Origin of the sequence: Luteimonas rhizosphaerae, from assembly GCF_002849595.1 — a bacterium.
GTDB classification, from domain to species: domain Bacteria; phylum Pseudomonadota; class Gammaproteobacteria; order Xanthomonadales; family Xanthomonadaceae; genus Luteimonas; species Luteimonas cellulosilyticus.
The window spans coordinates 1-57671 of the sequence record NZ_NRQR01000004.1; the positions used below are offsets into that span (position 1 = coordinate 1).

General features: G+C 69.5%; 33 protein-coding genes and 5 pseudogenes (1 of these 38 running past the window's edge). 11 read left to right on the forward strand and 27 right to left on the reverse strand.

The window, feature by feature from the left end; translation table 11 throughout:
- The 9 genes and pseudogenes from CJ022_RS01635 to CJ022_RS01675 all read right to left on the reverse strand — a co-directional run.
- The coding region (locus tag CJ022_RS01635) for a hypothetical protein (protein WP_101924972.1) at positions 1-1758 on the reverse strand (1758 nt) is incomplete at its 3' end.
- A complete protein-coding gene (locus CJ022_RS01640; RefSeq protein WP_101925077.1) occupies positions 1755-3983 on the reverse strand; it encodes a hypothetical protein in 2229 nt (742 codons plus the stop codon). The genes CJ022_RS01635 and CJ022_RS01640, both read right to left, overlap by 4 nt.
- A 50-nt stretch (positions 3984-4033) precedes the next feature.
- Entirely contained in the window at positions 4034-5212 is a 1179-nt protein-coding gene (locus tag CJ022_RS01645; protein WP_101924973.1) for a BatA domain-containing protein, read from the reverse strand.
- A complete protein-coding gene (locus CJ022_RS01650; RefSeq protein WP_101924974.1) occupies positions 5209-6105 on the reverse strand; it encodes a DUF58 domain-containing protein in 897 nt (298 codons plus the stop codon). Before CJ022_RS01650 ends, CJ022_RS01645 begins: the two co-directional genes overlap by 4 nt.
- 9 nt (positions 6106-6114) lie before the next feature.
- Positions 6115-7113: an AAA family ATPase gene (locus CJ022_RS01655; RefSeq protein ID WP_101924975.1), complete on the reverse strand. Its 999-nt coding sequence runs from the start codon at positions 7111-7113 to the stop codon at positions 6115-6117.
- Positions 7114-7215: 102 nt separating this feature from the next.
- Positions 7216-7914 carry a DUF4159 domain-containing protein gene (locus CJ022_RS01660; protein WP_101924976.1) on the reverse strand — a complete coding sequence of 233 codons (699 nt, stop codon included), beginning with the start codon at positions 7912-7914 and terminating at the stop codon, positions 7216-7218.
- A gap of 91 nt (positions 7915-8005) precedes the next feature.
- Positions 8006-9340, reverse strand: a complete 1335-nt coding sequence (locus tag CJ022_RS01665) for a TldD/PmbA family protein (RefSeq protein ID WP_101924977.1) — start codon at positions 9338-9340, stop codon at positions 8006-8008.
- A 13-nt stretch (positions 9341-9353) separates the two neighbouring features.
- A pseudogene (locus CJ022_RS01670) lies at positions 9354-10968 on the reverse strand (TldD/PmbA family protein).
- 178 nt (positions 10969-11146) lie between these two features.
- Positions 11147-12748, reverse strand: coding sequence for a TldD/PmbA family protein (locus CJ022_RS01675; RefSeq protein WP_199171405.1), 1602 nt, complete (start codon positions 12746-12748; stop codon positions 11147-11149).
- Between the two features lie 198 nt (positions 12749-12946).
- On the opposite strand from CJ022_RS01675, the gene CJ022_RS01680 reads away from it, so the two are divergent.
- Positions 12947-14761, forward strand: a complete 1815-nt coding sequence (locus tag CJ022_RS01680) for a DUF885 domain-containing protein (RefSeq protein WP_101924979.1) — start codon at positions 12947-12949, stop codon at positions 14759-14761.
- 295 nt (positions 14762-15056) lie between these two features.
- Here CJ022_RS01680 and CJ022_RS01685 read toward each other — a convergent pair whose 3' ends face one another.
- A complete protein-coding gene (locus tag CJ022_RS01685; RefSeq protein ID WP_101924980.1) occupies positions 15057-16163 on the reverse strand; it encodes a substrate-binding domain-containing protein in 1107 nt (368 codons plus the stop codon).
- 207 nt (positions 16164-16370) lie between these two features.
- Between CJ022_RS01685 and CJ022_RS01690 the strand changes: the two are divergent.
- The 4 genes and pseudogenes from CJ022_RS01690 to CJ022_RS01705 all read left to right on the forward strand — a co-directional run bounded on the left by CJ022_RS01690 (position 16371) and on the right by CJ022_RS01705 (position 21611).
- Positions 16371-18057: pseudogene (locus tag CJ022_RS01690) on the forward strand (OFA family MFS transporter).
- 49 nt (positions 18058-18106) lie between these two features.
- Positions 18107-19000 carry a formate dehydrogenase accessory sulfurtransferase FdhD gene (gene fdhD / locus CJ022_RS01695; RefSeq protein WP_101924981.1) on the forward strand — a complete coding sequence of 298 codons (894 nt, stop codon included), beginning with the start codon at positions 18107-18109 and terminating at the stop codon, positions 18998-19000.
- Positions 18997-21340 (forward strand): annotated as a pseudogene (locus CJ022_RS01700) (FdhF/YdeP family oxidoreductase). Before fdhD ends, CJ022_RS01700 begins: the two are co-directional and overlap by 4 nt.
- Entirely contained in the window at positions 21330-21611 is a 282-nt protein-coding gene (locus tag CJ022_RS01705; RefSeq protein WP_101924982.1) for a hypothetical protein, read from the forward strand. Before CJ022_RS01700 ends, CJ022_RS01705 begins: the two are co-directional and overlap by 11 nt.
- 184 nt (positions 21612-21795) lie before the next feature.
- Here CJ022_RS01705 and CJ022_RS01710 read toward each other — a convergent pair whose 3' ends face one another.
- The 7 genes from CJ022_RS01710 to CJ022_RS01740 all read right to left on the reverse strand — a co-directional run bounded on the left by CJ022_RS01710 (position 21796) and on the right by CJ022_RS01740 (position 29943).
- Complete coding sequence (locus tag CJ022_RS01710) at positions 21796-22170, reverse strand: VOC family protein (RefSeq protein WP_101924983.1); 375 nt, start codon at positions 22168-22170, stop codon at positions 21796-21798.
- 64 nt (positions 22171-22234) lie between these two features.
- Complete coding sequence (locus tag CJ022_RS01715; RefSeq protein ID WP_101924984.1) at positions 22235-22654, reverse strand: nucleotide triphosphate diphosphatase NUDT15; 420 nt, start codon at positions 22652-22654, stop codon at positions 22235-22237.
- On the reverse strand, positions 22641-23207 hold the full coding sequence (locus CJ022_RS01720; protein WP_101924985.1) for an NUDIX domain-containing protein: 567 nt from the start codon (positions 23205-23207) through the stop codon (positions 22641-22643). The genes CJ022_RS01715 and CJ022_RS01720 overlap by 14 nt, the downstream gene beginning before the upstream one ends.
- Positions 23208-23386: 179 nt before the next feature.
- A complete protein-coding gene (locus CJ022_RS01725; RefSeq protein WP_101924986.1) occupies positions 23387-24223 on the reverse strand; it encodes an aldose epimerase family protein in 837 nt (278 codons plus the stop codon).
- Entirely contained in the window at positions 24213-25265 is a 1053-nt protein-coding gene (locus tag CJ022_RS01730) for a glycoside hydrolase family 43 protein (RefSeq protein WP_101924987.1), read from the reverse strand. The genes CJ022_RS01725 and CJ022_RS01730 overlap by 11 nt, the downstream gene beginning before the upstream one ends.
- A complete protein-coding gene (locus CJ022_RS01735; RefSeq protein WP_101924988.1) occupies positions 25262-26761 on the reverse strand; it encodes an MFS transporter in 1500 nt (499 codons plus the stop codon). Before CJ022_RS01735 ends, CJ022_RS01730 begins: the two co-directional genes overlap by 4 nt.
- A 203-nt stretch (positions 26762-26964) precedes the next feature.
- Positions 26965-29943, reverse strand: a complete 2979-nt coding sequence (locus CJ022_RS01740) for a TonB-dependent receptor (protein ID WP_425490837.1) — start codon at positions 29941-29943, stop codon at positions 26965-26967.
- A gap of 370 nt (positions 29944-30313) precedes the next feature.
- On the opposite strand from CJ022_RS01740, the gene CJ022_RS01745 reads away from it, so the two are divergent.
- The 5 genes from CJ022_RS01745 (at position 30314) to CJ022_RS01775 (ending at position 39398) form a co-directional block, all read left to right on the forward strand.
- Complete coding sequence (locus CJ022_RS01745) at positions 30314-31618, forward strand: MFS transporter (RefSeq protein ID WP_101924989.1); 1305 nt, start codon at positions 30314-30316, stop codon at positions 31616-31618.
- 68 nt (positions 31619-31686) lie between these two features.
- A complete protein-coding gene (locus CJ022_RS01750) occupies positions 31687-32706 on the forward strand; it encodes an endo-1,4-beta-xylanase (protein WP_101925080.1) in 1020 nt (339 codons plus the stop codon).
- Positions 32706-35630 (forward strand): glycosyl hydrolase 115 family protein, encoded by a 2925-nt coding sequence (locus CJ022_RS01755; RefSeq protein ID WP_233198554.1) that lies wholly within the window; start codon positions 32706-32708, stop codon positions 35628-35630. Before CJ022_RS01750 ends, CJ022_RS01755 begins: the two co-directional genes overlap by 1 nt.
- Before the next feature lie 895 nt (positions 35631-36525).
- Positions 36526-37950, forward strand: coding sequence for a glucuronate isomerase (uxaC, locus tag CJ022_RS01770; RefSeq protein WP_101924992.1), 1425 nt, complete (start codon positions 36526-36528; stop codon positions 37948-37950).
- A 236-nt stretch (positions 37951-38186) separates the two neighbouring features.
- Complete coding sequence (locus tag CJ022_RS01775) at positions 38187-39398, forward strand: endo-1,4-beta-xylanase (RefSeq protein ID WP_101924993.1); 1212 nt, start codon at positions 38187-38189, stop codon at positions 39396-39398.
- Between the two features lie 297 nt (positions 39399-39695).
- Here CJ022_RS01775 and CJ022_RS01780 read toward each other — a convergent pair whose 3' ends face one another.
- From CJ022_RS01780 to CJ022_RS01800, 5 genes are all read right to left on the reverse strand, one after another.
- A complete protein-coding gene (locus tag CJ022_RS01780) occupies positions 39696-41159 on the reverse strand; it encodes a mannitol dehydrogenase family protein (protein ID WP_101924994.1) in 1464 nt (487 codons plus the stop codon).
- Positions 41156-42829, reverse strand: coding sequence for a glycoside hydrolase family 43 protein (locus CJ022_RS01785; protein WP_101925081.1), 1674 nt, complete (start codon positions 42827-42829; stop codon positions 41156-41158). The genes CJ022_RS01780 and CJ022_RS01785 overlap by 4 nt, the downstream gene beginning before the upstream one ends.
- A gap of 205 nt (positions 42830-43034) precedes the next feature.
- Positions 43035-44294: a D-mannonate dehydratase ManD gene (gene manD, locus CJ022_RS01790; RefSeq protein WP_101924995.1), complete on the reverse strand. Its 1260-nt coding sequence runs from the start codon at positions 44292-44294 to the stop codon at positions 43035-43037.
- A gap of 85 nt (positions 44295-44379) precedes the next feature.
- On the reverse strand, positions 44380-46281 hold the full coding sequence (locus tag CJ022_RS01795) for a sialate O-acetylesterase (RefSeq protein ID WP_101925082.1): 1902 nt from the start codon (positions 46279-46281) through the stop codon (positions 44380-44382).
- Positions 46282-46379: 98 nt separating this feature from the next.
- Positions 46380-48539, reverse strand: coding sequence for an alpha-glucuronidase family glycosyl hydrolase (locus CJ022_RS01800; RefSeq protein ID WP_101924996.1), 2160 nt, complete (start codon positions 48537-48539; stop codon positions 46380-46382).
- Positions 48540-48673: 134 nt separating this feature from the next.
- On the opposite strand from CJ022_RS01800, the gene CJ022_RS01805 reads away from it, so the two are divergent.
- On the forward strand, positions 48674-49735 hold the full coding sequence (locus tag CJ022_RS01805; RefSeq protein WP_101925083.1) for a LacI family DNA-binding transcriptional regulator: 1062 nt from the start codon (positions 48674-48676) through the stop codon (positions 49733-49735).
- Between the two features lie 90 nt (positions 49736-49825).
- Here the strand turns inward: CJ022_RS01805 and xylA are convergent.
- The 5 genes and pseudogenes from xylA to CJ022_RS01825 all read right to left on the reverse strand — a co-directional run.
- Positions 49826-51134, reverse strand: a pseudogene (gene xylA / locus CJ022_RS01810) (xylose isomerase).
- An 85-nt stretch (positions 51135-51219) separates the two neighbouring features.
- Positions 51220-52731 carry a xylulokinase gene (xylB, locus tag CJ022_RS01815; RefSeq protein WP_101924997.1) on the reverse strand — a complete coding sequence of 504 codons (1512 nt, stop codon included), beginning with the start codon at positions 52729-52731 and terminating at the stop codon, positions 51220-51222.
- Between the two features lie 296 nt (positions 52732-53027).
- A complete protein-coding gene (locus tag CJ022_RS01820; protein ID WP_101924998.1) occupies positions 53028-53786 on the reverse strand; it encodes a 2,3-dihydro-2,3-dihydroxybenzoate dehydrogenase in 759 nt (252 codons plus the stop codon).
- A gap of 123 nt (positions 53787-53909) precedes the next feature.
- Positions 53910-54713, reverse strand: coding sequence for an alpha/beta fold hydrolase (locus CJ022_RS17355; RefSeq protein WP_233198562.1), 804 nt, complete (start codon positions 54711-54713; stop codon positions 53910-53912).
- A 25-nt stretch (positions 54714-54738) separates the two neighbouring features.
- A pseudogene (locus CJ022_RS01825) lies at positions 54739-57671 on the reverse strand (phosphopantetheine-binding protein) (its annotated part continues 145 nt past the right edge of the window); the annotation flags it as partial.

Consider the following 57671-nt stretch of genomic DNA (forward strand, 5'->3'; position numbering starts at 1 on the left):
GAACCAGGGCCAGGGCGATCCCCGCCGCGTCGGCGCCGCACCCGCGTCCGCGGACGGCGCGGCGCCCGTGCTGCGGACCAGCGCCAGGGTCGCGGCGCGCATCGCGTCGTCGCGCAGCGCGAGGCCCTCGTCCGACGACCGCACGTGGAACGGACGCGCGGTCGCACCGGCGCCGTCGACGACGCGATGCCAGCCCGCCGCGCGGGGCCAGTACGCGGCGCAGGCACCGGCACCCGCCTGTGGATCGAGCTGCAGGTGCGCGTCGCTGCCATCGGGCCCGAGCACCTGGTCGCCGAGCGCGACGAGGCACAGCACCACGCGCTCGCCGGGTCGGGCCTCGCCCATCACCTGCACCGACACGCCATCGCCGGCGCGCGCCAGCGTGCCGACCCAGCCGCTCCACAGCTCGGCGTGCACGTCGCCGCGGCCGGCGGTCACGAGCTGCCAGCTGTCCTCGAGACCGGTCACGCCGATGCGCCCCCGCCCCCGCGCCCGCCAGCGCGCGAGATCGGCGGGCCCGCGCTGCTCTGCGAACGCGGCGGCATCGCCGCGCAACGGGCGATAGGCGAGCGCCGGCAGCGCCTCGTTCGCGAGCGCCGGATCGAAGGGCGCGTCGTCGCTGCCGGCGCCGAGCCGCGCACGCAGGGTCGCCACGTCGCGGCTGTCGGGATCCAGCTGCAGGAGCTGCGGCGTGGCCGCGGCGGTGACGTCGAGCCCGAGCGCACGCAGCCGGCTGCGCACGGTGGCCGGCAGTGCACCGGGCGCATGCACCAGCACGCCGAGTCCGGCCTCCACGGCCTCGCGCAAGGCGGCCTGCTGCGACGCGCCGAGCGCACCGAACGCGCCGGCATCGAACACGACCAGATCCAGGTCCGCGAGCGTCGCGCGGTCGATCGCGGTGCCGGCGTCGGCAATGCGTGCGCCGCCGCCGAACTCGATGCGCTGGCGGACCGACAGGCCCGCGTCGTCGGCCCAGCGCCGCAGGTACTTGAGATCCGGATTCGGCGTCGAGGCGACCAGCAGCACGCGCGGCGCGGCCTGCGCCACGGCCCGGACCGGCACCGGCAGGCGCTCGACGACCGCGTCGTCGCCGTCGCGGAGCTGTAGCGAATACAGCGCCTCGCCGGCGATGCGAGCGGTCGCGTCGAGCATGAAGGCACCGGTGGCGTCCGGCGCACCGACCGCGACCCGCCGGTCCGCAGGGTCACGCAGTTCCAGGCGCGCACCGTCGACGCCGGTCACACGTCCGCGCACCCGCCACCGTTGGCCCGGCGCGACCGCGTCGGGCACGTCGAGCGCGACGATGCCGCGCGGCGCCACCGTCGGCGCGAACGCCAGCGCGCGTCCGGCCACCGCGTCGCGATCGCGCGCCTCCAGGCCTGCGCCGACCACCTGCACGCGCCTCGCCTGCGGGGTGCGGCGCAGTGCGGTCGCCAGATCGGGCGCCGTGGCGATGCCAGGCAGTGCACCGGCTTCGGGCAACGCAACGACGTGCGCGCCCGCTGCCGCGTCGAGGTCGGCGCGGGTCGCGCCCGCGGTCGCGACGACGAGGGTGCCGGCCGCGCCCGGCAACGGCGGCGGCAACAGGGTCAGATACAGCAGCCCGGCGGCGATCGCCTGCAGAACGAGGATCGCGAGCACGCGCCAGAGGCGCGGCCGCGTGTCGGCGGCGCTGCGCCACACGCCGCCCAGCAGGCGCAGCGCGGCCAGGCAGACCGCGGCGACGAGCACGAGGGCGACGATGCGCTCGGGGGTCACGGACCGGCCTCCGCGCGCAACGCGTCGAGATAGCGGGCGCCGGCCGCATCGATCGGCGCCCGCCGCAGCACCGTCGGCGCCGGGCGCCGCAGCACGCTCCACAACGCGGCGCGCAGTGCATGCCGGCAGTCGGCGCAGGCCGGGTCGCGGCGCAGCGCGTCGACCGCGGCGACCAGCGCTAGCGGGTCCTCGACGCGCACCGGATGCGCGCGCAGCCAGGCGTCGAGCGCGTCGAGATCGGGCGCGGACTGCCCGGCCGATGCGTCGACCGGGGCCAGCTCACCCAGCGCCGTCCACGCGACATCCAGCGCCGCATCGTCCTCGCTGCCGGACCGGTCCGGCGGACGTCGCGGCGCGATGTCCTCGCGATCGCCGCCGAGGCGGCGGGTCAGATCGATCGGTGGCAGGTTCTGGCCGACGCGCGCCAGGTAGATGCGATCGGCCTGCTGCACCTGTTTGATCAGTTCCAGCGCGCGATTGGCATAGGGCAGCGCCTGGTCGGGCGCGGCCTGGCGCAGGTGCAGCTCGGACTGCCACATCTCGCGCAGCGCGGCGCGCAGGGTCTCGCGGGTTTGCGGGTCGAGCAGCGTCGCCGCCTCCGGCAGGTCGTGGGTGTGACCGAACTCGGCCAGCACGTCCTCGGCGCGGCCGAACGTGGTCGCGGGGCCGTCGGACGCGTCGTCGTGGTCGTGGTCGTCGTGCGAGGGCGGCGCCGGCCCCTCGTCGACGTGGTCGTGATCGTCGTCTTCAACGGTCGGCGCAGGCGTGTCCGTCTGGCCGTAATCGTCGATCGGCAACGGCGGCGGCGCCGGCATCGGCGGCGATGCCTCCGCATCGGCGGTCGGCAGCGTGCGCGGCCCGCCGCCCTCGCTTTCCTCGCCGAGGAACTGGCCATAGCGCAGGCGCAGCAGGCGCTGGTCGACGCCGATGGTGTCGGAACGTGTCGCGAACGTGTCGGCGGCCAACGCCGGCTTCTCGCGCTGCAGCGCCTCGGCGTCGATGATCACCTGGCGCTGGCTGCGGAAGTACGCCGGCAGCACGTCGCGCGCGAGGCCTTCGAGGCCGTCGGCATCGGGCGGCACCGGGGCGGCCCAGCGCAGGATCACGCTGGGGCTGCGCGCGGCCTGCGGTTGCGGCGCGCGGTTGTCGCGGACCTCGAGCCGGGCGACGAGATCGCCGCCTTCGGCCAGCCCCTGCGCGACGGGATCGACGACGATCTCGAAGCGCCTGGCGCGCGCATCGCCGCTGCCGCGCACCGGCAGGCTGCGCTCTTCGAACGTGACGTTCTCGCCGGTGCCGAGTGCCAGCGTCAGTTGCACGGTCGCGGCGGTCGCGATGCCGTGGTCGTCCTCCGCCTCGAAACGCAGCAGCCAGCGCCGTTGGCCCGGCGTCGCCATCGTCAACGAGGCCTCCGGCTGCAGCACCCGCACCTGCGGCGGCGCATCGGGGATCGCGTCGAGTCGCCACAGTCGCGACGTGGTGTCGTCGGTCGCCGGCAGGTCCGCGCCGTCGACGACGACCGCGATGCGGTACAGCGTCGAACGCGTCAGCGGGCGCGACGTCGTCCAGGTGTCGCCGTCACGGGTCAGCGCGACGGTGTCGCCATCGTGGAAGCGCAGCTCCACGCGTTCGGGCGGCGTCGACAGCCGCAGCGTCCAGCGCAGCGCACTGCCGGCCGGCGCCTGCGCGGACAGCGCATCGGCATCGCGCGCGGGCAGGCCGGTGTACGCGGGTGGCGTCACCTGCAGCGTGGCCGCGAGGATCTGCGGCGCCGCCGCGGTCCCTGCGGACGCCGGTGCGCCGCGTCGCGCGGCAGCGTCCTGCGGCCGGGACGTCGGCCACAGCAGCGCGGCCGCGCAGACGATCACGCCCAGTCCCCAGGCGATGCCGACGGCGCGCCACGGCCACGGCGTCGGTGCCAGGGCCTGGCGACGCGCCGCGAGGCGTTCGAGCAGGCGCGTGCGTTGCAGCCGCTGCAGCGGCGCGAGGGTCTGCGCGTCGGCGAACAGCAGGTCGGCGCTGTCGTCCATGTCGTCGCGGCCGTCGTTGAGCCGGCGCAGCAACCAGCCCCGGTCGAAACGACGAGCGCGCAGGAGCGCGACCAGCGCGAGACCCACCGCGACCACGCACGCGAGCACGCCGGCGATCGGCGGCGTCGCGAACCGGAGGGCCAGCGCGGCGACGATCAGCAACAGCGGCGCGCCGAGCGCGACGACATGCGCCATCGCCTGCCAGCGCGCACGACGCAGCGCATCGCGCAATTGCAGCGCGACGCTCACGAGGCCACGACCCGGCGACGCGCCGTCGCCATCCAGCGTTCGAGCAGGCACAGCAACGCGATCGCGATCGCGAGCCACGGCTGCAGGTCGCGCGGCGGCGTCGGGTAGGCGCGCGCACCGGTGTCCGGCGCGTGGTCGACGGCGCGCACGCGGGCCGGCGACGGCAGGGGTTGCAGCTGCGCGCGCAGCTCGCGCGGAAACGCCGGCGACAGCAGCGACGGCATCGCCTCGGCGGTCAGCGGCTGGGCGAACCGGAAGACGCGGCCGGCGTCGTGAACGCTTGCACGCAGCACTGGACGGCCGGCCGCGTCGTTCCAGACATCGCGCATGTCCGACGCGGCCTCGACCGGCGTATCGGATGCCAGCAGCGCGGTGCCGCCCGCCGCGATCCAGTCGACGACCGGCGGCGGCAAGGCATCCGCGCGCAGCCAGACCAGCACCTCGTCCTGTGATGCCGGCGGCGCCTGCGTGGGCGCACTCGCGATGGCCGGCGCCGCGTCGGGCGCTGCATGCCACGCGATGGCCGCGGCGCGCAGCCACGGCAATGCGGCGGCATGGGCGTCGTCGATCCGCACCTGCAGCGCGGGCGGCGCGGGATCGCGCAGGTCGGGGCCCGCGTCCCCGGCCTCGTCGGGGCCGGGCTGCACCTGCCAGTCGACCAGACGCGACAACGCGATGCGGCGCGCATCGACGCCGTCCAGCACCGCCGGCGTCACGACCGTCAGCCGCGCGCTCGCCGGCAGTTCCGCGTCGAGCTGGCGCAGCAGGCTCGACACCGACGCGGCCGCCAGCTCCGGCGACGACGGTGCGACGTCGAGCATCGGGAATCCCGGCGCCAGCCAGCGCAGTTCCACGTCGTCATCCGCCACGAACGGCACCGCGGCCGGATCGACGCCCGGCACCACGGCAACCCAGTGCGCCGGTGCCACGTCGCCCGTACGTACCGGCTGCGCCAGCCACAGCGCCAGCAATGCCAGCAGCAGCAAGCGGACCAGCAGCAGCGGCCAGTCGTCGAAACGCAGGCGACGGCGCGGTCGCGGTTTCTGGCGCAGCCAGCGCAGCGCCGCGAACGACGTCGGCCGCTGCTCGGTCCGGCGCGCGAGATGCAGCAGCAACGGAATCGCCCACGCCAGCAGCGCGGCCAGGCCGAGCGGCAGCAGCAGCGCGAGGTTCACCGGCCGCCGCCTATGGCATCAGCGCCGAACAGCGGTTGCAGCACCGCGTCGACATCCACATCGAGCGCGGCCGATGCGAAGCGGATGCCGGCGGCGTCGAAGCGCGCGCGCAGGGCACGTTGCGCGTCGCCGAAGCGCTGCAGGTACGCCTTGCGCAGGGCCGGCCCATCACCCAGCAGCGACTCTCCGGTTTCGGGATCGACGAAGCGGCGTCCATCGGCGAACGGGAAATCGCGTTCCTCCACGGTCAGCAGCTGCAGCGCGACGACCTCGCGCCGCGCCGCCGCGAGGCGTTCCAGCAGCGCGACCGCGGCCTCGTCGAACCAATCGCCGATGGCGAGCACCAGATCGTCGCTGCCGATGCGTTCCCACACCGGTGACAGCTGTGCGGTCGTCGGAAACGCGCGGCCCGGCGTCAGGCCCTGCAACTGCAGGCGGAGGCGGTCGCGCTGGCGCAGGCCACCATCGGCAGGCACCAGCTGCAGGCCCGCGTCGTGCAGCGCGACCAGTCCGAAGGCATCGCCCTGGCGCAGCGCGATCTCCGCGATGCAGGCCGCCAGCTGGCGCGCGGCATCGAACCGCGACCAGTCCGGGCGCGCCTCGTCGGCCTGCGCCATCGAGGCGCTGGCGTCGAGCACGATCCACACCCGCAACGGACTCTCGCGCTCGGCCTCGCGGACGAAGAACCGGTCGCTGCGGCCGTAGAGTTTCCAGTCGATCTGGCGCGGCTCGTCGCCGGGCTCGTAGGCCCGGTACTGCGCGAATTCCAGCCCCGCGCCGCGGCTGCGGCTGGCGTGCAGGCCGATCCCGCCGCGCCCGGCGGCACGCCGCGGCACGATGCGCAGCGCACCCAGCCGGGCACGCAACGACGGCGGGATCGGATCGGACGTCATGCGCCGGGATCAGCGCGCGTCGAACGGCACGGCCTGCTGCAGGCCGGCGATCACCGTGTCGGGCGTCTTGCGCTCGGCCTCGGCCGCGAACGACAGCAGCAGCCGGTGGCGCAGTACCGGCGCCAGCAGTGCGGCGACATCCTCGCGCGTCGCGGCGAGGCGGCCGTGCAGCAGCGCGCGCGCCTTCGACGCGAGTACCAGCGACTGGCCGGCGCGCGGACCGGCGCCCCAGCGCACGTAGTCGCGCACCACGTCGGGCGCGCCCTCGCCGGGGCGCGTCGCGCGCACCAGGCGCGTGATCCAGCGCAGCAGGTCGTCGCCGACGTGCACGTCGCGCACCAGCGCCTGCAGCGCGAGCACGTCCTCGGCGTGCATGACCTGCGGCACGTCGGGGATCGCGTTGCCGGTGGTCTGGGCGAGGATCGCCTGCTCTTCCGCTTCGTCGGGATAGGCCAGTGCGATGTGCAGCAGGAAACGGTCGAGCTGCGCTTCGGGCAGCGGATAGGTACCGGCCTGCTCGATCGGATTCTGTGTCGCCAGCACGAAGAACGGCGACGGCAGCGGCCGGGTCACGCCGGCCTGGCTGACCGTCCGCTCCTGCATCGCTTCCAGCAGCGCGGCCTGGGTCTTGGGCGGCGTGCGGTTGAGCTCGTCGGCCAGCAGCAGGTTGGTGAACACCGGCCCTTCCTGGAAGCGGAAGTGGCGATGCCCGGTGCCGTGGTCCTCTTCCAGCAGCTCCGTGCCTAGGATGTCGCTGGGCATCAGGTCGGGCGTGAACTGCACGCGCCGGAACTGCAGGTCCAGCGCCTGGCCCAGCGTGCGCACCAGCAGGGTCTTGCCGAGACCGGGCACGCCTTCGAGCAGGCAGTGGCCACCGGCCAGCAGGCCGATCAGCAACTGCTCGACGACGTCCGCCTGGCCCACGACGGCCTGGCCGATGGCGGCGCGCAGGGCGTCGAGTCGGGCGAGCCGCGTCTGCAGCTCGGCTTCGGTGAGGGCGGGGGCCATGCGGGAATCCTGTGGGTGCAGGTAGGAGCGCGCTGGCGCGCGAACGGCACGACCAGGAGGACGACATCGCGCGCAGGCGCGCTCCTACAGGGGAGTGGCGGGTCAGGCGGTCAACGCGTACATGACGATGTTGACCGCGAATTTGGTGTTGTCGTCGGCGAGGAAGCGTTTGTTGCGCCAGTCGTAATCCCACTCGCAGCCGTAGTCCTTGTTGCTGTAGAGCACGGCGAGCCGTCCGTCGATCTCGATGCCCTTGAGGTAATCGTGGACCAGATCGTCGCCCCAGCCGTTGAGCTCGAAGCTGGTCGCCGGCGGGCCATCGGGAAACTGGAAGAAGCTGCGGTAGACGGGATGCGAGTTCGGCAGTTTCCGCATCGCGGATGCGCCGAAGATCGTCGCCATCTGCGTCTCGAACGACTTGGCGAACAGCCCGTCGATGTCGTGGTTGCAGTCGTCGACGAACACGAAGCCGCCGTTACGCACGTAGCGCTCGAAGTTGCGCCGCTCCGCCGGATTGAACTCCACCAGCTTGTGGCCGGCGAGGTAGCAGAACGGCGCCGCCAGCATCTTCGGATCCGCCAGCGCGACGACCCGCTCTTCCGGGTCGACGCGCAGGCTGGTGTAGTCCACCAGCGAGGTCAGCACGTTCGACGGCATCCGCGCGTCGACGTCCCAGTCGCCCGAGTCGTACCGCAGGCGGGTGAACCAGAAGTCGTAACGGGCCGATTGCGCGGCCAGCGGCGGCAGCGCCAGTGCCGCGGCGCCGCCGAGCAGCAACTGCAGGGACTGGCGCCGGTTCACCGTGCGGTTCCCGCCCTGCCCTGCGCCGAACGCCTTCGCCCCGTCAGCAGGCGAAGGCGCTCCACGCAGACATCAGCCGGCGCCGCTGCCGTCACACCGCATCCGACAGCGATGTGAACGTGAAGTCGCGCAGGCGCATCGGCGGCAGCATCATCACCATCGACGATTCGTCGCCGCCCACGCGGACCGGACGGCCCAGCTCGTCGATGTTGTTGAGCATGATCACCGGCGACTCGTTGAAGCGGAAATTCTTCACCGGGTGCTTGATCTGCCCGTTCTCGATGTAGAACGTGCCGTCGCGGGTCAGGCCGGTCAACAGCACGGTCTGCGGATCGACCATGCGGATGTACCAGGTGCGCGTGACCAGGATGCCGCGATCGGTACCGGCGATGAGATCGGCCGTCGACTTGTCGCCGCCCGACATCAGCAGGTTGCCCGGACGCCCGACGGCCCGCTTGCCCTGCTGCTGCGCCCAGAAGCGCGAGTAGTCGAGGTTGGCGATCTTGCCGTCCTCGATGATCGCCATCTTCTCGCGCGGCAGGCCGTCGCCGTCCCACGGCATGACCGCCGCTTCCGGATGCCACGGATCGGCGACGATGTTCACGCGCGGGTCGTAGACCTGCTCGCCGAGCTTGTTGCCGCCGCCGCGCTTGGACAGGAAGCTGCGGCCCTCGTCGGCGGTGCGCGCATCGAAGAACCGCATCATGAAGGAGATCAGGCCCGCGGCCGCGGCCGGCTCCAGGATCACCGTGTACTTGCCCGGCTCCAGCGCGCGCGCTTCGGCCGACTCGCTGGCCTTGCGCATCGCGATGCGCACGTCGCGGCCGGCGTCGAACTCGCTCGCGTCCTTGAGGTTGCGGCCGACCCAGCCCGAACCGCGGCCGTCCTCGGTGCGCACCGTGCAGGTGTAGTTGAAGTTGGTCGCCTGCTGGTAGCCGAAGTTGCCGTTGCTGTTGGCGAAGGCGACGAAGTTGCGGCCGTCATCGAGGAAACCGGCGGCGATCAGCTGCTCGGTCTTGCACGGCGAGATCGAATTCGCCGCGACGTTCGCGCGGAATTCCGGCGTGATCGCAGCGGTGGAATCGCTGAAGGTCGGGCTGGGCCGGTATTCCTGCTTGCCGATCGCCGGCAGGAACTCCGGATTCTCCGGCGCCAGGCGTGCGAGGTCTTCGGCGCGCTTGACCACGTTCCGCAGCGACGCGTCGTCGAAGGCGTTGATGCTCGCGGTGCCGACGCGCTTGCCGAACGCGACCTGCACGGCGAGTTCGGCATTGCTGACGATGCCGCTGGTGGAGACGTTGTTGAGCGCGAACCGGATGTTGCCGTCAACGGAGCCGGCCAGCGTGGCCGTGCATTCGTCGGCGGTCGACAGGGCGACGGTCTTCTCGAGGATTTCGCGCGCCTGTGCTTCGGTGAAGATGGTCATGGGTCAGGTCTCCTTAGCCGAGCGAACGCGCGGTGTTGATCACGTTGATACCGTTGAAACGCGCCGTCGACGAGCCGTGCGACACCGCCGAGACCTGGCTGGGCTGGCCCTTGCCGTCGAAGAACGAGCCGCCGAGGCGGTAGTCGCTCTCGTCGCAGACGCCGACGCAGGCGTTCCAGAACTCCGGCGTGCGGATCTGGTAGGCGACGTCCTCGATCATGCCGGTGATCGCGCCGTTCTTGATCTCGTAGAACAGCTGGCCGCCGAACTGCGCGTTGTAGCGCTGCTGGTCGATCGAGAACGATCCGTCGCCGACGATGTAGATGCCGTCCTCGACGTCCTTGATCATGTCGGCGACGCTGAGCGGCGTCTTGCCCGGCGCCAGCGAGACGTTGGGCATGCGCTGGAACTGCACGGCGGACCAGGAATCGGCGTAGCTGCAGCCGTCGGACTCGGTCTTGCCCAGGATGTGCGCCTGGTCGCGCGTGGCCTGGTAGTCGACCAGCTTGCCGTCGGTGATCATGTCCCAGCGCTTGGTCGGGATGCCCTCGTCGTCGTAACCCACCGCGCCGAGACTGCCGGGCTGCACCTTGTCGGCGAACACGGTGACGATGTCGCTGCCGTACTGGAAGCGCTGCTCGCGCTTGTCGAGCGTGGCGAAGCTGGTGCCGGCGTAGTTGGCTTCGTAGCCGAGCACGCGGTCGAGTTCGAGCGGATGGCCGATCGACTCGTGGATCGTCAGCCAGGTGTGCGAGGGATCGAGCACCAGGTCGTAGCGGCCGGGCTTGACGGTCGGGGCCTTGAGCTTTTCCTGCGCCTGGCGGGCCGCGGCGATGGCGTCCTCGCGCATATCGTAGGAGTCGCTGTAGTTCACGACGCCGTTGGGCGAGATCTTGCCCGACGCCGCGCCGTCGAGATATTCGAAGCCCATGCCCATCGGCGCGGACAGGCCCTCGCGGGTGCGGAACTTGCCGCTGGCCTTGTCGATCGCGGTGACCGTCATCGGCGCCCAGATGCGGTGCACGTCCTGGTCGATGTAGGAGCCGTCGGTGCTGGCGAAGTACTTCTGCTCGTTGACCAGGAACAGCGTGGAGTTCACGAAGCTCGCGCCCGCGCCCATCGCCGCGGCGTTGACGCCCAGCAGCAGCTCGACCTTCTCGGCCACCGGCACTTCCATGGCGTTCTTGGCGATCGGCGTGCGCCAGGACACCTCGCCGACGCCGCGCGCGGGGGCGAGCTGCACCGGTGCGGTCTGGACCTTCGCGTTGGCCATCGCGATCGCGGTCGCCTGGCGTGCGGCGTCCGCGACGCCCTGCTCGCTCAGCGTATTGGTCGCGGCGAAGCCCCAGGCGCCGCCGGCGATGACGCGCACGCCGACGCCGATCGATTCGGTGCTGACGACGTTCTGGACCTTGTCCTCGCGGGTCATCACGAACTGCCGCAGGTAACGGCCGACGCGGACGTCGCAATAGGTGGCGCCCGCGGCGGTGGCGGCGTTGAGGCCGGCATCGGCGAGCCGCTTCTTGAAGCCCACGTCGAGCGTGGAGGTCAGTTGTTCGGCGGCAATCACCTTGCCGAAGACCGCCCGCACCGACACCAGCGAGGGCGAGAAAATCGCGTCTATGCAAGGGAGCTCTCCCGGAACGAAGGTCCGCGGCACGCGGACGGGTTGGCAATGGCGGCAGCGCATCCGTGCGGGCCATCCCGATTCTTGACGCGATGCACACGCAAGGTCAAATGACTTTCGGCACAGGGTGGGTGATGCACGTCGCATCGCCGCCACGCGGCGCGACGCACCGCCGCGACTCACCCCAGGTTGCGCGCCGTGTTGATGATGTTGATCCCGTCGAAGCGCGTGGTGGGCTGGCCCTTGCCGTCGAAGAACGAGCCGCCGAGGCGGAAATCGCGTTCGTCGCAGATCGCGCTGCAGGCGTTCCAGAACTCCGGCGTGCGGATCTGGTAGGCGGCGTCCTCGACCATGCCGGCGATCTCGCCATTCCTGATCTCGTAGTACAGCTGGCCGCCGAACTGCGCGTTGTAGCGCTGCTGGTCGATGGAGTAGGAACCGCGGCCGTGGATGTAGATGCCGCGCTCCACGTCGCCGATCATCTCGCGCACGGTCAGCGGCGTCCTGCCCGGCGCCAGCGACACGTTGGGCATGCGCTGGAACTGCACGCTCGACCACGCATCGGCGTAGCTGCAACCGTCGGACTCGGTCTTGCCGAGGATGTGGGCCTGGTCGCGCGTGGCCTGATAATCGACCAGCACGCCGTCCTTGACCAGGTCCCAGCGCTTGCACGGCACGCCTTCGTCGTCGTAACCGACCGCACCGAGGCTGCCCGGCTGGGTCTTGTCGGCGAAGAAATTGACGATGTCGCTGCCCCACTGGAAGCGCTCGTCGCGCTTGTCGAGCGTGGCGAAGCTCGTGCCGGCGTAGTTGGCTTCGTAGCCGAGCACGCGGTCGAGCTCCAGCGGATGGCCGACGTTCTCGTGGATCGTCAGGAACAGGTTCGACGGATCCAGCACCAGGTCGTAGCGTCCCGGTTGCACCGAGGGCGCCGCCAGCTTCTGCCGCGCCTGCGTCGCCGCGGCCACCGCGTCGGCGCGCATGTCGTAGGCGCGGCCGTAGGCGACGACGTCGCCGGGCAGCTCGAAGCGCTGCGCCGGATCCGGCGTCAGGTATTCGTAGCCCAGGCCCATCGGCGACGACAGGCCGTCGCGGGTGCGGAACTTGCCCGTCGCCTTGTCGACCGCGGTGACGGTGAACGGCGCCCAGATCCGGTGCACGTCCTGGTCGATGTAGGAGCCGTCGGTGCTGGCGAAATACTTCTGCTCGTTGACGAGGAACAGCCGCGAGCTGACGAAGTCCGCGCCCGCGCCCATCGCCGCGGCGTTGACGCCGAGCAGCAGCTCGACCTTGTCGCCGACCGGCACTTCCATGCCGTTCTTCGCGATCGGCGTGCGCCAGGACACCTCGCCGACGCCGCGCACCGGGGCCAGCTGCACCGGCGTCGACTGGATGCGCGCATTGGCCTTGGCGATCGCCAGCGCCTGGCGGGCGGCGTCGGCGACGCCGTCGGGATCGAGCTGGCGCGTCGCCGCGAAGCCCCAGGCGCCATCGGCGATGACGCGGATGCCGACGCCGGTGGATTCGCCGTTGACGACGTTCTCCACCTTGTCCTCGCGGGTCATCACGAACTGCCGCAGGTAGCGGCCGATCCGCACGTCGCAGTAACTCGCGCCACCCCCGGTGGCCGTCTGCAGTGCGACATCCGCAAGCCGCTTCTTGAACGCCACGTCGAGCGTCGACACCAGTTCCTCGGCGGCGATGACGCGGCCGATGCCGCCAGGCAGCAGCAGACTGCCGAATCCGATCGTGCCCCAGGCCAGGAATTCGCGTCGCTGCATGTCGGTTCTCCCCCGCGGCACGCGCCGCACAACGTCCGATTCTTCGTCGCAGGCGCCGCGCGCGTCAAATGCGGACGCCTGCGACACCGTCGCAGACGCGCGCGACCGCGGATCAACCCGGTTTCCGCCACCTTCGGCACATGCAGCGGCATGTCCGCGCCTCTATGCTGCCCCGCTGTCCCTCCGCCGGAAGTCCGCATGCGCCGTTCCCTGCTCGCCGTCGCCGTCCTCACCGCCGCCCTCGCCGGCTGCAACCGCGAGGCGCCCAGTGCGCCCTCCACGACCGCGCAGGACGCGCCGGCGACCGCGGGCGACGCGCAGGCCGATGCCGCCTTCGCCGATCTGTCGACGCGCTACCTCGACGAGGCCATGGCGCTGTCGCCGATTTCCGCGACCCAGATCGGCGATCACCGCTTCGACAGCGAGATCGACGACCTGTCGGCCGCCGGCCGCGATGCCGCGCTGACCTTCAACCGGCGCTATCTCGACGCGCTGAACGCGATCGATTTCGCACAGCTCGCGCGCGAGCACCATGTCGATGCGCTGATCCTGCGCAACACGCTCGAATATGCGATCTGGGATGCCGAGACGATGCAGAGCTGGGCCTGGGATCCGCAGGTCTACAGCGGCCTCGCCGGCGGCGCGATCTACAACCTGATGGCGCGCGAGTTCGCGCCCGTGCCGGAACGGCTGAAGTCGGCGACCGCGCGCATGGAAAAACTGCCGGCGATCTTCGCCCAGGCGCGCGAGAACCTCGACCCCGCACGCGTGCCGGCGACCCACGCGCGCACCGTGGCCACGCAGAACAAGGGCGTGCTCTCGCTGATCGACACCTTCATCACGCCCAACGCCGACCAGTTGACCGGCGAGGACCGTACGCGGCTCGACGCGGCCGTCGCCACGCTGCGCGCGGCCGTGGACGAACACCAGACCTGGCTCGACGACACCCTGGTGCCGAATGCCAAGGGCGAATTCCGCATCGGCGCCGAGCGCTACGACCAGAAGCTGAAGTTCTCGCTCAATGCCTCGCTGACCCGCCAGGACATCCGCGCGCGCGCCGAAGCCGAACTCGCGCGGATCCGCGACGAGATGTACACCGTCGCCCGGACCGTGCTGGCCGACAAGCCCGGCGCGCCGGACACGCCGGCCGCGCCGAGCGAAGACCAGCGCCAGGCCGCGATCGAGGCGGCGATGGAATTCGCGTACGCCGACAAGCCCGGCCGCGACGAGGTCGTCGAGTTCGCCAAGCACACGCTCGACGTCGCGACCGCCTTCACCCGCGAGCACGACCTGGTCACCGTGCCCGAGGATCCGGTCAAGATCATCCTGATGCCCGAATTCCAGCGCGGCTTCGCGGTCGCCTACTGCGATTCACCGGGCCCGCTCGACAAGGGCCTGGACACCTACTACGCGATCTCGCCGATCCCCGACGACTGGGACGACGCCCAGGTCGATTCGTTCCTGCGCGAATACAACAAGCACCTGATCCACGTGCTGACGATCCACGAGGCGATGCCCGGCCACTACCTCGAAGGCGCGCATTCGGCGAACCATCCCTCGACGCTGCGCGCGGTGTTCCGTTCGGGCCCGTTCGCCGAAGGCTGGGCGGTCTACACCGAGCGGATGATGGCCGACGCCGGCTATGCCGACAACGATCCGCTGTTCCGCCTGATGCAGCTGAAGTTCTATGCGCGCGCGGTGGCCAACGCGATCCTCGACCAGGGCGTGCACGTCGACAACTGGACCAAGGAACAGGCGATGGACCTGATGGTCCGCCAGACTTTCCAGCAGTCCAGCGAAGCGGAAGGCAAGTGGATCCGCGCGCAGCTCTCGTCGACGCAGCTGGCGACCTACTTCGTCGGCGCGCAGGAACACTTCGACGCGCGCAAGGCCGCCGAAGCGAAGCGCGGCGAGGCGTTCAATCTCAAGCAGTACCACGACGACATGCTGGCCCAGGGCGCCCCGCCGGTCCGCTTCGCGCGCCAGCTGATGCTGGACGAGCCGATCGAGTAAGGGCGGGCTCGACGGCATGCCGGCCCGCGCGTAGGGGCCGGCGACGCGTTACCGCGGGGGCCACGACGACGCGGTGCGATGGAACTCTCGCGCCGGTCATGCGGGCCCCGGATGCGCTGTGCGGGAGCGCGCTGGCGCGCGACAGGCGCATCCGCGTCATGGGATCGCATCCGGTAATGCCCGTCGCGCGCAAGCGCGCTCCTGCCCAGGCAGCGCGTCGCGCGCTTCGATCGCGCCCCGCAGGCGCGCGCCCGCGCGCGACAGGCCTGTGCTCACAGGGGGCATGGCACGCGCGTCACCGACGACGCCCACATCCCGACGCACCAGGACGTGACGCCGAAGCGAACGCCTCGCCCAGGGTCTGCACGTTGCCGCAGTAGCTCGGATCGTAGCCGGGCAGCAGACCGAGTTCGCGCCGGAAGCGGTCGCTGCGCAGCAGCGCCAGCAGGTCGACGAGGCGACCGGCGTCGAGCATGTCGCTGTGGCACAGGAAGAAATAGTGCTCGGTGACCAGCGGGAAGAAATCCAGCCCGTACTTGCGCGCCGGCGGTTCGAGCGCGAAGCCGACATCGGCCAGCCCGCTGGCGACGTAGGCAGCGACCGCGGCGTGCGTGAGTTCCTCGACATCGCAGGCGCGGATGCGGTCGAAGGCGATGCCGTGGCGCGCGAGCATCGCTTCGAGCAGCAGCCGCGTGCCCGAGCCTGGCTGCCGGTGGATCATGCGGATGTCGGGCCGTTCGAGATCCTGCAGCGTCTCGATGCGCAGCGGATTGCCCGGCGCCAGCACCAGGCCCTGGCGGCGCATCGCGAGATGGATCACGCGGTCGTGCTCGAGATCGAGACGCTCGAGGTAGTGCGCGAACAGTGGCGCTTCCAGATCGCCGATCGGCAGGTGCAGGCCGGCGACGTCGCAGGCGCCGGTGCGCAGCGCGGCCAGCGCGTCGTCCGGGCTGCGGTATTTGAGGTCCAGCGGCAGTTCGCCCTCGGCCATGCAGCGCCGCAGGGTCTCGACGCCGAAGCCGTGCGACGCATGGATGCGCAGCGGCGTGGCGTGCGCACTGACCGCCCGTTCGAGTTCGGCTTCGAGTTCCGTCGCCAGGCTGTCGAGCATCGGCGACAGCCTTGCGGCGATCCGGTTGTCGGCCCAGACCAGGCGCTCGCCGATGGCCGTCAGCCGCGCGCCGCGGCCCCGGGTCATGCGCAGCAGCGGCTGGCCGAACACCGCCTGCGCGTCCTGCAGCTGGCCCCAGGCATAGCGGTACGACAGGCCCACGGTGCGCGCGGCGGCAGCCAGCGACCCGCTGCCGCGGACCGCGAGCAGCAGGTCGACGAGATGCGTCGGCAGCCGGTCGCCGCGCGCGTTCTCGAGTTCCCAGCGGGGCTGGATCCGCACCTTGTACATCGCGCCTCCCCGGGCGGTGCCGTCCGGGCGGGGCCGGCAGACCGCAGATTCAATATGTTCCTGAAAGCCGGATATTAGACCATTGGCCTTGGAGCCGGGCCGCGGCTTGGCCTACCCTTGCGGCGAATTGTCGCAGGTGAATATGTTTTCCAGGACATACCTTGCGGCTCGAACGAGCGACACGGCTCATCATCCGGGGAGGATTCCATGGCCAACAGTTCCGCCACCACATTGCCCGCCGGCAGCGCGCCCGAAGGCAGCCTGCTGTCGAAGGAGCGCATCATCGCGCGCGCCGGATTCAACCGCTGGCTGGTGCCGCCTGCCGCACTGGCGATCCACCTGTGCATCGGCATGGCCTACGGCTTCAGCGTGTTCTGGCTGCCGCTGTCGATGGCGGTCGGCATCGACGCCCCGATCGCCTGTGGACCGGAGATGGGCTTCTTCGACCGCATCACCTCCGCGAGCTGCGACTGGAACATCAGCGAGCTGCAGTGGATGTACACGCTGTTCTTCGTGCTGCTCGGTTGCTCGGCGGCGATCTGGGGCGGCTGGACTGGAACGCGTGGGCCCGCGCAAGGCCGGCGTCGTGTCCGCGCTGTGCTGGTGCGGCGGCCTGCTGATCTCGGCGCTCGGCGTGCACCTGCACCAGATCTGGATGCTGTGGCTGGGCTCGGGCGTCATCGGCGGCATCGGCCTGGGTCTGGGCTACATCTCGCCGGTGTCGACGCTGATCAAGTGGTTCCCCGATCGCCGCGGCATGGCGACCGGCATGGCGATCATGGGCTTCGGCGGCGGCGCGCTGATCGGCAGCCCGCTGGCCGACATGCTGATGCGCCACTTCGCGACCCCGACCTCGGTCGGCGTGAAGGAGACCTTCGTGGTGATGGCCGCGGCCTACTTCGTCTTCATGATGGCCGGCGCGTTCGGCTATCGCGTGCCGCCGACCGGCTGGAAGCCGAAGGGCTGGACGCCGCCGCCGGCCAAGGACAACGCGATGATCACCCAGGGCCACGTGCACGTGAGCAAGGTCTGGGGCATCCCGCAGTTCTGGCTGGTGTGGGCGGTGCTGTGCCTCAACGTGTCGGCCGGTATCGGCGTGCTGGGCCTGGCCTCGCCGATGCTGCAGGAGATGTTCGGCGGCCGCCTGATCGGCGTCGACGCCGGCTTTCGCGAGCTCGGCACCGAGCAGCTGTCGGCGATCGCCGCGATCGCCGCCGGCTTCGTCGGCATGCTGAGCCTGGCCAACATCATCGGCCGCTTCTTCTGGGCGTCGATGTCGGACAAGTTCGGCCGCAAGCTCACCTACTCGATCTTCTTCGTGCTCGGCATCGCGCTGTACGCGTCGGCGCCGACGCTCGGCAACGCGGGCTCGATCGCGCTGTTCGTCATCGCCTTCTGCGTGATCCTGTCGATGTACGGCGGCGGCTTCGCCACCGTGCCGGCCTACCTGGCCGACCTGTTCGGCACGCAGATGGTCGGCGCGATCCACGGCCGCCTGCTGACCGCCTGGGCGACCGCCGGCATCCTCGGCCCGTTCGTCATCGGTTACATGCGCGAGTACCAGCTGGGCCTGGGCATGCCGCCCTCGCAGGTCTACAACACCACGATGTACATCCTCGCCGGCATGCTGGTGCTGGGCCTGATCTGCAACCTGCTGGTGCGTCCGGTCAATCCGAAGCACTTCATGACGCCCGAGGAACTGGCGCGCGAGAAGCAGCTGGCGCACGAGAAGGTCGACGCCTCCGGCCAGTCGCTGGTCTCCCAGGACGAGATGGACCGTATCGGTTCGGGCGGCAATCCGCTGCTGGTCGCGTTCTGCTGGGCCGCGGTCGGTATCCCACTCGCCTTCGGCATCTGGAAGACGCTCGAAAAGGCGCTGGTGCTGTTCTCCTGAGCCGATCCGCCGCGGCCGTCCTTCAGGGCGGTCGCGGCATGATGCCCGCATGACCGATCGTTCTTCGAAGCGTTCTCCCCCACCTGCCGGACGCGACGCGGCCGGCAGCGTGCTGCGCGGCGTCGACCGCTGGCGCGGCGGCACGCTGCAGCGCCTCGACGACCACATCGCCGAGGAAGTGCCGGTCGCGTTCGTCTACAACGACGTGCCCTTCGCGGTGATGATGGCGACGCCGGACGATCTCGCCGATTTCGCTATCGGCTTCGCACTCAGCGAAGGCATCGTCACCGCGCCCGACGATGTCGCCATCGAACGCATCGAGCCCTTCATCGAAGGCATCGAGATCCGCCTGCGGATTCCGGAGGCACGCGCCGAGGCGCTGGCGTTGCGTCGGCGCAGCATGAGCGGGCGCAGCGGCTGCGGCGTGTGCGGCAGCGAACTGCTGGAAGCCGCGCTGCGCTATCCGGCGCCGGTGACCGGCGACGTGCGGATCGAGGTCGCCGCGCTGCGCCTCGCCCTGCGGGCCCTGCGCGACGCGCAGGCGATCAACGCGTTGACCGGCGCGACCCACGCCGCCGGCTGGGCGTCGCGCGACGGCACGCTGCGCCTCGTGCGCGAAGACGTCGGTCGGCACAACGCGCTCGACAAGCTGATCGGCGCGCTGCACGCGCAAGGGTTCGCCACCGACGACGGCTTCCTGGTCGTCACCAGCCGCGCCAGCTACGAAATGGCGATGAAGGCCGCGAGCGTCGGCATCGCGCTGCTCGCCGCGATCTCCGCGCCGACCGCGCTGGCGATCTCGCTCGCCGAACGCGCCAACCTCACCCTGATCGGCTTCGCCCGCGACGACGGGCATGCGGTCTACACCCACGCGCAGCGGCTGCTGCCCGAGCCGGCCCCGCCGCTCGCAGCCGCGCGCCCAGGCAGGAGTGCCACGCCATGAGCAACAAGAGCCCGATCCGCAAGTACGACGGTCCCGCCGGTGGCTGGGGCGCGCTGAAGTCGGTCGCGACCCATCTGCTGGAGCAGGACATCGCCGTCAGCGGTGCGAAGACGCTGCTGAAGGCCAACCAGCCCGACGGCTTCGACTGCCCCGGCTGCGCCTGGCCCGACCGCGACCACACCTCCACGTTCGAGTTCTGCGAGAACGGCGCCAAGGCCGTCGCCGCCGAGGCGACCAGGCATCGCGCCGGGCCCGAGCTGTTCGCGCAGTACAGCGTCGCGCAGCTGGCGGCCTACAGCGACCACTGGCTGGAGAACCAGGGCCGGCTGACGACGCCGATGCGCTACGACGCGGCCAGCGACCACTACGTGCCGGTGACCTGGGACGATGCGTTCGCGACGATCGCCGGGCATCTCAATGCCCTGCCCTCGCCCGACGAGGCGATCTTCTACACCTCGGGCCGCACCTCGAACGAGGCCGCGTTCCTGTACCAGCTGTTCGTGCGCGAATACGGCACCAACAACTTCCCCGACTGCTCCAACATGTGCCACGAGTCGTCGGGCACCGCGCTGAAGAAGCAGATCGGCGTCGGCAAGGGCACGGTGTCGCTGCAGGATTTCGAAGAAGCCGACGGCATCTTCATCTTCGGCCAGAACCCCGGCACGAACCATCCGCGCATGCTCGGCGAGCTGCGCGAGGCCTCGAAGCGCGGCGCCAGGATCGTCTCGTTCAACCCGCTGCGCGAGCGCGGCCTGGAACGCTTCGCCGATCCGCAGGACAAGGTGGAGATGGCGACCTACGGGTCGACGCGGATCTCGTCGGACTATTTCCAGCTCAAGATCGGCGGCGATCTCGCGACGGTCAAGGGCATGATCAAGCACGTGCTCGAGCGCGACGTCGAGGTCACCGGCAACGGCGGCGCCTCGCTGCTCGACCACGCCTTCATCGCCGAGCACACGACGGGTTTCGACGCCTTCGTCACCGACGTCATGGCCGAGACCTGGGAGACGATCGTCGAGGAATCCGGGCTCGACGAGGCGCAACTCCGCCGCGCCGGCGAGCTGTATCTGTCGTGCGAACGCCTGATCGCGTGCTGGGGCATGGGCATCACCCAACACAAGCACTCGGTGGCGACGATCAACATGCTCGTCAACCTGCTGCTGCTGCGCGGCCATCTGGGCCGCCCGGGCGCGGGCGCGTGCCCGGTGCGCGGCCACAGCAACGTGCAGGGCGACCGCACGATGATGATCTACGAGAAGCCGCCGGCGGCGTTCCTCGATCGCGTGCGCGACGTGTTCGGCTTCGAGCCGCCGCGCGAGGACGGGTTCGACACCGTCGGCGCGATCGAGGCGATGATCGACGGCCGCGCGAAGGTGTTCTTCGGCATGGGTGGCAACTTCGCGATCGCGACGCCCGATTCGGACGCGACCGCGCGCGGCCTGCGCCGTTGCGATCTCACCGTGCACGTCACCACCAAGCTCAACCGCAGCCACCTGATCCACGGCCGCGACGCGCTGATCCTGCCGTGCCTGGGCCGCACCGAGATCCGGCCCGCAGGGCGTGACCGTCGAGGATTCGATGAGCATGGTGCACCTGTCGTCGGGCATCAATCCGCCGGCCTCGGACACCCTGCTGTCGGAACCGGCGATCGTCGCGCGGCTCGCCGACGCGACGCTCGGCGCGCGCAGCCGCATTCCGTGGCTGTCGCTGATCGAGGACTACGACCGCATCCGCGAACTCATCGCGAAGACCTTCGACGATTTCCACGACTTCAATACCCGCGTGCGCGTGCCCGGTGGCTTCCGTCTGTCGAACACCGCGCGCGACCGCAACTGGGTGAATCCGGCCGGCAAGGCCGTGTTCTTCGCCTGCCCGGTGCCGACCGACAATCCGATCCACCGCGCGCGTCGCCAGCGCGGCACGCAGCCGGTGTTCAACCTCGCCACGACGCGGTCGCACGACCAGTACAACACCACGATCTACGGCTTGAACGACCGCTACCGCGGCGTGTTCGGCGAGCGCCGCGTGCTGTTCATCGGTGCCGGCGACATCGCAGCGCTTGGCCTGCAGGCTGGCGACTGGGTCGACCTGGAAAGCCTCTGCGACGACGGCGTGCGGCGCCAGGCCAAGCGCTTCCTGCTGGTCGAGTACAACATTCCGCAGGGCTGCCTGGCCGCGTACTACCCGGAAACCAATCCGCTGGTGCCGCTCTCGAGCTTCGCCGACGAATCGCGCACGCCGACGTCCAAGTCGGTGCCGGTGATCGTCACGCCGCACGCGCCCGAGTCCGGCGCGCAGGCGCCGCGCCATCGCGACATTCCCGCCGACGTTGTCCGTTGACACGGCCCTGACCCGGGCGCTGCTGGTCGAGCTGGCCGCGCATCCGGCCGGCATGTCGCTGCCGCGCCTCTGCAAGCGGCTCGGCGTGCGCATGAGCGTGCTGCTCCGCACGCTCGCGTGGCTCGGCGAGGACAGCATCGGTGGCACGCCCGGTGCGGGCTGGGTGCGCACGGTCGAGGACGGCGATCGCACGCTCGCGCTGCTGACGGACACGGGGCGCGCGATGGCGGCGACCGATGCCGCCAGTGCGACGAAACGTGAATCCGATTGACGTCGTGCACGGGTCTGCGTGTCTAGACCCGCTCGATGCGGTGGAGCACATAACACTGCATGCCCGCTTGGTTTCCGACGTCGCCAGCGCCTGATTGCAACCCCGCCTCCAATGCGAGCAGACCCGCCGCAATGAAACCAGGCGGCTGCCGCGCACGGCTCGCGCCCCGCGCGCGCCTCAATGGTCAGTCGTGTGCGCCACTGGTTGCCTCGCCGATGCTGATCTGGTTGCCGCTGGGATCTGCGATGCGGAAATCCCGCATGCCGTAAGCCCGATCGTCGATCGGGACGAGGACCTTCACGCCGGACGCCACGAGCGCGTCGTGATAGCGATCGACGCCGACGACGCGCAGATAAATGTGGGACGCGCCGACCGGCTTCGCATCCCGGCGCGCGGTCAGCGTGATCTCGGCATCACCGCAGCAGACCGCGGCGATCTCGGGCGGCGCTCCCCAAGACCACGCCAGTTCGAATCCCAGAATCTGCTGATAGAACACTAGCGTTTCGGTCATATCGTGCACCGACAGCATCGGCGCCACGGACTGGACTGCTGCGGACATCACCGGTCACCTCCCCGCTGTCGACGTTGGGCATTCGGCCTGGCGCCTGCCGGAACTGTGGGCATCAATCCACGTCCGCAGGCACGAAACCGCTCGCATGCAGACTGCGCAGCGGCAGGAACAGTGGTTGCGGTAGGGCCGACCATTCGAACCAGTCCCAGGCCAGACATTTCCCGGGCTCCAGGATGGCCGGGGTTCCGGTCGCGCGTGCAGTGACGAACAGGGTGACGTAATGCCGGCCCTCTGGCTCGAAGACGTCGCTGGTGTAAGGCGCATGCGCCAGGTCGATCGCATCGAGACCGGTTTCCTCGCGCAGCTCGCGCGCCGCGCAGGCCATGACGGTTTCACCGAACTCCAGATGCCCGCCCGGCAGCGCCCAGGTTCCCGCGCCGTGCGCGCCTGCGCGCGGCCCCAGCAGCACCCGTCTCTCACGCACGGCGATGACCCCGACGCCGACCCGCACTGTTTCGTCATGCGCCGCCATCGCACCGCTCCTCTCTGGCCGTGCATTCAAGCTTGGCGACGAATCTGTGCAGATGTGGATCGCAGCGATGAAGCGGCAGCGCCGCGAAGGAAAACCATCTTGCGTCGTGGAATTCGACAGGATCGAACTCGATGGGCGCATGGCGATCCCCGGTGATGGCATACCACAGCGAGACATCGGTGTGTCCCGAGGTCGCACCGACGGTCTCTGTGACGGTCACCATGCAGGGCGCATGCACATGGTCGCGCGCGAGATCGATCCCGAGCTCCTCTTTGAGTTCGCGGACAACGGTCGCGCGCGGATCCTCGCCCGGCTCCACATGCCCACCTGTCGGCAGCCATCGCCCCGCGTTCCGGTGATCCACGAGCAGGATGAAGCCATCGCAGATGAGCGCGAAATACGACACAAGGTGCTTCGGCGGGATGGCAGGTTTTTCTGTACGACATAGCGGCGCCCCTGACCGCACCCAGTCGATCGCATCACGCAGATGCACCTGCTCCAGCGGATCGCACGGCGTGATCGATGCCAGCTCCGCGTAGACACGTTCCAGCACGGTCGAACCCCCTTGCTCCAGTTCTTGCCTTGCGAAGCGGCCTCAAGGCCGGACCCGGCACGACGCCAGTCGATGCCAGAGCGTATACCGGTTATTAGGCGGTGGAATCTCTTCGAGGCACCGACCCGCCGCACGGATCGGCGTTACACCAGCGCCGCAGGCGGTCGTGGCGCAATGTCTCAGCGAGTCGCCGACTCCAGCCACGCCATCTCGAACCAGCGCGTCAGGCGCTCGCCGGCGTCGAGTCGCGACGGCGCCAGGTTGAAGGCATCCGGCGGGCCGCTCTGTGGCTCGATGCAGGTCGCGTGCGCCGGTGCGTCGAAGACGACCCAGTGGCTGCAGTCCGATGTGAGCTGCAGGCGTTGGCCGGCGCGTTCGAGCGCCGCGCCCGTCGCGCCGACGAAGCAGTCGTCCCACGGCGGTGGCGGAGGCGCCGCCAGCGGTAGCGTGGCCAGGCCGTCCGTGTCGCGCGGATACACGTGCGTCGGCGCGAACTCCACCCGCTCCGGCTTGCGGAACCACGGGTGCCAGCCGATGACGGCGGGCATCGCCTGGTCTTCGGCATCCAGTTGCATCGTCAGGCGCAGGCGCCGCGGCGTCAGGCGGATCGTCTGCCGGGCGATGCCGCCGAACGGCCAGCGCGCATCGCGCGGCAGCTGCAGCGACAGCACGATGCAGTCGGTGGTGTGCAGGTCCAGCGTCCATGGCAGGGCGAAGCCCACGCCGTGGATCGCATGCGGTGCGAGATTGGCGGTCAGCGCGTGGCCTTGCCCGTCGAAACGGAAGCGGCCGTTCCGCACGCGCCCGGCCCACGGCACCATCGGGTAGCACCCCCAGGCGATCGTCGCGGGATTGCCGTCGTCGTCACCGACCAGCTGGGGCACGCCATCCTGGACGATCTGCGCGATGCGCCCGCCCGCTTCGGGCGCAACGGTGACGGCCAGTGCGCCGCACGCGATCCGCAGCAGCGGCCCCGGCGCCAGCGGCCTCAGCGCGCCATCGGGCTCATCCGCCATAGGGATCGATGGTGCGGATGCGGCCCTGCGCGTCGTGGTGCAGCTCGGTGACCTTGGTCGTGCGCAGGTGGGTGACGCCGCCGGAGTGCAGCGCATCGTGGTAGTAGAGCCACCAGCGGCCCTCGAACTCGACGATGGAATGGTGCGTCGTCCAGCCGACCACCGGCTCGAGGATCACGCCCTGGTAGGTGAACGGCCCGTACGGGCTGTCGCCGACGGCATAGCACAGCAGATGCGTATTGCCGGTCGAGTAGGAGAAGTAGTACCGGCCCGCGTGCTTGTGCACCCACGGACCTTCGAAGAAGCGCCGGGTGTCGTCGTCGGCGCGCAGCGGCTGCCCGTGCGCGTCGAGGACCAGCACCTCGCGCGTCGGCTCGTCGAGCTCCAGCATGTCCTCGCGCAGCCGGCCCACCCGCGCGCCCAGTGCGGGCGCATCGCCAACGGGTTCTTCGTGCGCGGCGTCGCGGACGTTGTCGCGGTACTTCTGCAGCTGGCCGCCCCAGATGCCGCCGAAGTATAGGTAATACGCGCCGTCGTCGTCGCCGTAGACGGCCGGATCGATCGAGTACGTGCCGGCCATCGCCTCGGGTTGCGAGGTGAACGGACCTTCGGGCCGATCGCCGACCGCCACGCCAATCCGGAACACGTCGTCGGCATCCTTGGCCGGGAAGTAGAAGTAATAGCGCCCGTCGCGATACGCGGCATCCGGCGCCCACATCTGCCGCGTCGCCCACGGCACGTCGCGCACGTGCAGCGCGACGCCGCAGTCCACGGCCTCGCTCTCGGGCGTGTCCATGCGCAGCACGTGATAGTCCTGCATGCCGAAGTGCCCGCCTTCGTCGTCGAACGGCGTGCCTGCATCGATGTCGTGCGAGGGATAGATGTAGAGGCGTCCCTCGAACACGTGGGCCGAGGGATCGGCGGTGTAGAGCTGGGTGATCAGCGGCCGCGAAATGGCGCGTGCGGCCAGCAGTTCGAGTTCGGCCGACAGTGCCTCGTCGCCCGGCGCTGCGGAGGGCGGCGGCGTGGGATGCGCACTCATGCTTCGGCTCCCGTGCGCAGACGGCGCTCGGCGAGTTCGCGCTCCAGGCGCGCCTCCATGGTCCGGTCGATCCGGTAGAAGAACAGCAGGCCCACCGCGAGCAGGAACGGCGTGGCGCAGTAGAGGCTGATCGCGAGACGGATGCCGTCGACGACCGGCGCCGATTGCGCGCCGCCGCCGGTCTCGTAGCCGTAGCGCGCGAGGATCGCCGCGACCAGCGCGCCGCCGATGCTCAGCCCGACTTTCAGGCCGCAGATCATCGCCGAGAAGATGATCGCGGTCGCACGCCGGTTGTTCTGCCATTCGGAATAGTCGGCGACGTCGGCGATCATCGCCCACAGCAGCGGAATCGTGATGCCGTAGAAGAAGCCGTGCAGGATCTGCGACCCGAACACCAGCCAGACCGCATCGGGCGGGAACAGGTAGAACGCGAGCACGAACAGCGTCGACACGAACAGCGCCCCGCCGAACACGTCGCGTTTGCCGAAGCGTTCGGCCAGCGGCCGCGACAGGCCGATGCCGAGGATCATGAAGATGATGCCGCCGGCGTTAAACAGGCTGAAGGCCGAGGTCGGTGCGTCTTCCGGCCACTGGAAGCCGGCCAGGCCCACGCCGGTCAGCGCCACGTTGAGGCCGCCGATGAATCCGTTGAATCCGGAGCCCTGCAGGAACGCAGCGAGCGCGGTCGCATCGAGGTAGTACTGGAAGTAGTAGATCGTCATGCCGCCCTTGAGCGCCAGGGTGACGAACACCAGCACGGTGAGCGTCAGCATGATCAGCCACGGCCGGTTGTGGACGAGATCGGTCAGGTCCTGGCGCACGCCCGACGACTGCGCGGCCGTCGGCACGATGCGTTCGCGCGTGGTGAGGAAGGTGATCAGGAAGAACACCGTGCCGACCACGGCGAAGACCGTCATCACCTGTTCGAAGCCGCGCACCCGGTCGCCGTCGCCGAGGATCAGCACCAGCGGCAGCAGCAGCACCTGGATCACGAACTGCGCCACCATCACCGCGACGAAGCGGTATGACGACAGGCTGTTGCGCTGGTCCATGTTGCCGGTCAGCACGCCACTGAGCGCGGAATACGGCAGGTTGTTGGCGCCGTAGACCAGCACCAGCAGCGTATAGGTGACCAGCGCGTAGACCACCTTGCCGCGTTCGCCGAGATCGGGCGTGCTGAAGGCCAGCAGCGACAGCACGCCGAACGGCACCGCGGTCCACAGGATCCACGGCCGGAACTTGCCCCAGCGCGTGCGCGTGCGGTCGGCCAGCAGGCCGATGATCGGGGTGAACACGAAGGCGCCGAGCATGCCGACGACGAAGATGATCGTGGCCGCGGTCGCTGCGGGCAGCGCGTAGACATCGGTGTAGAAGAACGCGAGGTAGGTGACCAGCGTCTGGAAGATCAGGTTGGCGGCGAGATCGCCGAGGCTGTAGCCGACTTTTTCACGGACGGACAGCACTTCGGTCACGCTGGGTGGAAGCACGGGATTCATTGCGGAGGGGGATCCGGTGTGGAGGCGGCCGATGCCGACGTTGCGTCAAGGACCCGGGCGCGTCCACCGGCCGTCATCGGCCACCGCATCGGATGCGGGGACCGGTAACGCGTCGACGGGCGCGACACGAGGAAAACACGATCCGCCCCGGCGTCGGAACGCCGGGACAGACCGTGGGGAGGCAGGCACGACTGGAATCCGGATCAGAACGTGCCCCGGATGCCGATGGTGTACGTGGTCCCGGGATCGTAGAGATCGTTCACGGCGTTGGAGTACCAGAAGTTCGACCGCCGTTCCTCGCCGGTGATGTTGAGGATGTTGAAGGTGATCTGCGGCTTCGACGGCAGGTTGGCGAGCGTGTAGCTGGCCGCGAGGTCGAGCTGCCCGCGGTCGTCGCCGAAGATCTGGGCCTGCGGGATGCCCTGCTGGTTGGGACCGGTGCCGACGGCGCCTTCCTGCCAGGTGTAGGACAGCCGCAGCGATGCGACATCGTTCTCCCAGTACGCGGTCGCATTCCACAGCGACGGCGCGACACCGTAGACGTTGCCCGACAGCGCGGTGGCATCGCGCCCCTCGGTGGAGATGTCGAGCTTGGTGTAGTTGGCCATGAAGCCGAGGCCGTCGAACACGAAGCCCAGCGGCTGCACCCAGATGGCTTCCCAGCCGCGGATGTTGAGCGCCGCGTCCGCGTTCACCTGCTGGTTGACGTTGACCGTGGCGACGCCCGGGCCGCCGCGGTTGTTGATCGCCTGCTGCTGGGTCTCGGTCAGATCCGCGAACGGGATGCCCAGATCCAGGAACGGACGCGTGGTGACGCCCTGGAAGGTGTAGCCCTCCACGCGCTTGTTGAACAGGGTCAGGCCGACGAAACCTTCGTCGCCGGTGTACCACTCGCCGCCGAGATCGAAGTTCGTCGACAGATACGGCGTGAGTTCCGGATTGCCCTGCGAGGCGACCTGCGCCGACTGGTCGGTGAAGACCGTCGACGGCAGCATCGAACTCGGGTTCGGCCGGGTCATCGTGCGGGAGCCGGACATGCGCAGCACGACCTGGTCGGCGACGTCCCACGCCGCACTGAACGACGGCAGCCACTCGCTGTAGTCGCCGGTCAGCGTCTGGTACTGGCGCACGCCACCGAGGGTGACCGGGCCGGAGATGTCCTGGTCGGTGCTGGCCCAGCGCATGCCCGCGTTGAACCGCAGATCACGGTTCCACACTTCGGTCTCGCCGTTGAGTTCGATGTACGCCGCCAGGGTGCGCTCGGTGAAGCCGCCGGTCGCGCCGCCGGTGTTGGGGCCGCCGGATTCCGGGGCCTCGTCGCGATAGCGGTAATAATCGGTGTCGTTCTTGAAGCGGTCGCCGTCGACGGTGATGAAGCCCTGCGGGCCGGGCAGGAGGTACGACGCGAGTTCGGCGTTGGTGATCAGTGCGCCCGGATTGCCGTCGCAGGCCGGGCGCGGATCCGGCACGCTGCCGTCCGGATTCAGACCGCGGCAGACCAGGTTCTCCCACGCCGGGCTGTTGTCGAAACCGCGGATGGTGCGGGCGTTACGGTCCCAGGCGACGCCGACCCGGACGTTGCGGCTGTCCTCGCCGAACTGCAGATCGGCGCGCACGCCACTGGTCTCGGTCACGCGCTTCTCGTTCTGCACGTTGACCCGGCCACCGCCGGCCCAGGTCCAGCCCAGATTCGGATCGTTGAGATCGAGATCGGAATCGAAGGTCGGCACGCCGCCGTCGTTGGCGTACTGCACGGTGGTGAACGGCGTGTTGACCAGGATCGTCGGCGACTCGCGGAACATCCAGCTGCGGCTGATGTTGGCTTCCACGTCCAGCTTGACGTCGTCGGTGAACCAGAACGTCGCGCCCGGCGTCAGGTGCCAGTACTGGACGTCCTCCTCGTAGGGCCGGTACTCGAGGAAGAACTGCGCATTGGTGAAGGTCGCGTTGGTGACGACGTTGTTCGCGTCGAGCTGCATGTCGATCGGGACCAGCTGTCCGTTGCGGCCGATCAGGTTGACGTCGATGCGCTCGTTGGTGCGCTTCGCCTTGGTGTAGAGCCCGTCCACCCAGACGTGCAGGCGGTCGTTCGGACGCCACTCCATCGACGCGAGCACCGCGTCGCGATCGCGATCGCCCGACATGGACACCGGCCGGCCCAGGCGCGGGATCAGCGCTTCGCCGATCTGCGCCGTGGTCAGGCCCGGATTGTTGGCGAGCAGCCACGCCGCATCGATCGGCTGGCCGGGCGTCAGGCCGGCCGCGATCGTGGACGGATTGTTCGGCACGACATCGGGAATGCGCCAGCCGTTGCCGCCGGTCACGTTGCAGGGCTGTCCCAGCGCGGGAAAGCCGACCGGGTCGCCGCCGTTGCCGCACTGCGCATTGGTCAGGTTGGGATTGGTCCAGCCGATCGTCTCGAAGCCTTCGACGCCGATCTTGCCGCGCGACGAGGTCACGCCGACCAGGGTGCCGAACGTGCCTTCCTCGTTGGTCCAGCTGAAGATCGACGAGCCGCGCGGACTGGTCTCTTCGCTGACGTCGTTGTAGTCCGCCTGCAGGTGATAGGTGACGTGCGTGCCCGGCATGTCGAACGGACGCACGCTGCGCATGTCGACCACGCCGGCGGCGCCGCCCTCGGGGAGGCTGGCCTGCGGCGACTTGTACACGGTGACCTGGTTGAAGAACTCGGTCGGGAAGATGTTGAGATCGACTTCGCGGTTCTGGTTGGTCGCATCCAGACCGATCGATGCGGTGGCGACCGACGCGCCGTTGATCAGCGTCTTGGTGAAGCTGCTGCCGAGGCCGCGGATCGCGATGTTCAGGCCTTCGCCGTTGACGTCGCGGTTCAACTGGATGCCCGGGATGCGGGTCAGCGATTCGGCGATGTTGGTGTCGGGAAATTTGCCGAGATCTTCGGCGAAGATGGAATCGGTGAAGCCGGTGGAATCGCGCTTCGCATCGGTCGCGAACTGCAGGCTCTGGCGATAGCCGGTGACCGAGATCGTATCGAGCTGGGTGACCGAGGGTGACGCCGGCTCCGATGTCGGCGGCGTCGGTGGCGTCTGCGGTGCAGGCGCGGGGGCCTGCGGACTCTGGGCCAGCGCGGATGCGCTCGCCATGCTCAGCAGCGCCAGGCTCAACGCATGCGACAACACGGTTCGTGTGACTTTGACTTGCACCGTACTCCCCTCCCGTTTCTGGTGTGACTGCGCGGTGCGGAAGCGCACCCTGCAGTGATGTTCTGTCCCGCCCCTGCGCTGCCGCGGCTCTCGCGTTGCAACGCGTGGCCAGGAAGGTAGCGCTATCATTCCAGAGGCGCACGCTGCGGAGCAGCATTCGCCATCCGCCACGTCGCATCGCGTCTTTTTCGCTTGTTTCCCCGCGTATCCGCGATTCGTGTCGCGGGATACGCCCGGCGTGATGCAGTGCAGAACGCACATGCCGGCACGCTGTGTTAGTGATAGCGCTATCACGATGGGGGCGCGCGACGCGGAGGGACACGATGCAGCAGACACCAGGGTGCGCCCCGTGCGCGCGTGGCGTATCACGATGAGCCGGCCCACCGACGGGGCCGCGCCGCCCGGGGCCTCCACGCCCGCCGCGAAGATCGGCATGTACCGCTGGCGCGTATGCGCGATGCTGCTGGCGGCCACGACCATCAACTACATCGACCGCCAGGTCCTCGGCGTGCTCGCGCCGTTCCTGCAGGACGAGATCGGCTGGAACGAGATCCAGTACGGCTACATCGTCACCGCGTTCCAGGGCGCCTACGCGATCGGCCTGCTGTGCGCCGGTGCGATCATCGACCGGCTCGGCACCAAGGTCGGCTATGCGATCGCGATCTGCATCTGGAGCATCGCCGCGATGAGCCATTCGCTCGCGGCCGGCGTCGTCGGATTCATGCTCGCCCGTTTCATGCTCGGACTCGGCGAAGCCGGCAACTTCCCCGCCGCGATCAAGACCGTCGCCGAATGGTTCCCGCGCCGCGAACGCGCCTTCGCCACCGGCATCTTCAACTCGGGCTCGAACATCGGCGCGATCGTCGCGCCGTTGCTGGTGCCGATCATCGCGCTCACCTGGGGCTGGCAGGCCGCGTTCCTGTTCACCGGCGTGCTCAGCGCGACCTGGCTCGCGGTGTGGTTGCTGACCTACCGCACGCCCGAGCAGCAACCGGCGCTGTCGGCCGCCGAGCTCGCCCACATCCGCAGCGATCCGCCGGAGCCGTCGGCGCGCGTGCCGTGGTTGCAGATCCTGCGCCACCGCCAGGCCTGGGCGTTCGTCGCGGCGAAGTTCATGACCGATCCCGTGTGGTGGTTCTTCCTGTTCTGGTTGCCGAAATTCCTCAATGCCGAATACGGCCTGACCCTGCTCGCGCTCGGCCTGCCGCTGGTGGCGATCTTCGTGCTCGCCGATGTCGGCAGCATTCTCGGCGGCTGGCTCGCGGGACGCTTCATCCGCCTGGGCTGGAGCGTCAACCGCGCGCGCAAGGGCGCGATGCTGATCTGCGCACTGTGCGTGGTGCCGATCGTGTTCGCCGCGCAGGCCGACAACCTGTGGCTCGCGGTCGCACTGATCGGGCTGGCGACGGCCGGGCACCAGGGCTGGTCGGCCAACGTGTTCACGCTGACGTCCGACATGTTCCCGCGTCACGCGGTGGCGTCCGTCGTCGGGATCGGCGGCTTCGCCGGCGCCGTCGGCGGCATGATGATCGCCACCTTCACCGGCTTCCTGCTGCAGACCACGGGGAGCTACGTACCGGTCTTCCTGATGGCGGGCTCTGCCTATCTGCTGGCGCTGCTGGTCGTGCATCTGCTGGCGCCGCGCCTGGAACCCGCGCAGCTCGAAACCGCTTGAGCGCGCGCCTGCATCCGCGGGCGCGCCATGCCGTACCGATGGATCACGAACACGGAGGAACCGACACGATGCGACACCTGCCATTCGCTCTGGCCACTGCACTCGCCCTCGCACTGGGCGGTTGCGGCGATCGACCTGCCGCGGAACCCACGCCCACTACATCACCGCCGGCCGCGCCGGCGCCGGATCCGGCATCGTCCACCGCCCTCGCCCATGGTCTCGACCGCTTCCTCGGCGGCGCGCACAGCCCGCCGCAGGCCGACGGCTTCGCGGACTACTGGAACAAGGTCACGCCCGAGAACGGCGGCAAGTGGGGCGAGGTCGAGGCCGAACGTGACGTCATGCACTGGGCCGAACTCGATGCCGCCTGGGCCGTCGCGCAGGAACACGACCTGCCGTTCCAGATGCACGTGATGGTCTGGGGCAACCAGCAGCCGGAATGGATCGAGACGCTGCCTCCCGAGGAGCAGCGCGCCGAGATCGAGGAGTGGTTTGCGGCGGTGGCCGAGCGCTACCCCGGCATCGACATCGTCGAGGTCGTCAACGAGCCGCTCAACGATCCGCCGTCGAAGGACGACGAAGGCGGCGGCAACTACATCGAGGCGCTCGGCGGCGGGGGCGCCAGTGGCTGGGACTGGATCCTCGAATCATTCCGGCTCGCGCGCCAGCATTTTCCCGATTCGAAGCTGATGCTCAACGACTACAGCGTGACCAACAGCGAAGACGCGACCCGGCGCTATCTGGAGATCGTCCGCCTGCTGCAGGCCGAGAATCTGGTCGACGTGATCGGCGTACAGGGCCATGCGTTCTCGACCACCAACCTCGATGCGCTGGGCGCGACCGGCCTGCCGGTGCACGTCACCGAGTTCGATCTCGACGGTGTCGACGACGCCGTGCAGCTGGCCAGCTACCAGCGCGTGTTCCCGGTGTTCTGGGAACATCCCGCGGTACAGGGCATGACCCTGTGGGGCTTCCGCCGCGGCCTGTGGCGCGACGAACAGGGCGCCTATCTGATCCGCGAGGACGGCAGCGAGCGACCTGCACTGGAGTGGCTGCGCAGCTACGTGCGCGGGGAGGTCACGCAGTGATGTCGATTGTAGGAGCGCGCTCGCGCGCGAACGCACGCCGCGCCAAAGGCTTCTTCGCGCGCAAGCGCGCTCCTACAGGTGCGCTGCTTCTTCTGGCGCTGTTCTGCGCCATGCCGCTGCACGCCCGCGACTGCGCGCAGCCCGCCGCGGTCTGCGTGCAGGCGGTACCCGATGCACTCGCGCTGATCGCAGACGGCCAGCCGCTCCCCGTCCTGATCGACGCCGACGATTTCCCTGGTGTCGCGCGGGCCGCCGACGATCTGCGCACGGATCTCGCCGCCGTCTCGGGCGTGGGGGCCAGCGCCCTGCCCGCGCCCACGGGCACGCCGCCGTTGGCGATCATCGCCGGCACCCTTGGTCACAGCCCGCGCATCGATCGCATCGTGCGCGAGCACGCGCTCGATACCAGCGGCGTCGCCGGCCAGTGGGAAGGCTATTCGCTGCAGCTCGTCGACGCGCCCGAGCCCGGCATCGAGCGCGCCCTGGTGATCCTCGGCGCCGACAAGCGCGGCACGATCTTCGGCCTGTACGAGCTCTCGCGCCGGATCGGCGTGTCGCCGTGGAACTGGTGGGCCGATGCGGCGCCCGAACGCAAGACCGCGTTGCACATCGCGCCGGGGCGCTTCGTCGATGCGCCGGCCGTGCGCTACCGCGGCATCTTCATCAACGACGAGGATCCGGCGCTCGGCGGCTGGATGGCCGCGACCTACGGCGGGCCGAACCACCAGTTCTACGAACGCGTGTTCCAGCTGATCCTGCGGCACAAGGGCAACTACCTGTGGCCGGCGATGTGGGGTCGCGCGTTCTACGACGACGATCCGCAGAACGCGGTGCTCGCCGACGAGATGGGCGTCGTCATCGGCACCAGTCACCACGAGCCGATGATGCGCGCCCACGTCGAATGGGCGCGGCATGGTAAAGGGGCCTGGGACTACACGCGCAACCGAGATCGCCTGCAGGACTTCTGGCGCCAGGGCATCCGCCGCATGGGCACGCACGAGAACGTCGTGACCTTGGGCATGCGCGGCGATGGCGACGAGCCGATGAGCGACGCCACCGCGACGACGCTGCTCGAGACCATCGTCGCCGACCAGCGCCGCATCCTCGCCGAGGTCACCGGCCGGCCGGCCGACGCGATCCCGCAGGTGTGGGCGCTGTACAAGGAAGTCCAGGACTATTTCGATGCGGGCATGCAGGTGCCGGACGACGTGACCCTGCTGTTCGCCGACGACAACTGGGGCAACATCCGCCGCCTGCCGGCACCGGACACGACGCGTGCAGGCGGCTACGGCGTCTACTACCACTTCGATTACGTCGGCGGCCCGCGCAACTACAAGTGGATCAACACCACCCAGATCGAGCGCGTCTGGGAGCAGATGCGGCTGGCACACGCGCACGGCGCCGACCGGCTGTGGGTGGTCAATGTCGGCGACATCAAGCCGATGGAATTTCCGATCAGCTTCTTCCTCGACTACGCCTGGGCGCCCGATGCGTATCCGGTCGAAGCGGTGAGCGCCTATCCGCAAGCCTTCGCCGCCGAGCAGTTCGGCGAGACCCATGCGGCGGAGATCGGCGAGATCCTGACCCGCTACACCCAGTACAACGCGCGGCGCAAACCCGAACTGCAATCGCCGGACACCTGGAGCTTGGTTAATTTCGGCGAGGCCGATCGCGTACTCGCGGACTGGGATGCGCTGGTCGAACGCACGCAGCGGATCGGCACCGCGCTCGGCGCTGCGCATCGCGATGCGTATTACCAACTGGTCGAATATCCGGTGCTCGCCAGCGCCAACCTCGCGCACCTCTATGTCGCCGTCGCCCGCAACCGGTTGCATGCCGCACAGGGACGCGTCTCGGCGAATGCCTGGGCCGACGAGGCCGAACGCCGCTTCGCCCGCGATGCCGAGCTCGCACGCGTCTACGAACAGGACATCGCCGACGGCAAGTGGATCCACATGATGTCGCAGCCGCGCATCGGCTACACCCACTGGCAGCAGCCCGAGCGCAATGTCATGCCGGCGCTGTCGCGGGTGGACGTGCGCGAGCGCGGCACGATGGGCGTCGCGGTCGACGGCGATGTGCGCGGCTGGCCGGTGCCGACTCTGCCGGCGCCCCTACCACCGCTCGACCCGTATGGCGCGCCATCACGCGAGGTCGTCGTGTTCAATCGTGGACACGCGCCGTTCACGTTCTTCGGGACGTCCTCGCAGCCCTGGCTGCGCGTGACGCCGACGTCCGGTGAGGTCGAGGACGAGATGCCGCTGCGCATCGATGTCGACTGGAACGCCATATCGGCGGGTGAGCACGTCGGCCAGATCGACCTGCTCGGCAGCGACCGCACCGAAGTGCGCATTGTCGTGCCGGTATCGAAGCCCGCCTCGGCGGTCACCGGCTTCATCGAGAGCGAAGGCGTCATCGCAATCGAGGCCGCGCACCACGCGCGTGCGGTCGCGCCGGAGGGCTTGGCCTGGGAGACGATCCCGCATCTCGGGCGCACGCTGTCGGCGGTGACCTCGGTGCCCGTGACCGCGGGCGCGACAACCGCGGACGCGTCGGGCGCGTGGCTCGAGTACCGGGTGCACTTGGCGAGCGCCGGCGATGTCGAGGTCCGGGTCGTGCTGTCGCCGACACTCGATTACCAGCATCGCGGCGGCCTGCGCTATGCCGTCTCGTTCGATGATGCCGCGCCGCAGGAGGTCACGATGCATCTCGATCCGACACCCGGCCATCCGCAGTTCCAGGCCTGGGAGCGCGCGGTCAGCGACAGCGTGCACGTGGCGACCTCGCGACACCGGGTCGAAGCCGGCGCACAGACCTTGAAGCTGTGGCGGATCGATCCGGGTGTCGTGGTGCAGCGGATCGAGATCGTGCGGGATGCGGCGCGCTCGAGTTATCTCGGGCCGCCGGAGAGTGTACGGCGGTGATGTCGGCGTTGACGTTTCTTGTTCATCCCGATTGGGCTCCAGAGATGGGTCTTTCGGCTGTGGCGTCTGCTCCGGCGTTGGCTCCTGCTCCTGTTTTTGCTCCTGCTTTGGCAGTTGCCTTTGCCCTTGATCTCGAATCGAGCCGTAGAGCGAGCCGAGCACCGGAGCCTGACGTGGCCGAAGAGCAGCCCATGTCTGAGCGCAGCGAGTTTGGGCTGCGTGCCGCGTCAGGCGAGGAGCACAGGGGACCGACGCGGCTTCATAGCGTCGGCTCGCGTCCGGCGAAGGGACCTTTTGGTTCCTTTTGGGTCCATCCAAAAGGGACTCGCACGCGCAGCGGGCGAAAGCCTTGCACTTGCTTGAGCTTCTTTGCCTGTCGCTTCGCGACTCTGATGTTTCGAGCAGATACCAACAATCAAACGCAGGAGCGAAGATCAAAGACAAGGCTTCCGCGCTGTCGCGCGGCTTACTTTTGTCTTGGCAAAAGTAAGCAAAACCGTCTTCGCCGGACGCGATCCGCCGCGATACAGCCGCGGCGGTCCCCTGCGCTTCTCGGACGACGGGGCACGCAGCCCAAACTCGCTGCGCTCAGACATGGGCTGCTCTTCGACCCCGCCGCCCTGCGATGCTCGGCTCGCTTTACGGCTCGAAAAGATCAACAGCAAGAGCAAGAGCAAGAGCAAGAGCAAGAGCAAGAGCAAGAGCAAGAGCAAGAGCCTGCGCGGAGTCCTGCACCGTCGGCGAGCCCACTCTCACTGTTGCAGGCCAGAATCCCACGCCGCCGGTCGGTAGCTCACACATTCGCGCGATCGCGTCGTACCCGGCGAGCGGCTGCAGCAATGAACCCATTTCACTTCCGCCAGCACGCGCCACCCCATTCCACCCGAGCCTCGTCATGACGCACGCCCCCCACCCCCTCACCCTGCACCCCGACCGCCTGTTCTCGTCGGACACCACCCAGCGCACCATCGCGCGTCGCCTGCATGCCGAAGTCACCGGGCTGCCGATCGTCAGCCCGCACGGTCACACCGACCCAGCCTGGTTCGCGACCAATGCGCCATTCGCCAACGCGACCGAGCTGCTGCTGGTGCCGGACCACTACGTCTTCCGCATGCTCTACAGCCAGGGCGTGGACCTCGATGCACTGGGCATCCCGCGTGCCGACGGCTCGCGCACCGAGGTCGATCCGCGCGAGGCGTGGCGGCTGTTCGCCGGGCACTGGACGCTGTTCCGCGGCACGCCGTCGTCGATGTGGCTGGACCATGTGTTCCACGATGTCTTCGGCCTGCGCCAGCGACTCTCGGCGTCCACCGCCGATGATTACTACGACACGATCACCACTGCGCTGCAGACACCGGAGTTCCGACCGCGCGCCCTGTTCGAACGCTTCAACATCGAAGTCATCGCGACCACCGAGTCGCCGCTCGATCCACTCACGCACCACGCGACGATCCGCGAAAGCGGCTGGTCGGGCCGCGTGGTCACGGCCTATCGTCCCGATCCGGTCATCGATCCGGAGCACGAGCAGTTTCCGGACGCCCTCCGCCGCTTCGGCGAAATCACCGGCGAAGACGTCCACGCGTGGACCGGCTACCTCCGCGCGCATCGCCAGCGCCGCGCGTTCTTCGCCGCGCATGGCGCCACGTCGACCGACCACGGCCATCCGAGCTGCGCGACCGCGGACCTGTCAGACGCCGACGCACGCGGCCTGTTCGACACCGTCGTGCGCGGCGCGGCCACGCCGGCCGAAGCCGAGCTGTTCCGCGCGCAGATGCTGACCGAGATGGCGAAGATGAGCCTCGACGACGGCCTGGTCATGCAGATCCATCCCGGCTGCTTCCGCAACCACAACCGCGAGCTCTTCGCCCGCTACGGCCGCGACAAGGGCGCCGACATCCCGCTGCGCACCGATTACGTGCACGCGCTCAAGCCGCTGCTCGATCGCGTCGGCAACGCGCCCGGCTTCACCCTGATCGTGTTCACGCTCGACGAAAGCACCTATGCGCGCGAGCTCGCGCCGTTGGCTGGCCACTATCCCTGCCTGTTCCTCGGCCCGGCGTGGTGGTTCCACGATGCGCCGGAGGGCATGTGGCGCTTCCGCGAACAGACCCTCGCCAGCGCCGGTTTCTACAACACCGTCGGCTTCAACGACGACACGCGCGCGTTCCTGTCGATCCCGGCGCGGCACGACGTCGCGCGCCGGGTGGACTGCGCGTTTCTCGCCAAGCTGGTCGCCGAACACCGCATCGACGAGGACGAGGCCGCCGAGGTCGCGATCGATCTGGCCTACCGGCTGCCGAAGCGGGCCTACCGGCTCTAGGGCGGCGTCGAGATGGATGTTGACGCGACGACATGCTCCCCGACGACGCAGCCGCAGTGCGACGTCGGAACCATTCGAGCGCACGCTGTGTGTCGCCGAAGAAACAGGCGTCCGTCGCCCGAAGCTCTGCGCAGCAAGCGCGCTATCGGCCACCGGACGCTTCCGGCTTCAGACGCTCACGCGCGCGCGCCACGCAGCCGGCGCCGTGACGCACCTTCCGCATCAAGGAGATTCCGATGACCCGACGCACCTGCTTCGCATCTGCACTCGCGGCGGCGCTGCTCTGTGGCCTCACCCTGCCGGCGACGGCAGCGCCGCGCGATCCGGCCCCTGCCCCGCAATCCACCAACGCGGGCGAAGCGGGATCGACGCTCAAGGAGGCCTACCGCGGCGCCTTCCTGCTCGGCACCGCCGTCAATGACGACATCGTCGCTGGCCGCGATCCGCGCAGCGAAGCGCTGGTGCCCCGGCATTTCAATGCACTGACCGCCGAGAACGTGATGAAGGCCGAGGTGCTGCATCCGCAACCCGGCGTCTGGGATTTCGGGCCGGCCGATGCGTTCGTCGCCTATGGCGAGCGCCACGGCATGTACCTGATCGGCCACACCCTGGTGTGGCACAACCAGACGCCGGCGTGGTTCTTCGAAGCCGACGACGGCACGCCTGCCGGGCCCGAGGTGATGACCGAGCGCCTGCGCGACTACATCGAAGTGGTCGCAGGCCGCTACGCCGGTCGCGTCGATGCCTGGGACGTGGTCAACGAAATCATCGGTGAAGACGGCGAATACCGTGACACCGTCTGGACGCGCGCCTTCGGCGGCGACGGTGACGCGGTGGTGCGCCTGGCGTTCGAGGCCGCCAGCCGGCATGCGCCCGACACCGCGCTGTACTACAACGACTTCAACGCCTGGCGGCCGGAGAAGCGTGCCGGCATCGTGCGCATGGTGCGCATGCTGCAGGACGCCGGCATCCGCATCGACGCCATCGGCATGCAGGGCCACTGGGGCCTGAACTATCCGTCGCTCGACGACATCGAAGCCTCGATCGACGCCTATGCCGCGCTCGGGGTCAAGGTGATGATCACCGAACTGGACGTCGACGCGCTGCCGCTGACCCGCGAAGGCCAGATCATCGGAACCGGCATGCTGCACCCGCAGTTCCAGCTGCCCGAGTTCAAGCGCTATCTCGATCCCTACCGCGACGGGCTGCCGGCCGACGTGCAGCAGCAGTTGGCCGATCGTTACGCCGAGCTGTTCCGCCTGTTCCACCGCAAGCGCGACGTCATCGACCGCGTCAGCGTCTGGGGCGTCGAGGACGGCATGTCGTGGAAGAACGACTATCCGATTCCGAACCGGACCAACTACACCCTGCTGTTCGATCGCGAGCGCCAGCCGAAGCCGGCGCTGGAGGCGGTGCTGGCGGTACCGGGTGAGGCGGTGTCGCGCTGAAGCGGTCATGCGCGAGCAGGAACCGCACCGCAAGGGAGCAGACCCGCGCGCGCGGCTTATGGCTCTTCGCTCGTTCGCGAGCATGCGCTGTGCCACTCGTATTGGCTGCTGCCGACGGCCCTCTGGCCAACCACGCCAAAGCAATGCCGTCATTCCCGCGGCTCTCAACAGCCGAACGGCTGGTCAGGCGGGAATGACGGAACAAGTATCTAGCAGCGGCTAGCGCCATGGCGCCGGTGACTCGCTACCACTCGACGCGATCCGCATACGCAAACGCACACACAGGGCTCTCGCGCATTAGGCCGCGGCGAGCGCCCTTGCCACGTCGGCCGGCGTCGCATCCCCGAGTGCGGCATAGGCACGCACGAGCGCATCGACGATCCGCGCGTCATCGACCACCGCGTCGAACACTGGGTCCAACGCCAGGATCGTGGCCACGTCCCGGCGCATGTCGCCGATCATCGTGGCGCCGACCGAAGCCAGCCTGTCCGCCATCGGATCATCCAGCGCGACACCGGCCTGCGCCTGGCGCCGCACGAAGTGCATCCATGCGGCGACCGGCAGGCACAGCCTGTCGATGGATCGACCCGTTGCGCGGGCATCGGCGATCGTGCCGAGCAGGCGCACGGGAATCTTCTGCGAACCATCCCAGGCGATCTGGCCCAGCCGATGGCGGATCTCGGGATTGCGGAACCGGGCGAGGATCGCGTCGATGTAGGCCTGGGCGTCGAAGCCGTCCATCGGCTCGAGCGTCGGTGCGATGTCCTCGCGCATCAGGCGCTCCACGAATGCGGAGAGCGCCGGGTGGCGCATCGCGTCGCTGACCGTTTCCAGTTCCAGCAGCAGGCCGAGATACGCCAGCGTGCTGTGCGGCCCGTTGAGCAGACGCAGCTTGGCGCGGTCCCAGCCGGCGATGTCGCTGCTGAGGATCACGCCGGCGCGTTCCAGCGGCGGCCGGCCGTTGCAGAACGCATCCTCGACCACCCACTGCGTGTAGGGCTCACGCTGCACAGGCCAGGCATCGTGCAGGCCGAGCGCGGCGTCGACGTCGGCGCGCAGCGCGTCGTCGGTGGCCGGAGTGATGCTGTCGACCATCGAGCGCGGGAACGTCGCGTGCGTCTCGATCCAGTCTGCGAGCCCGGCATCGAACCGGCGTGCGTACTGCAGCACCGCGCGCCGCAGGCGCCCACCGTTGTCGGCGAGGTTGTCGCAGCTCAGCACCGTGTACGCGGACAGGCCGTGCGCCCGCCGCAGGGCGAGCCCGGCGACGACGACGCCGATCGCGCTCGACGGCGCTTCCGGCGTCGCGAGATCACGGACGATATCGGGATGCGCGAGATCGACGCCGTCGGCCGACAGGCAGTAGCCCTTCTCGGTCACCGTCAGCATCACCAGGCGCACATCCGGATGCGCCAGCCGTGCGAGCACCGCATCGCGTTCGTCGGTCGCGCACAGCACCTCGCGCAAGGCGCCGATCACGCGCAGCGTCGGTCCGCCGTCGCGCAGCGCCAGCGTGTACAACCCGTCCTGCGGGCGCAGCGCGTCGCGCACGTCGGGACTGCGCAGCGACACGCCACAGATCGCCCAGTCCGGGTCCTCGGCCAGCAGATCGTCGATATAGACCGCCTGGTGCGCGCGATGGAACGCACCGACACCCAGATGGACGATGCCGATACGTGTGTCAGCGCGATCGAAGGCCGGCCGCACCACTGTCGGCGGCAGCGTGGCGAGCGTGTCGTCCGACAGACGCGGCAGGTTCATCGTTCGTCGCGCGCGTACGGGCCCAGGGTCACGCCGACGAAACCACCGGCGTCGTCGGTGCTGAGCATGGTCGCATCCGCCCCTTCCAGCAGCGGCTGCCAGTCGCCGTCGTCGGCCGCGAACGCGAACGCGATCTCGCCCTCGTCGCCCGCGATCCGCAGGCGCAGCGCGTCCGCCGCAGGCACCGTGCGCGTGGCGAGCACTTCGACAGGCGCGCCCTCGCCCTTGGCGCGCTCGACGAACAGTTGCAGCGCGTCATCGGCGTCGCGGCGTACACCGACGACGTACCAGTGGTTGCCGCTCTGGAACGCCGCGAGGCCCGCGGCGACGCCTTGCGCCGGCGGCGCGAGCGCGGTGCTCGCTTCGAACACCAGGTGCTGCTGGCGGCGGCCGATGAAGGATGGATTGCCCAGCGTGTCGAGGCCCTCGCGCAGCGGATGGATCGCCAGCTGGCCGGGGTGCGAGGCCAGATCCGTCCAGTCGCGCTTGGGCACGCGAACGTACATCCATTCGCGCTCCAGCGCCGGCGCATCGAACTCGTCGCGCCGGGTGAAGTTGCCCGACATCGGTGCCTGGTCGGCGGGGCGCGCCATCCACGACGGCGCCGGCAACGTGTACGGAATCGTCTCGCCCAGCGGCAGGATCGTCGGCCAGCCGTCTTTCCAGGTCACCGGCAGCAGGAAGGTCTCGCGGCCGGTGTTGTACTGGCGCACGTCGTAGTTGCGGCTGGCCAGGAACACCGCCCACCAGCTGCCGTCCGGGCCTTCGACCATGTCGACATGGCCGGCATTGGTGATGGGCAGGTCGCGGTCAGGCGGCAGGTCGCGCTGGGTCAGGATCGGATTGTGTTCGTAGGGGATATACGGCCCCCAGACATCGCGGCTGCGCAGCACCACCTGCGAATGCTGGGGCCCGGTGCCGCCTTCCGCATTCGACAGCACGTACCAGCCGTCGACCTTGTAGATGTGCGGGCCCTCGATCCAGATCGGGTTGTCTTCCGGCTTCACGCCCCCGTCGATCAGCACCTTGCGCGGGCCGAAGGGCTTGAGCGTGTCGATGTCGATCGCCTGCAGCCAGATCGCGCGGTGGCCGTCGTAGCGCACCGGCACCTCGGGCTCATCGTTGTTGAGGATGTAGGCGCGACCATCGTCGTCGAAGAACAGCGAGGGGTCGATGCCGCCGATGCCCGGCAGCCACACCGGATCCGACCAAGGCCCGGCAGGATCGGTCGCGGTGACGATGAAGTTGCCGCCGGCATCGACCGAGGTGTTGACCACGTAGAACGTGCCGTTGCGGTATTCGATGGTCGGCGCGAACACGCCGCGCGACAGGCCCAAGCCGTCGAAATCCAGCTGGCCGGGGCGATGGATCGCGCTGCCCACCTGCGTCCAGTGCACCAGGTCCTCGCTCTCGAACACCGGGATACCCGGGAAGTAAGTGAACGTGGAATGGACCATGTAGAACTTGCCGCGCGCGGCGACGATGCTCGGATCGGAATGGAAGCCCGCGAGGATCGGATTGCGGAAATGCCCCTCGGGCAGCGGTGTCTCGAACGCGCGGTCGCGGCCGGTGTACTCGAACCAGTCGAAGAGCACGGGTGCGGCAGTGGCGGGCGCTTCGACGGCGGCGGTGGACGCGTTCGTCTGCGCGAACGCATTTCCGCCCCCCATCGCCGACAGTGCCGCGAGCGCAGTCGCCAGGAGCGCGTTCACACGCGCGCGTGGTACGTGTGGCGTTCGACAGTCGAGCGTGCGGTGAGACCCGACGCGTTCGTTGCAGACAAGCTCCGCGGAGTCATCGGACCCCACACCACCGGCCCACATCGCCCAGGCCGCGCCCCTTGTCGATCGCTTCATTCCGGTCTCCTCCATGTCGCTACCAGTCCCACATCGCGCCGTCTTCGAGACGGGCGATCGGCAGCTGTTTCGGGTTGTAGGGATATTTCGCCGCCAGGGATTCGTCGATCTCCACACCGTGGCCCGGCGTGTCGCCGACATGCAGCCGGCCGTCGCGGAACACGTAGTCGTGCGGAAACACCGCGTTCGCCTCGTCGCTATGGAACATGTATTCCTGGATGCCGAAGTTCGGCACCCAGGTGTCGACATGCAGCGCCGCGCCCATCGTCACCGGCGACAGATCGGTGGCGCCGTGGAAGCCGGTGCGCACCTGGTGCAGCCCGGCGAAATCCGCGAGCCGGCGGATGTGGGTGATGCCGCCGCCGTGCACGATGGTGGTGCGGATGTAGTCGATCAGCTGCTGCTCGATCAGGTGCTTGCAGTCCCAGATCGAGTTGAACACCTCGCCCACCGCCAGCGGGGTCACCGTGTGCTGGCGGATGATCTCGAACGACCGCTGGTTCTCGGCGGGCGTCGCGTCCTCCATCCAGAACAGCCGGTAGGGCTCGAGCTCGCGGCCGAGCCGCGCGGCTTCGATCGGGGTGAGCCGGTGGTGCACGTCGTGCAGCAGTTCGACGGTGGTGCCGTGGTCGGCGCGCACGCGCTCGAACAGTGCCGGCACCGTCTCCAGATACCGCGGCGTGTTCCATTCGGTCTCGGCCGGCAGTTCGCTTTCGGCCGGCTCGTAGGGCTTGCCGCCCGATGAGATGCCGTAGGCCTTCTTGACGCCCGGCACGCCGCATTGCGCGCGCACCGCGAGGAAGCCCTTGTCGATGTAGGCGCCCACCGCGTCGCTGGCCTCGGCGATATCACGCCCGTTGGCGTGCGCGTAGACCAACGCACCCTCGCGCGAGCGGCCACCGAGCAGCTGGTACAGCGGCAGGCCGGCCATCTTGCCGAGGATGTCCCACAGCGCAACGTCGACCGCGGCGATCGCGGTCATCGTCACCGGTCCGCGGCGCCAGTACGCGCCGCGGTAGAGGAATTGCCACAGGTCTTCGATACGACCGGCATCGCGCCCGATCAGGTTCGGCACCACGTGGTCCTGCAGGTACGACGCCACGGCGAGCTCGCGGCCGTTGAGGGTCGCGTCCCCCAGCCCGGTGACGCCCGAGCGGGTGACGATCTTCAGGGTCACGAAGTTGCGGCCGGGACAGGTGACGATGACCCGCGCTTCGACGATCTCGCGGTCGCGGTTCGAGCTGTAGGGGCTTGATTCGTGGGGACTGGAGGTCGACATCGTGGCTCCCGGAACAGTCATTCGGATGGTGTGGATCGGGTCCTGCAGTGCCGCGCGCACGGGCGACGCGACGCGATGATTCCGGTCAGTGGATTTCGATGTCGAAGGGACCGGCGGGTTGATCCGCGGCATCGAACAGATTCACCAGCGGTGCGTCGGCCCAGGCGTAACGCACGCGCACCGGCGTCGGCCCCGCGTCGGCGCGCAGGCGCACGCGATTGCCTTCGACGCGGGCGTCGACGAAGCGGCAACCGTCACCCCCCGCGCCGCACAGCTCGAAGCCGACCGGCCCGGCGGCGCCGTGCACGAACAGCCCGCCTTCGACATCGGCGAACGTCACCACCACATCGTCGCCCTCGCGACGCGCTTGCTGCGGCACCGGACCGGACGGCGCGATGCGCTCGCCGTAGACCGCCTGCCGCGCGGCACGCGCCAGGCGTTTGCCGAGCACCTGCTTGTTGGCCGGATGGATGTCGTAGCGGTCGCCGATGTCGATCGTCACCGCGAGCGCGCTGTGCGGATCGGTGGCGACGGCGCGTTGTGCGTCGCGCAGCGCGGCCCAGTCGCTGTCGCCGGGCGCGCTGGCAGGCGTGCCGTAGTTCGCGAGCTGGACGACGAGAAACGGCAGGTCGGGATCGTCGAAGCGGGCGCGCCAGTCGTCGCGCAAGCCTCGGAGCAGGCCGGCGTAGGCATCGGCCTCGAAGGTGTTGGATTCGCCCTGGTACCAGAGCATGCCGCGCAGGCGCATGCCCGACAGCGGCGCGATCATGCCGTTGTACAGCGTCGACAGCCCGGCCGCGGACTGCCACGGCGCGCGCGGCGGCGAGCCGACCGCGTTCGGCACCACGCGATAGCGCCAGCCACCATCGAGCGGCACCGTGCTGCCGCCGGCGAACTTCAACGCATGCGCGGACGCCGGCCCGGCCAGCCCGCCTTCGCGGTAGGTGTCGAGCACGTTGACGACGATGTGGTTGTCGCCGGCGCGCAGCAGGCCGTCAGGCAGTGCGTAGGTCCGCGGCGTGCCGGCGCCGTAGGTGCTGCCGACGGCCTGGCCGTTGACCCAGGTGGTGTCCATCTCGTCGGCCGGCCCGAGCACGAGGGTCGCCGGCTGCGCGGCCTGTGCATGGGTCAGCGTCACGGCCGTCCCATACCAGAGCATGCCGTCGAACGCGGCGAGTGCCGGCACGCCCCAGCGTTCCCAGGCGCCGAGAGTGCGCGGTGCATCGCGCCAGTCCGCGCCGCTGGCGTCGCCCTCCCAGGGACGGTCATCAGCAGCGATGCACGGGCGCTGTCGCCACCAGCCGGTCCACACCTGCCCCCAGCGCGCGACGGCGGCGTCGGGCGCGTCGGCATACAGCGCCAGCACGTCGAGTTCGGCGTCGAGCCCGCCGCCGGCACGCAGTGCGTCGGCACTGGTCCAGGCCTGGATGCGCGAGCCGCCCCAGGCCGCGTTGACCAGGCCCATCGGCACGTCGACGGTCTTCTGCAACTCGCGCGCGAAGTAGTAACAGGCTGCGGAGAAATCCCGGATCGAATCGGGGGTCACGGTGTGCCAGCGCGTCTCGGCGCCGAAGCGCGCCTGCGGCGCCGGGTGGCCGGCCTGCGGCACGGTCAGCAGACGGATCGTGTCGCTGTCCGCGCCGGCGATCTCCGCGCGCGCGTCGAGCGAACGCCAGACCTGCAGCTCCATGTTCGATTGTCCGGAGCACAGCCAGACATCGCCGATCAGCACGTCGTCGACCGTGCGCGTGACGTCACCAGCGCGCGCCTGCAACCGGTGAGGACCGCCGGCCGGCAATGCCGGCAGCTCGACCTGCCATCGCCCCCCGGCATCGGCCCGCGCGCGGCGCTGCTGCCGTCCCAGGGTGATCTCCACGGACGCGCGCGGCGTGGCCTCGCCCCAGATGCGGATCGGCTCGTCGCGCTGGAGCACGGCATGGTCCTGGAACAGCGGATGCAGCAGCGCCGCTTCGGCGTCGTCGGCCATCGCCGGTGCGAACGCTGCGAGGCCGAGCAGCAGCGTCGCCAGTCCGAGGCGCGCCTGGACGCGTGCCGGCCGACACCTCGGACGGACACGTGCGCGGATCACTGCGTATCTCCCGGCGCATGCGGAAATTCCAGCGCCTTGTAATGCGCCAGCGGATGTGGCGGCGCCGCCACGCCAGCGGGCAGCGGCAGGCCGGAGATCGACTGGAAGTACGCGATGCTGGCATCGCGCCACCATTGCGCCTCGTCCTGCTGGATCGCGAGGAACGCGGCGACCTGCGCATGCCGCTCGGGATCGATGCGACCGTCGAGCCCGTCCCAGGTCGCGCGCATGTTACCCACCGTGGCCACGCCGCGGTCGTAGCGCAGCACCAGCTCGTCCAACAGCGGGCGTCCGCTACGCATCGGATGGTTCCAGGGCACGTGGTGGAACCACAGCAGGAATTCCTCCGGCGTGCGCGCGACATCATCGAAGATCTCGGCCACCGGCGGCGCGTATTGCGACACCGCATCGCTGCCCCGGCGCGTGCGATCGAAACCGATGCCGTTCGCGTCCGCGCGGTGGAAATACACCGAGGTCCAGTCCGCGCGCGGACCGCCTTCGACCCACGGTCCGGGGCCGTAGTGATGCCCACGCCCCATCACGTGGTGCAGCCCGAGCGCACCGGTGTAGTCCACCACCGCCTCGCGCGAGGCCATCATCATGCCGACGACGGGCTCGACGACCGCCGGATCGTTGGCGAACGTCATCCGCGTCCATTCGACCGCGAGGTCGCGCGACGACAGCTCCGGATTCCACGCCAGGCGCCCGAACGCGTACCAGTTGGCCTGGTCGAAGTGCGAGCCGCTCCAGTTGCGGTCGCTGCCGATGTTGGCGACGCCGGCGATGCCGGTCAGCGCATGCCCGTCGAGCGAGCCGTCGATCACGCGCGCAACGGTCGAACCGGGCCCCTGCACGTGGGTGTCGGCATCCAGCACCTCTTCGTACAGCGGCGCCTTGTACGCCAGATGCGTCGCGAAGCCGAGGTATTCCTTGGTGATCTGGAATTCCATCATCAGCGGCGTCTTCGGCATCGCACCGAACAGCGGATGGAAGGGCTCGCGCGGCTGGAAATCGATCGCGCCGTTCTTGACCTGCACCAGCACGTTGTCGCGGAAGGCACCGTCGAGCGGCACGAACTCGTTGTACGCCTGCTTCGCGCGGTCGACCGGCTCCTCGTCGGAATACACGAACGCGCGCCACATCACGATGCCGCCGTGCGGCGCGACCGCATCGGCCAGCATGTTGGCGCCGTCGGCGTGGCTGCGCCCGTAGTCCTGCGGGCCGGGCTGGCCTTCCGAATTGGCCTTGACCAGGAAGCCGCCGAAATCGGGAATCAGCGCGTAGACCTCGTCGGCCTTCGTCTTCCACCAGCGCTGCACGCCGGCATCGAGCGGATCGGCCGTCGCGAGGCCGCCGATCTCCATGGGTGCGCTGAAGCGCGCGCTCAGATAGACCCGCATGCCGTAGGGGCGCAATACGCCCGCGATCGCCGCGACCTTCTCCAGGTACATCGGCGTCAACACGTCGGCATTGGCGTTGACGTTGTTGAGCACGGTGCCGTTGATGCCGATCGAGGCATTGGCGCGCGCATAGTCGGTATAGCGCGGGTCGAGCCAGCCCGGCAGGCGGTGCCAGTCCCAGATCGACTGACCGGCGTAGCCGCGCTCGACGTAGCGGTCGAGGTTGTCCCAGTGGTTGAGCACGCGCACGTCCAGCCGGGGCGCCTCGCGGATGTCGAGCGAAGCCAGCGGGTGTCCGGTCTGCAGCAGGCGCAGCAGGTGGAACGCACCGTACAGCGCGCCGACGTCCTCGTTCGCCGCGACGACAGTGGTGGCATGGCCGTCAATGCGCGTGCTGAGGATCCGGTAACCCTCGTCGCCGAGCGCCTCGAGGTCGAGCGCCAGCGCTTCGATCTGCGACGACGACGCCGGTGTGCCGACCAGCACCGCGCCATCGCGCGTCACCTGTGCCTCCACCGGCAGCGCCGCGCCCACGAGACCGCCCAGGCCGCGTTGCAGCTCGTCGCGGGTCGCGGCCTGGACCGGCGTCGCGTCCGCCACCACCAGCTGGGTCACCGCAGGTGCGGCCGGCGCCGCAGCGGCGGCGTAGCGCAGCCACAGGTCGTAACCGTCTTCGGCCTGCGCCGCGGGCGCCACGACCAGCGACAGGCCGGCCAGGACGCCGAACGCCGACGCGCGAAGGGCGCGCCAGTGCATCGGGTCGCCGAGGCGGCGGGTTAGCGTTAACATTCGCGGCATATGGATTCCCTCCCCGGAACCGGCTTTCATGCACATGGGCCCGCCGTGTGCGCCGGGCCCAACCCGTCGCCTGGCAAGTGAAGGAACGCGCGTTGGAGAAACCCAAGAAATCCGTGCGTCGCAAGACCCGGGGCGTCACCATCGCCGAAGTGGCCGAACTGGCCGGCGTGTCGCCGATGACGATCTCCCGCGTCGTCAACGGCCAGGGCAAGGTCCGCGATGCGACGCGCGAGCGCGTCATGCGCGCGGTGCAGGCGCTGAACTACACGCCCAACCTCGCCGCGAGTTCCCTGGCTGCGGCGCAGCACACGCGTATCGCGCTGATCTATTCCAATCCCAGCGGCGCCTATCTGCGCGAACTGCTGGTCGGCCTGCTGCGCGTGGCCTCGGGCACGTCGATCCAGCTGGTCATCGACTACTGGGACGAGCTCGACGCCGATGCCGAACGCAAGCAGGCGCGCGCGCTCGCCAAACGCGTGGACGGCGTGATCCTGCCGCCGCCGCTGTGCGAATCGCGCGCCGCGGTGACCGAGTTCGTGCGCGCCGGCGTGCCGGTGGTGGCGATCGCGTCGGGCCATTTCAGCGACGACATCTCCTGCGTGCGCATCGACGACTTCGGCGCCGGCAAGGAAATCGCCGAGCACCTGATCCAGCAGGGCCACACCCGCATCGCGTGCATCAAGGGGCGCGCCGACCTCAGCGCGACGACGCGGCGCTTCCAGGGATTCAAGGCGGCGCTGGACGAGGCCGGCATCGCCCTCGATGCGTCGCTGGTGCAGCAGGGCGACTACACCTACCGCTCGGGCCTGAAGGCGACGGAGACGCTGCTGGCGCTGCGCAAGCCACCCAGCGCGATCTTCGCCAGCAACGACGACATGGCGGCCGCCGCGATCTCGGTCGCCCACCGCCGCGGCCTCGACGTGCCGCGCGACCTGTCGGTCGTGGGCTTCGACGACAGCTCGGCCGCGACCACCGTCTGGCCGGAACTGACGACGATCCACCAGCCGATCGCCTCGATGGCCAACGCCGCGATCGAGGTCCTGGTGCGCGGCATCCGCCGCAACGACAGCACCACGCGCGTGCTGACCGATCACGTGGTCTCGCACCGCCTCATCGTCCGCGATTCCGTCGCCGCCCCACCGCGCGGCAAGTGACCGCCGCGCACTGCGCCGCGCCGCGCCACCGCCCGCCTGCGCGTTCGCAGTCTGCGTGCCGGCGGCGGCGGGCGACGTGCGCATGCGGGGTCAGCGCAGCAGGTACTGGTTGAGCAGGTTCTCGTAGGCCTCCTGGCGGCCGCTGCGCTGCTGCGGCTCGCCGGCCTTCGACGCGATGCCGTGCAGGTCGGCCAGCGACAGCGTGCCGTTCTCGAACGCCTGGCCATCACCCGCGTCGAAGCTCGCGTAGCGGTCCTTGCGCCACTGCTCCCACGGGGACTTCTCGAGCAGCGCGTGCGCGACTTCCAGGCCGCGCGCGAACGCGTCCATGCCGCCGATGTGCGCGATGAACAGGTCTTCCATGTCGGTGGACTCGCGGCGTGGCTTGGCGTCGAAATTCAGGCCGCCTTCCAGGCCACCCTGGCGCAGCACGACCAGCATCGCGCCGACGGTGTCGTAGAGATCGGTCGGGAACTGGTCGGTGTCCCAGCCGTTCTGCGCGTTGCCGCGGTTCGCGTCGATGCTGCCGAGCAGGCCGTGATCGCTGGCCACCTGCAGATCGTGCTCGAAGGTGTGTCCCGACAGCGTGGCGTGATTGGCCTCGATGTTGAGCTTGAAATCCTGGTCGAGGCCGTGCTCCTTGAGGAAGCCGGCGACGGTGGCGCTGTCGAAGTCGTACTGGTGCTTCATCGGCTCCATCGGCTTGGGCTCGATGAGGAAATTGCCCTTCAGGCCGATGCTGCGGCCATAGTCGCGCGCCATGGTGAGGAAGCGCGCGAAATGCGACAGCTCCCGCTTCATGTCGGTGTTGTGCAGGCTGGCGTAGCCCTCTCGGCCACCCCAGAACACGTAGTGCTCGCCGCCCAGCTCGACGGTCGCGTCGAGCGCGGCCTTGACCTGCACGGCTGCGCGCGCGACCACCGTTCATGTAGCGCGGATGCGAGAACAGGTTCGCCGTGCCCCACAGCAGCTGCATGCCGGTCGCCTGCTGGCGCTCCTTGGCCAGCGCGACCATGTGCTTGAGGTTCCTCTCGTATTCGCCGATGTCGTCGGCGTCCGGCGACAGGTCGATGTCGTGGAAACACCAGTACGGCACGCCGAGCTTGGTGAAGAACTCGAACGCCGCATCGAGCTTGGCCTCGGCCGCGGCCAGCGGCGCGCCGCCATCCCACGGGAACCGGCGCGTGCCCGGGCCGAACGGATCCTGTCCCCCGCTGCAGAACGTGTGCCAGTAGCAGACCGCGAAGCGCAGGTGCTCGGCCATCGTCTTGCCGCCGATGCGGCGGTCGGCCTCGTAGACCTTGAAGGCGAGCGGATTGTCGGACTCGCGGCCTTCGAAGGGGATGGTGCCGATGCCGCTGAAGTATTCGCGGCCACCGATGAAATGCTGTGCGCTCATGTGGGGTTTCTCGTGCAGGACGTGGAAAAGGCGGAGACGGAAGAAGCGCGCAGGCGCGTCGCGGCGCGATGCCGGTACATCGCGGCTAGTGCGGGGGAGGAGGCGGCGCCGCGTAGACCGGACGAACGGCTTCCAGATGCCGCAGGAAGCGCTGGTAGGCCGGCTGGTAGGCACGCACGCGATCCGGATCGGGCGTACAGGCCAGGGCGGCGTCGACGGCGACGTGCGACGCGGCGAGATCCGCGAGCGATGTCGCATCGCCCTGCGCCCGCTGCAAGGCCCACAGCGCCTGCAGCGCCGCGCCGAAGGCGGCGCTCTCGACCTGCGCGGGCACGTCGACCGGACAATCGAACACATCGGCCACCATCTGCCGCCACGCGGCACTGTTGGCACCGCCGCCGGTCAGGGCGATGCGGTCGAAGCGCATGCCGGCTCCGAGGAACGCGTCGTAGCCGTAGCGCAGGCTGAAGGTCGCGCCCTCCATCGCGGCGCGATAGACGTGGGCCTCGCGCATGTTGTGCGGGCTCAGGCCGGCCAGCACACCCTTGCCGGACGGCAGGTCGGGCGTGCGCTCGCCGTTGAGGAACGGCAGGAAGGTCAGCCCGTCGGCGCCGGGCGCGGTCGCGTCGATCCGCGAATCGCCGTCGCGCGTGCTGAAACCGAACATGCGCGCGACGTGCTCGGTCACCACCGTGCAGTTCATCGTGCAGATCAGCGGCAGCCAGCCACCGCTCGACGAACAGAACGCGGCCCAGGCGCCGTCGGGATCGACGATCGGCCGATCCGCATAGGCGAACAGCGTGCCCGACGTGCCGAGGCTCATCGTCAGCCGGCCTTCGGCGACGCACCCCGTGCCGATCGCCGCCATCATATTGTCGCCGCCACCGACCGAGACCCGCAGGCCGGGCGACAGGCCCAGCGCGCTGGCCATCGCCGGCAGGATAGGAAACGACGCGTCGGGCGCGGCGATCGGCGGCAGGCACGCCGCCAGATCGCGCGTGGCGTCTGTGGCGTCGAGCATGGCCTTCGACCACTGCCGCGTCCGCACATCGAGCCAGCCGGTGCCCGAGGCGTCGCCGTGTTCGCAGAAGCGTTCGCCGGTCAGGACGAAATTCAGATAGTCGTGCGGCAGCAGGATCGTCGCGAGCTTCGCGTAAACCTTGGGACGATGGCGGCGCGTCCACGGCAGCTTGGAGGCGGTGTAGCCGGCGAGGATCGGATTGCCGGCAAGCGCGATGGCGCCCGATGCGCCGCCGACCGCGTCCATGATCTCGCCGCATTCGGCACTGGTGCTGGTGTCGCACCAGAGCTTGGCCGGTCCCAGCACCTCGCCCGCCGCGTCCACCGGCACGAAGCCGTGCTGCTGGCCGGATACGCCGAGCGCGGCGATGCGCTGGCGCAGGCTGACGTCGATGGCGCCGAAGCAGGCCTGCATCGCATCGACCCACGCGGCGGGCTGCTGTTCGCGGCTGCCGTCGTCGCTGCTGATCAGGTCCAGCGGTGCGCTGGCGCTGGCGACCACGGCCCGCGTGGCGGCGTCGTAGACCACCAGTTTGACGCTCTGCGTGCCTGCGTCGAGGCCGGCGACCAGGCTCATTGCGGGACTCCGGACGAAATTAGGTTAGCGCTACCATTGATGGGGCCAAAAAAAAACGAACGGGCTGGAGCAACGATCGACATGGGCGCGTGCAGCGGAAATCGGCGATGGCTGCACTCTAGCCAGTTGCGCCGGAACATGCTTGCTGCGCTGCGGTATAAGCGGTCGGGATTGCCTGCATCGATGCGCGACGCGGTGCCCCGCCCCGGTCGGACGTGCCATCCGGCGACGCCGCTCGCGAACGCGCGAAGCGTCTGCACCCCTGCTAGCCGGTACCGAGGCCTCCGCGCCACGCGTCATGCCCGCAGTGTCGCGCCACCGTCGACGTAGAGATCGCTCATCGCGATGTGACCGGCCTGGTCCGACAGCAGGAACATCACGGCGTTCGCGATGTCGTCGGGCTCGGCCAGCTTGCCGAGCGGAATGCCGCTCTTGAACGTCTCCAGCGTGCCGGCGATCGTGCGCGCCTCACCGCCGGCGTCGGTCCACATGCCGGTCTGCATCGGCGTGCGGGTCGAACCCGGCGCGACGATGTTGCAGCGGATACCGAGCGGCGCGAGTTCGAGGCCGAGGCAGCGCACGAATATCGTCGTCGCGGCCTTCGACGCGGCGTAAGCCGCCATGTTCTGCCGCGGAATGCCGGCGGCGTTGGAGCTGACGGTCACCATCGCGCCGCGACGCCGCGGCGCCATCACGCGGGCCACGGCCTGCGAGACGTGGAAGACGCCGTCGGTGTTGACCGCAAACGTGCGGCGCCATTCGTCCGCGGTGAGATCGAGGACCGACGCGGTCGACAACACGCCGGCCACATTGACGGCGAGATCGATGGGCCCCAGATCCGCTTCCACCCGCGCCACACAGGCTTCTACCGAGGCGAGGTCGGTGACGTCGAGCGCGAAGGCATGACCGCCCTGCTCGACGGAAGACGGCGCGACACGATCGGTCGCGACAACCGTGGCACCACTGGCGCGCAGCAGGCGCACCACCGCTGCACCGATACCGCCGGCCGCGCCGGTAACGAGGGCGATCTTTCCGTCGAAGCCTGTGAGTTGCATTGGGATCTCTCGGGTCGGTGATGACGGTGGATCTTCGGGGCGCTCGTTCGACATCACGATGCGCCCGATCTACCGCAATTGTAGGAGCGCGCTCGCGCGCGATGTGGAGCTACAGGGAACGCGTCATCGCCCGCGAGCGCGCTCCTGCACGCTGTCGAAGGCGGCCAGGCGCGCATCGAGCAGCGGCGCGATGCGCGCGGTGGCGTCGCGACCGGTCAGTTCGGCGTGCAGGAACGGCAGCTCGATCGATTCGATGTGCGCGGCATGCGGCGCCCACAGCGAGGCCCGCAGCTGCGGGCGGTCCGCGTGGTCGTTGCCGGCGCGCACGTGCAGCAGCGTGCCGTCGACGCGGGCGTGCTGATGCAGGCGCACCAGGCGGTTGGTGTCGGTGACCGCGCGCACGACGCCGTCGAGCACCGCGCCCGGCAGATTGCCCAGCGCGCTGTCGCCGCGACGCAGGAAATCGACGATCGCCTCGCGCGTGCGCAGCTCGGGATATGCATCCGGGTCGTAGCCTGCGATCGCCAGCAACGCGCGCAGTGCGGCAATGGCGTCAGGTTCGGGTTCCGCCCGCCAGACTTCGGCGGGATACGCATCGAGCAGTGCCAGCACACCGACCTCGCGCCCCAGCACGCGCAGGCGCACGGCCATGGCCTGGGCGAGGATGCCGCCGACCGACCAGCCGAGCAGATGCACCGGACCGTCCGGCTGCAAGGCGACCACACGGTCGGCGTACTCGGCCGCCAGCGCGTCGATGCTGCCGGGCAACGCCTGCGCGAGATCGAGCGCCGGCGACTGCAGGCCGTACACGCTGCGCGCGGGCGCGAGCGAACGTGCGAGTTCGCGATAGCACCAGGCGATGCCGCCGGCCGGGTGCACGACGAACAGCGGCGCACGCGACGGTGCACCCTGCGCGAGGGCGATCACCGGCGCCAGGCCGTGGTCCGGATCATCGCTCTCGCCTGCGTCGAGCGCGGCGGCGAGCCCTTCGACCGTCGGCGTCGCGAACAGGGCGCCGAGGCCCGGATCGCGGCCGAACGTCTGCTGGATCGCGAGCAGCAGGTGCACGGCGAGCAGCGAATCGCCGCCGAGCGCAAAGAAGTCGGCATCCGCACCGACGCGCGCGATTCCCAAAGTCTCGGCGAACAACGCGGCGAGCGCGACCTCGGTCGGCGTGCGCGGTGCGACGAACGCACCCGGCTCGAACGCGGGTGCCGGCAGCGCATCGCGGTTGAGCTTGCCGTTCGCAGTGACCGGCCAGTCGACCAGCGCGACGAGGGCCGACGGCACCATGTAATCAGGCAACTGTGCGGCGACGAACGTACGCAGCGACGCAGTGTCGAAGTCCGCCGTCGGCTGCAGATAGCCGACCAGACGCCGGTCACCGGCGCGGTCCTCGCGCACGATGACGACCGCCTGCGACGCGAATCCGCTGGCGACGATGGCCGCTTCGATCTCGCCCAGCTCGATGCGCAGGCCGCGCAGCTTGACCTGGTGGTCACTGCGGCCGAGGAACTCGACGGCACCATCGTCGCGCCAGCGTGCGAGGTCGCCGGTCCGGTAGATGCGCTCGCCCGGTCGATGCGGATCGTCGAGGAAGCGCTCGGCGGTCAAGTCTTCGCGGCCCAGATAGCCGCGCGCAAGCTGCACGCCGCCGAGATACAGATCGCCGACGACGCCGGGCGGCAGCGGACGCATGTGCGCATCGAGCACGTACAGCCGCGTGTTCCAGACCGGAAAGCCGATCGGCACCGGGCGCGCGGTGTCGTCCGCATGTCGGACCGTAGAGGTTGTGCAGTTCCGACGTCATGGTCGCGTGGAAGCGGTCGCGCAGGTCGGCATCCAGCGCTTCGCCGCTGACGAAGACGCGACGCGTCGCCAAGCCGCGTGCTTCCGGCGCGCCGAGGAACGCGGCCAGCATCGACGGCACGAAATGCAGCGTGGTGATACCGGCATCAAAGATCAGCCGCGCGATCGCGACTGGATCACGGTGCGCATCCGGCGGTGCGACCACCAGCTTGGCGCCGGCCAGCAGGGGCAGGAAGAACTCCCAGACCGAGACGTCGAACGTTGCCGGCGTCTTCTGCAGGATGCGATCACTCGCGTCGATGCCGTAGTGCGCGCGCATCCACTCGAGACGATTGACGATCGCGCGATGTTCGACGACGACGCCCTTGGGCTCGCCGGTCGAGCCGGAGGTGTAAATGACGTAGGCCGCGTGCTGCGGCGCGACGCCCGGTAGCACGCTGTCGTCCGCACGCTGCGGCCAGTCACGCGGCGCGAAGCGCGGCGCATCGTCCGGCCAGTCGATCCCTTCGTCGGCGTTCGCGAGCAGCGCGACCGGCCGTGCGGACCGCAGAATGCGCGCGCGTCGTTCCAGCGGATGCGCGAGGTCCATCGGTAGATAGGCCGCGCCGGCGCGCAGCACGGCGACCAGCGCGACGACGAGTTCGATCGAGCGCGGCAATGCGACCGCGACGACCGTGTCGGCGCCTGCGCCGCGCGCCTGCAGCACCTGCGCGAGTGCGCGACTGCGCGTGTCGAGTGCGCGGTAGGTCAGAGTCTCGCCTTCGAACACCAGTGCCGGCGCGTCGGGCGTGGCGGCCATCGACGCTTCGATCAGCGCCACCAGGGTCGTATCGGGCACCGGATACGCGGTGGCATTGAAGTTGAACAGCGTGCGCATCGCTTCCTCTGGCGTCGCCAGCGGCACGTCGTCGAGACGCGCATCCGGCTGCGCTGCCACTTCAAGTGCGGCTGCGAGAAAGGTGCGCAGACGCGTCGCGTGAGCGGCGACGTCAGTGTCGGCGTACAGATCGGGATTGGCTTCGATCTCGAGATCGAGCGCCTGCACGCCATCGCCGCGGAAGCCTAGCGTGATGTCGTCGACCGGTCCGGTGCCGAGGATCTCCATCGACGCGCGAGTGCCGGCGAGCAGCGTCGGCCGATAGAACGGCTGCACGTTGATCAGCGGGCCATGCAGACGACGCTGCCCGCCGATCAGGCCGAGATCGCGTCGCAGCTGCTCGCCGCGGTAGCGACCATGCCGGCGACCGCGCAGCAGCGCGCGGACCATCGTCTGCATGAAATCCGCGACGCTCGCATCCGGCAGCGCGGGCACGCGCAGCGGCAGCACGTTCATGACCATCGCCGGCGCGCGCGCGGACGCGCTGCCGAGGCGGCCCATGAAGGGCACGCCGACGACGGCTTCGCCCTGCCCCCCGAAGCGCTGGCAGTAAGCGGCGGTGAGTGCGGTCAGCACGTCGGGCCAAGGCTGGCCGAGCGCCGCTGCCGCGCGTGCGAGGCCGTCGCGGAAGTCCGCGTCGAGCGCTTCGACGTGACGCAGGCAATCGGGCGCGGCATGGGCGAAACCGCCGCCGAGCCCCGACGACGCCGGCATGCCGGCCAGCGTCTCCTGCCAGTACGCCGCATCGGTCGCGCGCTTCTCCGAAACGCGATAGTTCGCGTCCTCCGACAGCACGCCCTCGAGCGGCGCGAAGGTCGTACCGGCAGATGCGTCGGCATACAGCGCACAGGTGCGTTCGGTCAGCAGCGCCATGCCGTAGCCGTCGGTCGCAAGGTGATGCACGCGCAGATACCAGACGAAGCGATTGCCGCCGAGCACGAACAGCCGCTGCAGCGCGAGACGGTCGCGCGCGGGATCGACCGGCGACAGGCGATCGCGTGTCATCGCGACACGCGCGGCGGCGTCCGGCGCGGACTCTGCGGACAGGTCGATGATCTCCAGATGCGACACATGACCCGTCTCGATCCACTGGATCGGCCCCTCGCCGGTCTCGCGCATGCGCAAGGCCAGCGCCGGCGCCTCGTCGGCGGCCTGGGTCGCCGCGCGTACGAAGGCGTCGACATCCAGCACGCCGTCGA

Coding starts and splice junctions, on each gene's coding strand:
- CJ022_RS01640 (WP_101925077.1), bottom strand. CDS start 3,983: ATGGCGCATGTCGTCGCGCTCGGCGCGCCGCTGTTGCTGATCGTCGCC.
- CJ022_RS01650 (WP_101924974.1), bottom strand. CDS start 6,105: ATGACGTCCGATCCGATCCCGCCGTCGTTGCGTGCCCGGCTGGGTGCG.
- CJ022_RS01655 (WP_101924975.1), bottom strand. CDS start 7,113: ATGGCCCCCGCCCTCACCGAAGCCGAGCTGCAGACGCGGCTCGCCCGA.
- CJ022_RS01665 (WP_101924977.1), bottom strand. CDS start 9,340: ATGACCATCTTCACCGAAGCACAGGCGCGCGAAATCCTCGAGAAGACC.
- CJ022_RS01675 (WP_199171405.1), bottom strand. CDS start 12,748: ATGCAGCGACGCGAATTCCTGGCCTGGGGCACGATCGGATTCGGCAGT.
- CJ022_RS01680 (WP_101924979.1), top strand. CDS start 12,947: ATGCGCCGTTCCCTGCTCGCCGTCGCCGTCCTCACCGCCGCCCTCGCC.
- CJ022_RS01685 (WP_101924980.1), bottom strand. CDS start 16,163: ATGTACAAGGTGCGGATCCAGCCCCGCTGGGAACTCGAGAACGCGCGC.
- fdhD (WP_101924981.1), top strand. CDS start 18,107: ATGACCGATCGTTCTTCGAAGCGTTCTCCCCCACCTGCCGGACGCGAC.
- CJ022_RS01710 (WP_101924983.1), bottom strand. CDS start 22,170: ATGTCCGCAGCAGTCCAGTCCGTGGCGCCGATGCTGTCGGTGCACGAT.
- CJ022_RS01715 (WP_101924984.1), bottom strand. CDS start 22,654: ATGGCGGCGCATGACGAAACAGTGCGGGTCGGCGTCGGGGTCATCGCC.
- CJ022_RS01725 (WP_101924986.1), bottom strand. CDS start 24,223: ATGGCGGATGAGCCCGATGGCGCGCTGAGGCCGCTGGCGCCGGGGCCG.
- CJ022_RS01730 (WP_101924987.1), bottom strand. CDS start 25,265: ATGAGTGCGCATCCCACGCCGCCGCCCTCCGCAGCGCCGGGCGACGAG.
- CJ022_RS01735 (WP_101924988.1), bottom strand. CDS start 26,761: ATGAATCCCGTGCTTCCACCCAGCGTGACCGAAGTGCTGTCCGTCCGT.
- CJ022_RS01745 (WP_101924989.1), top strand. CDS start 30,314: ATGAGCCGGCCCACCGACGGGGCCGCGCCGCCCGGGGCCTCCACGCCC.
- CJ022_RS01750 (WP_101925080.1), top strand. CDS start 31,687: ATGCGACACCTGCCATTCGCTCTGGCCACTGCACTCGCCCTCGCACTG.
- CJ022_RS01755 (WP_233198554.1), top strand. CDS start 32,706: ATGTCGATTGTAGGAGCGCGCTCGCGCGCGAACGCACGCCGCGCCAAA.
- uxaC (WP_101924992.1), top strand. CDS start 36,526: ATGACGCACGCCCCCCACCCCCTCACCCTGCACCCCGACCGCCTGTTC.
- CJ022_RS01775 (WP_101924993.1), top strand. CDS start 38,187: ATGACCCGACGCACCTGCTTCGCATCTGCACTCGCGGCGGCGCTGCTC.
- CJ022_RS01780 (WP_101924994.1), bottom strand. CDS start 41,159: ATGAACCTGCCGCGTCTGTCGGACGACACGCTCGCCACGCTGCCGCCG.
- CJ022_RS01785 (WP_101925081.1), bottom strand. CDS start 42,829: ATGGGGGGCGGAAATGCGTTCGCGCAGACGAACGCGTCCACCGCCGCC.
- manD (WP_101924995.1), bottom strand. CDS start 44,294: ATGTCGACCTCCAGTCCCCACGAATCAAGCCCCTACAGCTCGAACCGC.
- CJ022_RS01795 (WP_101925082.1), bottom strand. CDS start 46,281: ATGGCCGACGACGCCGAAGCGGCGCTGCTGCATCCGCTGTTCCAGGAC.
- CJ022_RS01800 (WP_101924996.1), bottom strand. CDS start 48,539: ATGCACTGGCGCGCCCTTCGCGCGTCGGCGTTCGGCGTCCTGGCCGGC.
- xylB (WP_101924997.1), bottom strand. CDS start 52,731: ATGAGCCTGGTCGCCGGCCTCGACGCAGGCACGCAGAGCGTCAAACTG.
- CJ022_RS01820 (WP_101924998.1), bottom strand. CDS start 53,786: ATGCAACTCACAGGCTTCGACGGAAAGATCGCCCTCGTTACCGGCGCG.